The organism is uncultured Campylobacter sp., assembly GCF_947255105.1.
Taxonomy (GTDB): Bacteria; Campylobacterota; Campylobacteria; order Campylobacterales; family Campylobacteraceae; genus Campylobacter_B.
This window is the reverse complement of the sequence record NZ_CAMYFP010000004.1, coordinates 1-57,186: the sequence shown is the minus strand read 5'-3', so window position 1 is coordinate 57,186 and position 57,186 is coordinate 1. Positions and strand designations below refer to the sequence as shown.

Here is a 57,186-nt window from a genome sequence, read left to right as displayed (position 1 = left end):
GCATGGTCGTCTTGCTATGATGCCACTTGCATACCGCCGTTGGTGGCAAGATAGAAAAATAAATCCAAAGGTCATCATAAGCAACCATAAAGATGGAGAAATTATCACTAGAACTATCGCTCATTTTGGGATTGGTGCCATAAGAGGCTCATCTAGCAAAGGGGCTGCAAGAGCGTTGATTGCTGCCATATCGCAGATAAAAAAGGGTGGCGATACCATCATCACTCCAGATGGTCCAAGAGGGCCAAAACATAGTGTTTCTGATGGTCCTTTTATCATAGCCAAACGCTTAAATGTCCCAATTTATGCGCTAAATTATGAGGCAAGTAGATATTGGCAATTTAAAAGTTGGGATGCGATGATACTACCTAAACCATTTTCTAAAATAAACTTTAGCCTAACAGAGATTAAATTTGATAAAGAGAGTTTGGAAAATAGCAATGAAAGTATAAAAAACACTCTTTTTTTAGCTGCAAAAAATGATGCTAAATTTGATACCTAACAAGAGTACAAAAGGGGAGTAGATGGGATTTTTTAGAGTAAAAAAAAGTCTGTTTTGTAGCGTTATATTAGAGGCTGATTATTATAAAATTTGCCTTAGAGAGATGGGCTCAAAAAATAGAGTTTTAAGCGAGATATTGAAAACTCAAGCCATTGATGATCCGCGCAACATCGCAACTGTTTTGGACGAACTTTTAAAAGAGTATGAAGACAAAAAGATATTTCTCTGTGTGCTTATGGGTGAGGCAACTCAAGGTGTTGTAAAGGGAAGCGAAGTTAGCGACGAAGAGTGCAAAATAGTCACTGTAAATAGCGACTTTTTGGTCTATAACAGAAAAGATGAGGTTGAGGCTATTGATAGTTTGTTTGAGCCATATAAGATCGATGAACATCTAAATGCCCTAAAGCTGCTCTACTTTTTCTATAAAAATGAAAAATTTCAGCAAAATGCCCTTTTTATCTTGAGGTTGGAGCACTCTATTGCTGTTATGTTTGCTGACGAAAATGAGGTATTTGACGCTTATATGGTGGATTTTGTGCAGGAACGTTTAAATGCCATAGTCACCAATCCAAACGACTTAGCGCTTGATGATGAAGATGAGGTTTTTTATCAAACTATCAAAAAGCAGATAGAAAACTTTTACAAAAAAGAGGGTAGTAAATTTGTCCAAAATATCTTTATCTATGACGCTGATGCTAGAAATGACGCCAATATGAGCTACTATATTTTTAAAAATTTACTCATCAAAACTCAAGTTGCACCTATCAAGGTGGTTGATTTTATGAATAGAGTAAATATCAAAGAAAATGGCTAATTGTCTCTAAAAACTCTCTGTTTTCACAAAGATAGGGTCTAATTAGTGGCGGGATTTTTTTAACTCTGCAAAACTCTCTAAACTCTTTTGGCATGGCAGTTTTTACAAATGGCGCTACAAATATCAGCTTATCTTTGTAACCAATAGCCACTTTTCCAGAGATAACTCCATCCTTTTTTGCCCAAATTCTTTGTTTTTGGCTCATTACAATCTGCTGTTTTTTTAGGAGTTTGTCTATTAAATTTATAGAGTTTTGACTATTTTGTAAGATGGCAAAGGGGCCTTTTTCAAAAAGTGGCTTTTCTAAAAGTGCTGATAAATCACTATTTAAAAACTCAAAGCTATTAACAACGCCATCTTTATAAAGCTTGATAAATTTATCGCTAAAGCTTTGTCTGATGAAGTTCCTTTGGTATTTGATATCCAAATTTGAGCTATCGATAAAGTATTTGAGTCTGTTTTTATCAAGATAGTCTATAAGCTCATCTTTTGGCGTAAAAAGTAGCGGTCTAAAGATAGAAAAAGGCTCTTTTTTTTCATAAGGTTGCATGCCGATTAAGTTCCAAAGTCCGCTTCCTTTGGAAAATCTCATCAAAAACCACTCAAACAAATCATTTAGCTGGTGGGCAAAAAGTAGGCTTTTGTAGCCATTTTCTTTGCATATTTGTGCAAAAAATTTATGTCTAGCCTCCCTTGCTCTCATCTCAAAATTACTCTCATTAAGGCTCATGCAAAGCTCTTTTATGTAGATTTTCTTGTGAAATTTAGCGGCTAAGTCTGTAGCTTCATTCATCTCTTGTTGGCTCTCTTTTCGTGTGTTGTAGTTGATAAAAGCAAGATCAAAAGGGATGTTTTTTTCAACTAAGAGCCAAAAAAGAGCGGTGCTATCAACTCCATATGAAAAGGCTAAAAGTGCTGGAAACTCAAGTCTAGAAAGCTCTCTAAGCTCTATCAATTATCTCCCCTAAAAGCTGTCCGTTGCCAAGAGCTTTGGTGATTTTGCAAAGATAACTTTTGCCAATAGAGATATCTTTAACTGCGCTATCGTTGATGAGTATCTCTCCGTCAATTTTTATATCCCATATGGATTTTTTGGCACCAAAAAATAGCTCTCCCTCGCTACTATAGCCATCTATTTGACAGACAAACTCTCTTCCAACATCACTCTTAAAACTCTCATCTAAGATTTTTTTAGTTAATTTTTCTAGTTTTTTAACTCGCTCTTCTACTATCTTTTCATCAACTTCGGGCATATCAAAGCTTGGCGTTCCCTCCTCTTTGGAGTAGGCAAAAACAGAGACTCTATCAAATTTAAACTCATTTAAAAAGCAGACCAGCTCATCAAAACGACTCTCATCCTCTCCTGGATGCCCAACTATAAAAGCTGTCCTTAAAAAGCTATCTTTCGCCTCTCTCATCATCTTTAAAAGCTCTAAAATTTGCTCTTTTTTTGCCCCTCTTTTCATAATGCGAAGCATATCGTTGTTGATGTGTTGTATCGGCATATCAAAGTAGTTTAAGAAGATTTTTGATGAGATGATTTTTTCTAAAAGCGCCCTGCTTGTAGTTGTAGGATAGAGATACAAAATCCTTGCAAATTTGACACCCTCTATCTTCTCAACTGCGTCAATTAGCTCTATAAGACCCTCTTTTAAACCCAAGTCCCTCCCATAACTACTACTATCTTGTGAGATAAAACTAAAGTCATAATAGCCCATTTTTACCAAAGACTCCACTTCACCTACAATCTCTTTTATGCTTCTGCTTTGCAATTTGCCTTTAAAGTTTGGAATGGCACAAAAGCTGCATTTTTGGTTGCAACCTTCAGAAATCTTGACATATGCGTGGTAGTTTGAGCCTGTTATCACTCTTGATTCATCTTTTTGTAGATAGACTTTTGGGCTAAATCTACTCTCTTTTTTGGAAATTAGCTCATCTATTTTGTTAAAATCCCCAACTCCTGAGAAGAGGTCAACTTCTGGAAGCTCCTTTATAAGCTCCTCTTTATATCGCTCCATCAAGCAACCAGTTACGATAAGTAGAGTGTTGCTATCTTTTTTGCAATAGGAAAGCTCCAAAATAGCCTCTATACTCTCCTCTTTTGCAGAGTTTATAAATCCACAGGTATTTACTATCATGACATCGGCACTCTTTGGATCATCTACTAGTTGATACTCTTTTAGCCTACCTAGCATAATCTCGCTATCGATTAGATTTTTGTTACAGCCCAGTGAAAGAAGATAGAGGTTTTTGCTCATATTAGATCCATAAGTTGTCTATAAGTCTAGTCTTGCCAATGTAGGCGGCTATCAATATAAGTGTGTTTTCCATAGTGACCTTTTCAACGCTATTTAGCTCTCTATCGGTAATCTCTACATAATCTATCTTTATAGGCTCCAAAACAGCTCTCATTTGCTCTTTTATCACCTTTGTTGAAAACTCGCCATTTTTGATGAGCTCATTTGCCTTTAAAAGGGCTCTATAAAGTTTTAGTGCCTCTAGTTTTTCCTCTTCATCAAGATATGAATTTCTAGAGCTAAGTGCCAAACCATCGGCTCCTCTTACGATATCGCAAGGAACTAGTTCTATATTTTTAAATGTTGTTTTTATCATCTTTTGAACTATTAGAAGTTGTTGTGCATCTTTTTTCCCAAAATAGACTCTATTTGGCGAAATAAGGTTGAAAAATTTGTTTAAAACTGTCAAAACGCCATCAAAATGTCCAGGTCTTGTAGCACCTTCAAGTTTGGTAGAGAGCGACGTTGGAGCTATGATTTTTACATCATTTGATGGATACATCTCATCGCTACTTGGCATAAATAGCACATCAACACCACAACTCTCGCACGTTTTTATATCTTCTGACTCATTTCTTGGGTAGTTTTCTAGGTCTTCATTTGGCAAAAACTGCGATGGATTGACAAAGTCTGAGACTATACAAAACTCATTTTGCTCTTTTGCCTTTTTTATCAAAGAGCGATGTCCATCATGCAAAGCGCCCATAGTTGGGACGTAGCCTATAGTTTTGTCTAAATTTGACAAAGCATTTTTTAACTCATCGATTGATCTAATTAGTTGCATAATTTTTCCTATATGTTTTAAAGTAATCTAACAGAATGTATGATTATATCTAAAATTTGGTTAATTGGCACTATGGCTGCAGCACTAGCTAAAATAGCATTGATTTTTATCTAAATTTGTAGCTGAAATTTAACGATATTTATCCATTTATGAAAAGGTAGTTAAATTTGACTTCAAACTTTGTCAAATTTATCTCTGCTCTATCTTGAAAGTTCTTACTTTTAATATCATCTCTTGCTATAAATATAAGCTTGCCAATTGAAGTGAAATTTAACTCTTTGCTTTATTTTGTTTGGTCTTGTAAATCCAAGCTTAGATAATTTTGTATTAGATAAATTAGCATCGCAAGAGATTAGAAATTTAACCTTTTTATTGTGCTACGTTTTGTTACATGGTAGCTTTTCTAATATTTTAAAAAGCTGCGATTTGTGGAGTTTTTATATTAATTTTGTTTAGACTGATTTCCAGCCTGCAAAATCATTTTGTTTGTTGAAATTTAATCTTTTAAATTTAGGCTTACTTATTTCAAATTTAGAGCTGGGCAAATTTGTATTGCAAATTTAAAATAACTTAATAAATTTCACGGCACTTCGTTTATATAGTTTTTATGTTATAATTACCTAAAAAATGGAGAGACTTGTTGGACAGTTACGAATACAGCGAGCTTTTGAAAGTGGCAAAAAAGAAAGTTTGCAATGTAGCACTCATCATAAAACCAGAGGAATTGCAAAAAAGACTAAAAGAGATAGAGGCTTGCGAGCTTGATCCAGATCTTTGGAAAGATAGCAAAAGGGCTTCAAAATTGGGAAAAGAGAAGTCATCTATCTCATCAATACTTAAAAAATACAATAGTGCAAAAATGGCTTTAGAAGAGGCTTGCGAGCTTTATGAAATGGCAGTTGATGAAAACGACAATGAGACCTTGACACATCTCTTTGGTGAGTCAGATGAGCTTTTGGAGCAGATTCAAGAGCTTGAAGTATCTATGATGTTAAGCGGCGAGGATGATTCCAAAAATGCCATCATATCTATTCATCCTGGAAGTGGCGGAACTGAAAGTAGCGATTGGGCGAGTATGCTTTATAGGATGTATGTGAGATTTTGTGAAAGAGAGGGCTTTGGCGTTGAGCTTTTGGACTTTCAAGAGGGCGATGAAGCGGGCATAAAAGATGTGAGTTTTATGGTAAAGGGCGAAAACGCCTATGGATATTTAAAGGCTGAAAATGGTGTTCATAGACTTGTTAGAGTTAGTCCATTTGATAGCGCAGGCAGACGTCATACGAGTTTTACAAGTGTGCTTGTAAGCCCTGAAGTTGATGATGATATCAATATCGAGATAGAGGATAAGGATATTAGAATAGATTATTATAGAGCTAGTGGAGCAGGTGGTCAGCATGTAAATAAAACAGAGAGTGCGGTTCGTATAACTCACTATGAAACTGGTATTGTTGTGCAGTGTCAAAACGACAGAAGTCAGCACAAAAACAAAGATACCGCTATGAAAATGTTAAAATCTCGTCTTTATGAGTTTGAACTTCACAAACAAAAAGAAGCAGGCGATCAGATAGAAAAGAGTGACAATAGCTGGGGACATCAGATACGCTCATATGTGCTTTTTCCCTATCAACAGGTAAAAGATCATCGCACAAACAAGAGCTATGGCAACACAGACGCCGTTCTTGACGGAGATATAAAAAAAATAATAGAAGATGTATTGATTGCAAATAATAGTAAATAAATTTTTTAATGAAAGGATAAAATATGAATGAAGAAGGAATATTGTTAGCATTTGGATATAACACCAACGATGCGACATTAAAGCAGCTTAGAGCGATACTTTCAAGGTGCGATTTTGAGCAAACTGAGCTTGAGAAGATTGTTGCACTAAACGATAAACTCAAAACTTATGGTGCATATATTGCTATGTCAAACTCAAATAACTATTTTAAAATCAAAAATGAATCACCTGATAAGCATATCAGAGAGGCAGTAAGAGAGGCGATTTTTTCTTGGTCAGATAAAAACAAGAGAAAGTTAGAAAAGGTTGAAGGCAAAGAAACCTACTATATAACAGACAGATTTTAGGAAAAGGGATGAAAAAGTATCTATTTTTGCTCTTTTTAGCATTTGTTTTTGTTGGTTGTAGCACAAAAGATGGAGCTTTTAAAAAGACAGATGAGGTCTTTATACAGCCTGTAAAACTTGAGCCATCAAATGTAAATTTAGCTACAATTTGCGAAAATCAAAATCAAGAGCAGTGTTTTGCCTCTGCTAAAAAGGCGTATGAGCAGCAAAATTATGCTTTGGCTATTAGAATTTTTGATAAGGGTTGTTCCGGATATCAATACATTCCATCTTGCCTAAGACTTGCTAAGATGCTTGAAGAGGGCGAGGGTTGTGTTAAAAATGTAAGCCTTGCAAAAAGCCTTTATACTAGAGCTTGCTTTTCTGGGTACAAACCAAGTTGTAAAGAGATGAAAAGGCTAGAAAAATAAGATAAATTGCCCAACTTATGGGCAATTTATCCCAAATTTAAAGCTTTAAATTTGGGATAGCCATGTTGAAATTTAAACAAATTTAGACCTAAATTTTATAATTAAATTTCAAATTTAAAATATTACTTATGCTCTAACTTTAGAGTTGCCAAAAGCTCTTCAATGTTGTATTTTGAGCGGTAGTTCTCACTCATTAGATGAATTATGATATCGCCAAGGTCAATAACGCTCCACTCATCGCTACTTTCAACATTTAAAAACTTCTCATTAAAAGGCTTTAGACCCTCTTTTATATCATCAATCAAAGAGGCGCTCTGTCTTGTTGCAAGAGTTGTTGCGATAATGACATTTTTAGCCATATACTCTTTGCCACTCATATCGATGACCTCAACATTTTCAGCCTTTTTGTCCTCTAAAATTTCAACTATTTTTGCAATTTTTTCTTTCATTTTCAATCCTTGATAAAATTTCACAATCTCTTTTTGTAGCTTAGCAGGTATTTTGCTAACCTCCAAACTCTCTCTAATATATGATGATGAGATATTAACATCTATATCAAATTTTGCCAAATATTTTGGTATTTTTATGTGATTTCTACTTGCAATTATAAAAGTTACAAGCTTATTTAGCTCTTCAAAGCTATCCCAAAGGTGCAAAGAGCTTAGATGATCAGCGCCAATGAGTAGATAAAACTTCTCTATCTCATATCTTTTATAAAGCTCTCTAACACTTTCTATAGTCGGTACAGGGCGATTTTGATCTATCTCATAGGTGCTTACCTCAACCCTGTCAAGGTCGCCCCAAAGTTTTTTTGCCCATGAGTAGCGAAGTTTTGGAGGGGCGCTGTAGCTATATTTGAATGGATTTATATAAGTTGGCATTATAATTAGCTTATCGATATCTAAATTTGCAAGGGCACTTTTTACAATTGTATCATGCCCAAGGTGCGGCGGGTCGAAACTTCCGCCAAAAAATGCTAACTTCATTTAATGTTTTTTAACCTTTAGTTTAGTAAAATGTAGGTCATTATACCTAAAAAGGACGATAAATGAGTTTAAAGATTGCAATCAATGGTTTTGGGCGGATAGGTAGGTGCGCGGCAAGAATCATCTCAAATCGCGATGATGTCGAGCTAGTTGCCATAAACGATACAGCAAAAAGAGAGGTAACTAGATATCTTTTACAATATGACTCAGTTCACGGCAAATTTAACAAAAAAGTAGAGTATATAGATGAAAATAGCATTGCGATAGATGGCAAAAAAATCCCAGTTTTTTCTACAAGAAGCCTAGATGAGCTTAACTTTGATAAATACGGCGCACAGGTAGTTTTAGAATGCACAGGGGCATTTTTAACGACACAAGATTGTGCCCCTTATCTAAAAAAAGGTATAAATTTGGTAGTGCTTTCAGCCCCTGCAAAAGATGAGACTCCAACCTTTGTGATGGGTGTAAATGAAGAGAGTTACAACAACCAATCAATCATCTCAAATGCAAGCTGCACAACAAATTGTTTAGCGCCAATTGCCAAGATAATAGACAGAGAGCTTGGTATAAAAAAGGGCTTGATGACAACCGTTCATGCCTATACCAACGGACAAAGTCTGCTTGATATTAAGACTAAAGATCTAAGAAGAAGTAGGGCTGCGGCTTGCAATATAGTTCCAACTACAACTGGTGCTGCAAAAGCGATAAGTCTAGTTCTTCCAAATTTAAAGGGCAAGCTCCATGGACAAAGTATTAGAGTGCCTGTTCCAAATGTCTCTATGGTAGATCTTACCGCTTACTGCGAGAAAAAAACCACAAAAGATGAGCTTAATGAGATTTTTATTGAGTATTCTAAAGGGCAGATGAGTGGGATTTTGGGTATTGATGAGGAGTTTAGAGTTTCTAGTGATTTTGTTGGCTCTAGCTATTCTAGTATCGTTGCAACCGACTTAACTCAGGTAATTTGCGATGACTTTATAAAAGTTATGGCGTGGTATGACAATGAGTGGGGTTATTCGCAAAGACTTGTGGATTTGGCACTCTATGCAGCAAAGAGCAAAGGACTTAAATGACAGGGATACTTTCTATAAAAAACATTGAGCTTAAAGAGGGCAGTAGGGTATTTTTAAGATGTGATTTTAATGTCCCTATGGATGAGTTTTTAAATATAAGTGATGATAGAAGAGTAAGATCGGCCATTCCAACCATAAGATATTGTCTAGATGAGGGATGTAGTATAGTGCTTGCTAGCCATCTTGGACGACCTAAAAATGGATATGAAGAGCGCTTTTCTTTGGAGCCTATTGCAAAAAGACTTTCAAGACTTCTTAAAAAAGAGGTTAAATTTGTAAAAGATGTCATAGGCGATAAGGCAAAAAAAGCTGTAAATGAACTAAAAAGTGGCGAGATTTTACTCCTTGATAACTTGAGATTTCAAAAGGGCGAAACTAGCAATGATGATAAATTTGCAAAGACTTTGGCAAGTTTTGCAGACTACTATATCAATGACGCATTTGGCGTATGTCACAGAGCGCACGCTTCAGTTGAGGCAATCACTAAATTTTTCGATGATCGCCACAAAGCAGCTGGATTTTTGCTCATAAAAGAGATAAATTTTGCCCAAAATCTCATAAAAAAACCAATTCGTCCATTTGTCGCTGTAGTTGGCGGAAGCAAGGTAAGTGGCAAACTTCAAGCCCTAACCAACCTCATACCAAAAGTAGATAAGCTCTTAATTGGCGGCGGCATGGCCTTTACCTTTTTAAAAGCACTTGGATATGGTATCGGAAACTCACTTTTAGAGGAAGATTTGATAGATGAGGCTTTGGAGATACTAAATAGAGGAAAAGAGCTTGGAGTTAAAATTTATCTTCCAGTAGATGCCATAACAGCAATGGTTTGTAGCAATGAGGCAGTTACAAAGATAACTACAACGCAGGAGATTCCAAAGGAGTGGATGGCCCTAGATATCGGTCCTGCAACTGTTGAGCTCTTTAAGATTGCAATGAGTGATGCACAGACTATTTGGTGGAATGGACCAATGGGAGTTTTTGAGTTGGATAAATTTGCCAAAGGAAGTATTAGGATAAGTCACGCTATAGCCGAGAGTCAAGCAACTAGCGTTATAGGTGGTGGAGATACTGCTGATGCAGTTGAAAGAGCAGGAGATAGCGACTATATGACCTTTATCTCAACGGGTGGTGGAGCTAGTTTGGAGCTAATAGAGGGCAAAGAGCTGCCAGGAGTTAAGGCTCTTATAAGGAGAGATTAGTGAAGTTTTATGCAAATTTAAAGTCAAATCATACAAGAGAGAGTTTTAGCAACTATGCAGAGATTTTAGACAAAGAGCTAGATGGGCAAAGTGTAGTTGTTTTTCCGCCATTTAGTGCATTTAGTGGCAAAAAGCACAAGTTTAAACAGGGTGCTCAAAACTTCTATCCAGCACTTAAAGGCTCTTTTACAGGGGAGATTACCAAAGAGATGCTTGATGAGTTTGGTATAGAGACACTTTTGATAGGGCATAGTGAAAGAAGAACTATTTTAGGTGAATCGGATGATTTTTTAAGGGATAAATTTGAGTTTGCCAAAAAACAGGGCTATGATGTAGTCTATTGTATAGGCGAGAGCGATATTGTCTATATGAATGGCTCAACCAAATCTTTTTTAAAATCACAGCTTAAAAACATAGATCTGGGCTACGATAAGCTAACCATTGCTTATGAGCCTATTTGGGCTATTGGAAGTGGCAAGAGTGCAACAACAGAATATATCAAAGAGATTTTGGACTTTTTAAAAACTCTAAGTAATGCCCCTTTGCTTTATGGAGGTAGCGTAAATTTGGAAAATATAAAGGCCATCTCACAAATCAAAAATTGCGATGGAGTTTTGGTGGGAAGTGCCAGTTTAAATGCAAAAGAATTTTTAAATTTAATAAAGGAGTGTAGATGATTCTTAAGGGAAAAAAGGGACTAATTGTCGGTGTTGCAAATCAAAGATCGATAGCTTATGGAATAGCCAAAGCTTGCAAAGAGCAGGGTGCAACTCTTGCTTTTACCTACCTAAATGAAGCTCTATTTAAAAGGGTAAAACCAATAGCAGATGAGCTTGGAAGCAGCTTTGTCTATGAGCTTGATGTAAACAATCAAGAGCATTTAGACTCTTTAAAAGAGCATATCAAGAGGGATTTAGGAGAGATAGATTTTGTCCTTCACGCAGTTGCTTTTGCACCAAAAGAGGCTTTGGAGGGCGATTTTGTCGATACTTCAAAAGAGGCGTTTGATATTGCTATGGGAACTAGTGTCTATTCTCTCATCTCTCTTACAAAGGCAGTTTTGCCAGTTTTAAATGAGGGTGGCTCTATCCTAACTCTAACCTATCTTGGCGGACCTAAATTTGTCCCTCACTACAATGTTATGGGAGTTGCAAAAGCAGCGCTTGAGAGCACTGTAAGATATCTTGCAAGAGATCTTGGTAGAAAAAACATAAGAGTAAATGCCATCTCAGCTGGTCCTATCAAAACTTTAGCAGCTAGCGGGATTGGAGATTTTAGAATGATTCTTAAGTGGAATGAACTAAACTCACCTCTTAAAAGAAATGTAACTATAGAGGATGTTGGCAAGAGTGGCGCCTATCTTTTGAGTGATCTCTCAAGTGCAGTAACGGGCGAGATTCACTATGTAGATGGCGGTTACAACATCATGGGAATGGGCGACGTTGAGAAAGATGATGATGGCAATACCACTCTTTGTTGGGACATGGACAAAATAAAATGAAGTTATTAAGCTCTGTTAGCTTTGGCAGTTATGAAGCAAAAAACAGAGTTGTAATGCCACCAATGTGCCTCTATATGGCAAAAGATGATGGAATGGTAGAGCCATTTCATCACACTCACTATGCCGCAAGAGCTATCGGAGAGGTTGGCACTATCATAGTTGAGGCAACAGCTGTCCAAAAGCGCGGAAGGATAAGCGATTTTGATCTTGGACTTTGGGATGATAGTCAGATAGACTCTCACGCCAAACTTGTAAAAGAGATAAAGAGCTATGGTGCTTTGGTTGGAGTGCAGCTATCTCATGCTGGCAGAAAGAGCAAAAGTTCTACAACAAAGCCTGTTGCGCCATCTAAGAGTAAATTTAGCGATGAGTATGATGAGGCTAGAGAGTTATCTATTGATGAAATTTATGAGATAATTGACTCTTTTATAAGTGCTTCTAAAAGAGCGGTTGAGGCTGGATATGACTTTGTAGAGATACATGGCGCTCATGGCTATTTGATACATCAGTTTTTAAGTCCGCTAACTAACCTTAGAGATGATAAATTTGGAAAAGATCTACTCTCTAGGTTTAATTTTCTTTTTGAGATAGTGAGTAGGTTAAAAAAAGAAAATATTGTCTTTGGCGTTAGGATAAGTGCAAGCGAGTGGGAGAGTGGCGGTTTTGATATTGAGGATAGCAAAAAACTTGCTGTATGGCTTGATTTTCTTGGTGCAAGTTATATCCATGTAAGTAGCGGCGGCAACCATGAAAAGCCAAGTTTGATGCCAAAAATCGAGCCTTTTTATCAGTGCGGTTATGCAAAAGAGATCAAAAAAGTTGTAAATATACCAGTTATTGCCGTAGGACTTATAACTACGCCAAATGAGGGAGAGGCACTTTTAAAAGGAGAAGTTTGCGACATGGTAGCTTATGGACGAGAGCTTTTAAGAAATCCAAATTTAGTTCTGTTTGCCTTGGCAAATAGTGACAAAAGTAAGATTCCAAATCCATACAAAAGGGCGTTTTTATGATTTGTGTTTTTGATGTTGAGACAATTCCAGATGCTAGTGTTATAAGATCTGTTTTTGGGTATGAGGGGAGCGATGAAGAGGTTGGCGTTACTGCTCAAGAGGAGTTTTTGAAAAATAATGGCACTACATTTTTGCCAGTTTGCTTTCATAAAATTGTCTGCATAAGTGCTGTAATTGCCGATGACTTTGGCAAGTTTAAGAGAGTTTCTACCATGAAGGGAGAGGATGAAAAGAGTAGAATTGCTCAGTTTATAAGCTTTCTTAACTCACACAATCCGCGCCTTATAAGCTTCAACGGCAGAGGCTTTGACCTTCCTTTGATAATGGCTAGAGCGATGAGATACAATCTTAGCGCGCACTCCTATTTTGAGGTTGAAAACAAGGAGCTAAACAAGAGCAAATGGGAGAACTATCGCTACCGATATAATGAGCGCTTTCATTGTGACTTGCTAGATCAAATTAGCGATTTTGGCGCTATTAGAGGATTAAAACTTGATGAGATTTGCAAAAGTGTTGGCTTGCCGGGCAAATTTGACACCAAAGGCGATGAGGTAAGCGCTCTTTTTTATAGTGATAGCTTAGACCTTATAGAGCAGTATTGTGAAAGTGATGTTTTAAATACCTATTGGCTCTTTTTGAAATTTGAGCTTTTAAAGGGCAATTTAGTCATAAATGATTATTGTAACTATCTTTCTGTTATGAATGAGTTTATCAAATCAGACGATAAAAACTACAAAGAGGTCTTTTCCAAGGCGATAGAAGATGAGATTAAGGGGATTTTGTCTTGATAAATTTAGAGGCGATAAGAGATAAATTTAGACCATTTTTGATGGAACTTGGAGAGTTTTTAAAGACTGCGTCTAATTTTGATATTGAGATGAAAAGTAGCAAAATAGACTTTGTAACATCGATTGACAAAGAGTGCGAAGAGAAGATCATCAAATTTATCCAGACAAACTTTGCAAGCTTTTCTATACTTAGTGAAGAAAGTGGCGAGATAAAGGGAAGCTCTCCTTGGACCTTTGTCATTGATCCAATAGACGGCACGACAAATTTTATCCATAGGTATCCGATCTATTCTATAAGTATTGGTCTTAAAAAAGATGATGAAACTATGCTTGGAATAGTCTATTTGCCACTTTTGGGCTTCTTTTTTCATGCCATAAAGGGAAGCGGTGCATTTTTAAACGAACAAAGGCTTAGCGTCTCTTTGACTAGCTCTTTAGACAAAGCGCTCATCTCTACAGGTTTTCCCTATAGCAGAGCTACTTACAATCCAAATTTGAAGTATTTTAACAAAATCATAAACAAAATAGCAGGTATTAGAAGAAGTGGAAGTGCAGCGGCTGATCTTTGCTTTTTGGCGGCTGGTTTTTGCGATGGTTATTTTGAGTTTTGCATAAATGAGTGGGACTATATTGCAGGAGAGCTGATCTTAAGCGAGGCAGGCGGGCATGTAGAGCATATAAAACTAGAAAAAGACATTATGTTTTTTTATACAAATTCCAAGATTGATAGTTGGCTTAAAGAGGCACTTTTTTCATAGTTTTGTTTTTTATGAAGCTTTTGATATAATTTAAAACTTTTTTGGAGGCGAAATTTGAGAGTTTTACTTATTGTTTTGGCCCTAAATTTATCCCTTTTTAGCGACATTATGCTTGTTGGAGTCTATAAAGATCAAAATATCAGCGGCTATGTTGTAAGCGAGAAATATGACGGCGTTAGAGGGTTTTGGGATGGAGAGAAACTTCTTAGCAAAAGTGGCAAAAGACTCTTTGTGCCTGAGTTTTGGACGAAAGAGTTCCCGCCATTTGCTATTGATGGTGAGATATGGAGCAAAAGAGGCGAGTTTGAAAAGATTCTCTCAATAGTCACAACCAAAGATGACAAAAGTAGATGGAGCGAGCTTAAATTTATGGTATTTGATGTGCCAAATGCCAAAGGTGGGCTTTTTGAGCGACTTGAGATTTTACAAAAATATCTAAACGCTCATCCAAACAGCCCGATAAAAATAATAAAACAAGAGCCTATAAAAGATAAAAAAGAGTTGAAAAAACGGCTAAAAAAAGTGGTTGATTTAGGTGGTGAGGGACTTGTTGTAAGAGATCCAAAGGTGGGCTATATAAAGGGTAGGAGTGATAAAATCCTAAAGGTAAAGCCATATTTTGATAGTGAGTGCGAAGTTGTTGCCATCAACGATGGAAAGGGCAAATACAAAGGAATGATGGGCTCAATAACCTGCAAAGATGGCGATGTAGTTTTTAGGATAGGTGGCGGTTTTAGTGATGAAATGCGAGCCAATCCACCAAAGCTAGGAACAATTGTCACATATAAATTTAACTCATTTACAAATGGCGGTAAGCCCAAATTTGCAAGATTTTTAAAGATAAAAAAGGAGATAGAGTGAAGATACTTATTACTGGTGCTGCTGGATATATCGGCTCACACACATTAAAGCTCATACTTGAGACTACCGATGCAAAAGTCGTTGGTATAGACAACTTTTATAGTGGAAGCAAAGAGGCGATAGAGAGTTTAAAAAAGATAAGAGATTTTGATTTTGTAGAGTGCGATCTGTGCGATAGTGCAAAACTAAGAGAGCTTTTTAAGCGCTATAAATTTGATGCTATTATCCACTTTGCTGCCTATATTGAGGTTTTTGAGTCAATGCAAAATCCTATAAAATACTACCAAAACAACACAGCAAATGCACTAAATTTAATTGCATTAGCAAGAGAGTTTAAGGTAAATAAATTTGTCTTTTCATCTACAGCGGCAACTTATGGAGAGCCAAAAGATGGCGTTGTAAGCGAAGAGAGCTTGCAAAATCCAATCAATCCTTACGGCAAAAGTAAGCTTATGGTTGAGTGGGCACTAAAAGATGAAGGCAGAGCAGATGAGAGTTTTCGTTATGCAATACTTCGCTATTTTAATGTTGCTGGTGCTAGCAGTGATGGGCTTTTGGGACAAAACTATCCAAATGCAACTCATCTTATAAAGGTAGTTTGTCAGACAATTCTTGGCAAAAGAGAGAAGATGAGTATATTTGGAGATGACTATCCTACAAAAGATGGCACCTGCATAAGAGACTATATACATATAGAAGATCTTGCACTAGCTCACATAAACGCGTTGCACTACATAGATAAAAACCATAGCGAAGTTTTTAATGTAGGTTATGGCAACGGCTTTTCTGTAAAAGAGGTGATAGATAGAGCAAAGGTTGTAAGTGGAGTTGATTTTAAGGTTGAGATTGCAAAGAGAAGAGATGGCGATCCCGCTGTTTTGGTATCGAAAGTAGATAAGCTTATAAATTTAACAGGATGGAAGCCTCAAAAAAATGACCTATCTATCATCATAAAAAGCTCTTTGGAGTGGGAAAAGAGACTATGAGAGCAGTTTTTTTAGTTGTTGTTATGCTTTTAAATTTCAGCGGAGCAGAGATTTTGTCAAAAGATGGTTATAGAGTAGAAAAGATAGAGTTACAAAAAAGAGATGATGAGTCAAATTTAAAGGTAGAGGTAGAGTTTGGGCAGTTTAAGCTGCTAGATTGCAATAGTTATTTTTACATAAACTCAAACCTAACTACCAAATATGACGGCTTTGATGAGTACTATTTTTTTAGTAAAAGCGATGAGCTTGCTAGCACAGAGATGCTTTGTTATGGTAAGAAAAAGTCCAAATTTGTCCTTTATCCAAGCAAGATAGTTGTAGATTATAACTCAGCTAGACCAATTACAATTCATCTTCCAAAAGAGGTCTTAGTTAAAGTTAGTATCTATAAAAAAATAGAGAGTTTTATAAAGGGTGAATAAAAATGAATAATACAAAAGTCTTTGGTTGCTTTAAAGAGTGTGATTGGATACGAGTAGTTATCTATATAGCACTAGCCTATATTTTTAGCGTCTATGCAAGGATGGACTGGGTTAATTGGGTCTACTCTTTGCAAAACAGTGGTGCCCTTTTCTACAATGGCGAGATTATGGTAAATACAAATGATTCCTATATTTTTGCCAAGGGCGCAAAGGATATGTTAGATGGTAGCTACAACAAAGAGAGTTTAATTTTTACTGGTAGCTTTTTATCGTGGCTTACATATCTTATCTCATCGCTCTTTACATCTCTTAAATTTGAGACAATTTTACTCTATATGAGTGCCTATTTTTCATCTTTGATAGTTGTGCCTTTGATTTTGATTGCAAAGGAGTTAAAGTTCCTTGAAGCTGGCGCAATAGCTGCTTTTATCGCCTCTGTGGCGCTTAGCTACTATAACAGGACTATGGCTGGCTACTATGATACAGATATGCTTACTATAGTTTTACCTTGCTTTGTGCTGTGGGCGATGATAAGATCAACTAAAAATGATAGTAATATAGATCTATTATTGTCATCTATCTTTATCTTGATTTATGGCTACTGGTATGCTTCATCCTACTCGCTAAATTTGGCGATGATTGGCACCTATTTTGCCTATACTTTGCTATTCCAAAGAAAGAGAGTTCAAAACTACAAAGCGACTATCTTTATGCTACTTGCTGCAAACCACAACCCACTTTTTATCGAAATAGCGCTTTTTGCTCTCTTTTTTGTTCTGCTTTGTTATAAAAAAGAGACAAATTTAAAGACAATGATTTCTTTGGCTCTTTTTGCTATTGCCTTGACCATATACAATGGCGGACTAGCTCCTATAATTAGCAAGTTAATAGGTTATATACATCAAGACAGCACCCAATTAGGTGTTTTTCATTTTTATAATGTAACAGCGACTATTTATGAGACTGAGCTTATACCATTTGATACTTTTATGAAGAGAATTAGCTCAGCTCCTTGGGTCTTTTATCTATCTAGTGCTGGAGTTTTGCTACTATTTTTTAGAAAAAAAGAGATGCTTTTAGCACTGCCTATGCTAGGTCTTGGCTTTATTGCTCTTAAGGCTGGACTTAGATTTACGGTATATGCTGTGCCGATAATGGCACTTGGCTTTGGATATCTACTCTTTTTTATAATAGAGATGATTTGTCTGTTTGTAACAAAGTTGCAGGAGCTACCTATTGTCAAATTTATACTATCTTTGGCTCTTTTTATACCGGCTACATTTTTTGCACTTAAGCCATCGATTGCTCACATCAAAGAGTATAGACCTCAAACTGTCTTTGTAAATGATGAGGTCAAAGTTTTAGAAGAGCTGGATAAGATAGCCGATAAAAAGGACTATACACTTGCTTGGTGGGATTATGGCTATCCGATTATGTATTATGCCGATACAAATGTTCTTATAGATGGTGGTGTTCATAAAGGCAGTGATAACTTTGCTGTAAGTTATGCTTTAACACAAGATCAGGTAAGATCTGCCAATATGGCAAGGATAGAGGTTGAATATCTTGATAAAGAGAGAAATGAAAAAAACGTTTCAAAAACACCAAGGCTAGAGAGAATTTTGCAAGACTACAAAATAGAAAATAATAACATAGATCTTTTTTATAGCTATCTTGGGGATAGAAATTTAACTCTGCCTAATAAAACTAGAGAAATTTACTATTATTTACCATATAGAATGTTTAGTATCTTTTCTACTGTCAAGCTCTTTTCAGAGATTGATCTATCCACAGGCAAGAGCAACACGCCATCTTTCTTTTATGAGACAGATTTTTTCCAAGAAAAAGATGGCTTGATTGTTACAAGGGATTTTGTGGTAGGTACCAATGCAAATAAAGAGTATTTTATACAGATGGATAAAAACACCATTCCTATAGAAAAGGTGATAATAACTAGCTATAGCGGCAATATTTTAAATAGTGAAGTTGTCTTTAACAAAGGTAGCGACGCGCCTCTTTATCTTATATTTATGAAAGATTATAGAAAGATGTTGTTGCTTGATAAAAAGATGTTTAATTCGACCTTTATACAGCTTTTTGTGCTTGAAAATTATGATAAAGAGCTGTTTGAACCTGTCATTTTAAGTCCATGGACTAAAGTTTATAAACTAAAAAGATAGAAGATGATAATAAAAGAGATAGAAGAGTTTCAGGAGATTAGATATAAGGCAAGAGCCTATCTTTGCTACATATTTAGTAGAAATATACCAAACTACCTACCAAATATGGACAAAGAGCTTATTTTTTCAGGCTTTAATAAGATATCACACGAGCTTATTAAGTATGACGCCTTTTATCTACTCGATAAAAATGGCTATCAAATAGGCGATAATATAAGCATAAAAGAGGAGTATAGAACTGGCAGTGGAGAAAATAGAAGTTTGAGATCGTATTACTATAATGCTGTCAAAGAGAGACGTTGCTATCTCACAGATCCCTATCCTAGCTCACTTACAGGGCAGCTTTGTATAACAGTTGCAATGCCAATCTACAGTGCAAAAAAGGAGCTTTTATATATTGCATGTGCCGATATTGATATGGCAGATATCTTAAAGCTTATCAATCCACGCTCCATAGATGGGCGCTTTGGGCAAGTTTCTAGAGTAGCATATACACTCCTTGCTTTGGCTCTTTTTGGTGTGACTTGTATTTTATTTTTCTTTGGGGTAAAGAGCCTATTTTCAAATAGTCTTCATCTTATTGATACTTCTGAGATGTTTGAATCAACAGTTCTTCTAACTTTGGCTTTGGCTATTTTAGATCTAGTAAAAGCGATATTTGAAGAGGAGATTTTGGGTGCTGGCAGAAAAAATGGTGGTAACTCAAAGACGATGATAAAGTTTTTGACCTCTATCATAATCGCACTTGCAATTGAGGCTTTGATGCTTGTATTCAAATTTGCCATGACAAAGCCCGAGCATATAGTCTATGCAGTCTATCTCATCGTTGGAGTTTCTGCTTTGATCTCATCTTTGGGCTTTTATCTTTATATGAGTAGAAAAGGGAGTAGATGATGGATATATTGCCGGCAATTGATTTAAAGGAGGGCTTTGCTGTAAGGCTTAGCAAAGGGGTTATGCAAAGTGCCAAAATTTATAGCAAAGAGCCTTTAGATGTGGCTAAAGAGTTTCAAGATTTTGGCATAAAATGGCTTCATATTGTAGATCTTGATGGGGCATTTGTTGGACAAAAAATAAATCACGATGTGATAGAAAAAATTGCCTCAAAAACTTCACTAAAGATTGAAGTAGGTGGCGGCATAAGAGATGAAAAGAGTATAAAAAGCTACATCGAGAGTGGCGTAGATAGAGTTATACTTGGCTCAACTGCCCTAAACAACATAGAACTTACCAAAAAATTAGCCTTGAGCTATCCTATTGTTGTTGGCATAGATGCTATAGATGGGATGGTTGCAGTTGAGGGCTGGGCTGATGTTAGCAGAATTGAGGCAGGCAAGTTAGCAGCTGCCTATAAAGAGTCATCTATAGTTGCCATTATCTGCACTGATATAAGTAAAGATGGGATGCTTAGTGGCATAAATGTAGATTTTACACAGCAAATTGCTAGACTTAGCGCCAAAACAACGATAGCAAGTGGCGGTGTGAGTGGGATAGAAGATATCATACTAGCCAAAAAGAACAATATCGATGGAGTTATCATTGGGAAGGCCTACTATGAGGGTAGGATAAATTTAAAAGAGGCTTTAAAGGTTGCAAATGACTAAATATTTTGAGATAAAGGTTGAGTCACCCAACTATAAACTTTTTAAAGATTTCGTTTTTGAGCTTGGGGTAAGTTGTGTAGAGGAGATAGAAAATGGCTTTATCATGAGAGAGCGAGATGACAAAGAGATTGTTTATGGGCTAAAGGAGTTTGAAAAAGCTCTTGCCAAAACTCTAAATTTAGACCCCTGCTTAAAGATAGAAGTTACGCAAAAAGAGGATAAAGATTGGATAGAGAGCTATAAAAAAAGCGTTATGCCGATACAGATTGGCAAGCTCTATATCCATCCTAGTTGGCACAGTCCTAAAGATGGACTAATAAACATCACGATTGATCCAGCTTTGGCCTTTGGCTCAGGCCATCATGAAAGCACAAGTGGCTGTTTGGAGATGATAGAAAAATATGCCAAAAAGGGAAGCGATGCCCTAGATGTAGGGTGTGGGAGTGGTATTTTGGCAATTGTGCTAAATAAACTTGGAGTTAGCGTTGATATATGTGATACAGACTCACAAGCTATAGATGCAGCTAAAGAAAATTTTAGAAAAAATGGGGCCAAATTTGAGAGTGCATGGGTAGGAAGTGTTGGCAGCGCTAAGAAAAGCTATGATTTGGTCGTTGCAAATATTATTGCAGATATTATATTGATATTACAAAATGATTTAAAAAAATATGTTAAAAGAGATGGCAAACTAATTTTATCAGGAATTTTAGACAATTATTTAGATAGAATAAAAAAATCTTTTAGCGATTTTAAACTTATTGAAGAGTTGCAAAAAAACGAATGGGTAACATTAGTATATGAAAACAAGGGAGAGAAATGAGAAACAACCAAAATAGGCAAAATAACCAAGATAATAACAACAATTTTTTCAACAAAAATCCAATAGTTGTCTTTATAATATTTGCCGTGATTATTATCGTTCTTTTTAGAGTTTCATCATCTGAAAGTGGCGATTTTAGTAACTTTGCTGCAGGGGGAAAGAAGAGGATTGAATACTCACAGCTAAAAACTCTCATAGAGCAAAAGCAGATAAGTAGAGTTTCGATAGGTGATACATTTATCAAAGCTGAAGGTCCAATGGCTAGTTATGAGGCAAGAAAAGTGCAAGACCCTAGCTTGGTCACTTTGCTTGAAGAAAAGGGAATTCCATACTCTGCTTATGGCGAAAATACCTTTCTTAGCCAACTTCTTAGTTGGACTATCTACATAGCCATCTTTTTTGGAATATGGATGTTTTTAGTAAATCGAATGCAAAAAAATGTAGGTGGTGGAATTTTAGGCGTTGGAAGTAGCAAAAAGCTAGTGAATTCTGAAAAACCAGATGTCAAATTTAGCGATGTAGCGGGCGTTGAAGAGGCAAAAGAGGAGGTTGAAGAGATAGTTGATTATCTAAAAAATCCTGAAAAGTATCTACGCCTTGGAGCCAAAATTCCAAAAGGAATACTACTAGTTGGACCTCCAGGAACTGGTAAAACTTTGCTTGCAAGAGCTGTTGCAGGAGAGGCTGATGTGCCATTTTTTAGTATCTCGGCTTCAAGTTTTATTGAGATGTTTGTTGGAGTTGGTGCTAGTAGAGTAAGAGATCTCTTTGAAAATGCCAAAAAAGAGGCGCCATCTATTGTCTTTATAGATGAGATTGATGCTATTGGAAAGAGTAGATCTAGTGGTCCAATGGGTGGAAACGATGAGAGAGAGCAGACTCTAAATCAACTTTTGAGTGAAATGGATGGTTTTGATGCTAGAAAATCGCCAGTTATTGTCATAGCAGCTACAAATAGACCTGAGATTTTGGACGCTGCACTTTTAAGACCGGGAAGATTTGATAGACAAGTTTTAGTTGATAGACCTGATTTTAAGGGCAGATGTGACATTCTGAAAGTTCATATGAAAGATGTTAAATTTGCCGATGATGTAGATATCGAAGAGATAGGACGTCTTACAACAGGACTTGCAGGAGCTGATCTTGAAAATATCATAAATGAGGCGGCACTTTTGGCAGGAAGAGAGTCCAAAAAGGCAGTTGAGCAAAAAGATCTTATAGAAGCAGTTGAGCGCTCTATTGCAGGTTTGGAGAAAAAATCCCGCCGCGTCAATCCAAAAGAAAAAAGAATTGTCGCCTATCATGAGTGCGGCCATGCGCTTATTGCAGAGGTTACAAAAGGGGCTAAGTTAGTTAGTAAAGTCTCCATTATACCGCGCGGACTTGCAGCTCTTGGCTATACACTAAACACACCTGAAGAGAATAAATTTCTTATGCAAAAACATGAGCTTTTGGCTGAAGTTGATGTGCTTTTGGGCGGAAGAGGCGCTGAAGAGGTCTTTATTAAAGAGATTTCAACTGGCGCTAGCAATGACTTAGAAAGAGCAACCGATATCATAAAGGCGATGGTTTCAATGTATGGCATGAGTGAAGTTGCCGGACTTATGGTACTTGAAAAACAACGCAACACCTTTCTTTATGGACAGAGCATAAAGGACTATAGTGATAAGATGGCTCAAAGAGTTGATGACTATGTAAAAGAGATGCTTGATATAAGATATCGCTCTGTGGTTGAGACTCTTACACTTTATAAAGATGCTATTGAAAATATGGTAGAGGCACTTTACAAGCAAGAGACAATTGATGGTGAGACAGTAAGAGAGATAATCTCTACTTTTGAGAAGGAAAATGGGCTAGAGTCTAGGCTTGTTGGCTTGGTAGATGAGAATGAAGATATTAAAGAAGCGATGAAAAAAGATGAAAAATAGTGATATAAATATAATTTCTAAATTTGGATATAGAAGTATTTGTATAGCGGCGGTGCTTTTTGTGCTCTCTTTTTTATTTGGAGGCGCTATATTTTTTGGACTAATAGTGCTTTTTTTACTATTTATCTATAGAAATCCTGAAAGAGAGTTTATAAAGAGTGATAAGAGTGGCTTCTATGCTCCATGCGATGGCAAAATTAAAAAGATTGAGATAAAGGGCGACTATTTGGAGCTCTCTTTTATAAACTCAATCCTTAATGCAGGACAAGTTAGAGCACCAATAGATGGCAAAATAGAGCTTTTCAAATTTAAAAATGGACTTAGTCTTTGTAACTTTATGAAAAGTAGCAGACTTTTAAATAACAAAGCCAAATTTATCTTTAAAAACGATCTTTCTGAGTGCGAAATGACTCTTTTTTATGGTGTTTTTTCTAGGAAACTTCACCTTTTTGACCTAGATAGCGCAAGTCTGGGACAAAGAGTTGCTTTTATGGTAGATGGAGAGATTGTTTTGAGAGTTCCAAAAAATACTAGACTTTTATTTAGTGAGGATTCTAACGTAAAAGCTGGAGAGCTAATAGGGAGTTTGCAATGAATAACAACAAAAAACTTATCTATCTACTACCAAATTTTTTTACCGCCGCTAGTTGTTTTGCGGGCGTTGTGGCTGTCATCGCCTCTATAAATGGCTCTTTTTCAAGAGCGTTGCTATTTATCTTTATCTCGCTTATTCTTGATGGACTTGATGGAAGAGTTGCAAGACTTACTAACACAACCTCCAAATTTGGCGTTGAGTTTGACTCACTAAGCGATCTTGTTGCTTTTGGAGTAGCGCCGGCCGTTTATTTTTATACAGCTGTGGGACACAATTTTGGAAAGATGGGTATTTTGGTAAGTGCGCTATTTGTGGTATTTGGAGCCATTAGACTTGCTAGATTTAACATAACTACAGGAACTTATGAGCCAAACATTTTTATCGGATTGCCAATCCCAATAACAGCGCTTTGCTTGGCACTATGGGTTACTTTTTATCTACATTATGGCGCTGTAAAGGGCGTTGGAGTGATATTGCTACTATTTGCACTACTTTTGGCTTTTTTGATGGTGAGCAACATCCGCTATCCAAGTTTTAAAAAGATTGAGTTTAAAAAATCCTACTCTATGAAGATATTGATATTTTCAATTATCTTTTTTGGTATTTTATATCTAAAACCACTTGAGTTTTGTCTATTTTTATCGACCTCATATGTTATTTATGGCATTGCAAGAGCGTTTTATAATCTATTTTTAGCAAAAAAGAAAGAGCAGCAAGATGCAGAGCAATAAAATCATAGTATTTGATACAACTCTAAGAGATGGCGAGCAAAGTCCAGGTGCTTCTATGAATATAGAGGAGAAGATTCAGATTGCACTTGCACTTGAAAAGTTGGGCGTTGATGTTATTGAGGCTGGATTTGCAGCGGCTAGTGTTGGTGACTTTAATGCGATAAATGCTATCTCAAAAGAGGTAGATAGTGTAAGAGTTACCTCACTTGCAAGAGCTTTGGAGAGTGATATAAAAGCAGCCGCCAATGCCATATCACCTGCTAAAAATAGGCGAATTCATACCTTTATAGCAACGAGTGGCATTCATATGGAATATAAGCTAAAGATGAGTCCAGATGAGGTCATAAGGCGTGCAGTTGGCGCTATCGAGTATGCAAAGAGCTTTGTTGATGATGTGGAGTTTAGTTGTGAAGATGCTGGTAGAAGTGAGATAAGTTTTTTAAAAGAGATTTGCGATGCAGCTATCAATGCTGGCGCGACAACCATAAATTTACCAGATACTGTAGGATATCGTCTGCCAAGTGAGATGTATGAGTTCATAAAGATTATGAAAGAGTTTATCAAGGATAGAGCTATCATCTCAGTTCACAATCACAACGACCTAGGACTTGCCACTGCCAACACTCTAGCTTGCATAAGTGCTGGTGCAAGACAGGTAGAATGCACGATAAATGGCATAGGAGAGAGGGCTGGCAATGCTGCATTAGAAGAGATAGTAATGGCTATAAAGACTAGAGATGATTTTTTTGGGGGACTTTATACCGATATAAAGCACAAAGAGATCTATCCAACAAGTCGCTTGGTCTCATCTATCATAGGAATGGAGCCACAACCTAACAAGGCCATAGTTGGCAAAAATGCCTTTTCTCATGAGAGTGGAATTCATCAAGATGGAGTTTTAAAATATCCGCAGACTTATGAGATTATTAAAGCCGAAGATATTGGTATGGAGAAAAATGAGCTAGTTCTTGGCAAGCACTCGGGAAGACATGCCTTTAAAGAGAAGTTAATCTCGCTTGGATTTAAGTTGGACGATGATGAGATCAATGAGCTATTTGTTAAATTTAAAGAGCTTTGCGATAAGAAAAAAGAGATATTTGATGATGATATAAGTGCTCTTATTGGCAATGAGAGTGTTAAGATACCTGAGTTTTATACAGTTGATAAACTAAGCTGTCTAACCTCTACTAATGGGCATTTTAGCGCAAGTATCACCATAGAGCACGATGATAAACTTATAAGCGATTCTGCACTTGGCAATGGTGCAGTTGATGCGATATTTAAGGCGATTGATAGAATTTCAAAGATTGATGGAAAGTTACTTGACTACAAAGCAAGCGCTGTAAGTAGAGGCAAAGACGCACTTGCAAAGGTCGTTGTAAAGGTAGAGTTTGAAGACAAAAGCACAGTTTTAGGACGTGGGCTTGATGTTGATACTATGTTTGCCACTGCAAAAGCATATGTTGGAGCGCTAAATAGCTATCTAACTCTTAAAAACAACCACTAGTAGTGGTTGCAAATTAGTTAAATTTATATATAATTTCAAGATGATTAGCAGGGGTGCATTTTGCTGAGAGAGTTTTTACTTAACCCTTTAACCTGATACGGATAATACCGGCGTAGGGAGCTTCTGCTTTTCATAATTCATTATAAAGGTGGGTTATGAGAAAGTTAATCTTACTATTTTTTCTATTGTTTAGTTCTCTTTTTGGGCTAGAGATAAAGGACGCTTACAATGAGCTTACTTTAAAAGAGCCTGCAAAAAGGGTTGTTGCGCTTGACTATGTTAGCGTTGATGTGCTTATAGCTCTTGGTGCTTATGACAAGATTGTTGGGATCACAAGCGATTGGAAGAGTTATCTTGGCGATGAGTTTAAACACTATGGCTATGACTTTGCCTCTTTGCCAAATTTAGGCAAGGCAGCAAATGTAAATTATGAGTCAATTATCGCCTTAAAACCAGATGTTGTTATCATCAGCAAAAAGTATGATGAGAGCATAAAGGCTCTAAAAGAGATGGGGCTTAAGGTCTTTGTGAGTAGTTTCAAAAACAACCAAAGAGGCAATGAGCTAGAGCTAGAAGAGGGCATTGTATCGCTTGGCAAGCTCGTTGGAAAAGAGGCAAAATCAAAAGAACTTCTATCTTTTATCCGCAAATCAAAAGAGCTCTTAAAGCCTCTTGATGGAGTTAGTCTTAGTGAAAAACCGCGCGTAATGATACTTGATAAGTGGCTTGGAACTTATGGCGATGAAAACTATGTGATGGAGTTTTTTGAAAAATCGGGCGCTTTTTTTATCACCAAAAACGACTTCAAAGGCTACAAAGAGCTTTCGCCAGAAGCCATACTTGCCTATGATCCTGACTATGTTTTTATACAGGAACGATATAGCGATACAAAAGAGATTTTAGAGGGCGATGTTCGCCTAAAAGAGCTTAGAGCCATCAAAAACAACTCTTTGATAGTTTTGCCAAGATTTGCCAAAGCGTGGGGGCATATTACGCCAGAAGCTGCAAGTATAGGCGAAATTTACATAGCCAAATTTTTACATCCAAAACTTTTTAAAGACATTGACTTAGATGAGTTGGTGGCTGAGTTTGAAAGCCGTTTTAGGTAAAAAGATCTGAGTGGCTAAATTTCAGCCACTCTTTAAAGCTTAAATTTAGCCTTGCAAATTTATTTTTTAAATTTCAAAAGCTCTCGTGGCAAAAAATCATCTATATTATTTATCGTTTTGTTGTCAATCTCTATCAAATTTAAGTTATTTTCTCTATAGAGCTGTAGCTTTTTGTTTTTTCTATCTAAATATGCTTTATCCTCTTCATAGCCCCAAAACTCGATATAAACCCTCTCTTTTGGTAGATAAAAGTCACAAAACATATCCTCTTTTATCGGCACTCTCTTCTCATATGCAAAGCCAATATACTCCCTATAAAGCCAGTCGGCTATGATAACTTCGGCTCTGCTTCTTACATAGTGACCGCTTACTGTTCGGTATGTGGCTTTAAATTTGGTTCTAAAGTCAATTTCTCTCTCATCTTTACTCTCTGTTGGCTTTACTGCGCCGTTAAAAATGGCGTTGTCTTTGATCTCATCTTTCCAATATACGCTCAATCTCCCCATATAGTTTTTTTGCACGCCGCCATTTTGCTGACCTTTTTCTGTAAGTTTCCAACCCTTATCGCAATTTTCTATAAATCCTATCTCTTCTAAAATTTGGTTTATCTCTTTTGCTGTTTTTTCGTAGATTTTGCCTAGGTCTGTTGGCTTTAAAATGCTCATTTTATCGTCCTTTCAATCTCTTAAATCAAATTAAGACTTATTATATCGAAAATGGTTTGCAATTTCTTTGCTCTTAAAAAATAGGGACATTGAAAAACTCAATTTCGTTGTTTATCTGCTTTAGAAAGCTCTCTATTTCTAAGTTTTGAATCTCATTTGAGATGACAAAAACCTTTCTTATAGACCTTCCTTTGAAAAAGTGACTATATTTTTTTGATACTTTTTGCAGTCATTATAAAATTTAACTATATCTTTTAACTCTGCTCCATTTTTCCAGTTTTTGCACTGTATCAAAATAGTCTCTTTTCCTATATCGTTGTGCGCTACCAAATCCACTCCCTCATCTTCAAACCCCTTTATATAGCCAGTTGGAACGACTCGATATCCTTCATTTTCATAGAACTTTTTTATATAAAACTCATAGTCATCACCCTTTTTCTTTTTCCAATCTTTACCAAAATAAAACCTCTTTTTTGGCTTTAAATTTATACTATCTCCATCTTTTCTATCAAGCTGTTTTTTTAATAGATTTTTAAAGTTTGGCTTGCCTCTTTTGCTTTGTTTGGTAGAGTCTTTGATGAGGCGAATGATTAGAGCCATTATGAATAGTAAAATTATTGATTTTATAATTTTCCTTATTTTTGATTGTGATTTTCGAGTGATGAAACCTACAGCAATTTTAGCTAAATCTTTTAAAATGCCAAATTTAGACTTTGGCTTTTGAAATTTAAGCCTTTGTTTTTAGATAAATTTTGCCACTTTAAATCATATTTTTAACTATCTCATCTCTACTATTTTTAGAATATTTTTTTTTAAATTTTCTATGTTAAATTTCAAAAATTTAATTTTTATATTTAAAACATAGCTTGGCTTTTTAGCCAATTAAATCTTACTATTTTCAGGAATTGCTTCTTTTATCATCTCTTTTACTTTTTTATCTGTTTCTTCATCAAGCGAAATCGCTTCTCTAAGAATAAAAGAAGCCTCTATAATAGCGTATAATTCAGGCTTTGTTGTTCGCCACCTTTGAAGTGTTCTAGTTGTAACTCTTAAAATTCTTGCTTTGTCTTGTTGAGTGTATTTCATGACGAGAAGATAGCTTTTTGTTCATTAAAAGAAAATTGCGAAATATTATCGTAAATTTATTAAAAATTTAGACTTTATTTCATATAATCAAAAATATATTTTAAATAAAAGGATTCTTTATGAAAATAGAATGCGAAAAATGTGGTAATCAACAAGTAGTTAATGCAAAATTTATAATAACACTAATTGGAGCAGTTATGCCAATTGGTGGATTTTGGGCTTGGGTAACATATTTGTTCGCTGGAACTGGGCTTGCATTGCCAATATGCATAGCACTTGTAGTTGGTGGAAGTGCAATGCTAGCTTTTAAAGACCAGATAACAAATTTCATTATAAAACATGGTTACAAATGTCCAAAATGTGGATGTGAAGAATGGAAACCATTAGACGAATAATAAAAATAAATTTTAATTTAACCAATAGCTTAGGAAAATTCCTAAGCTATTAAAAAATATATTCTTGCTAAATTTATTTAATTACGCTACCAAAATCTCATTTACATTTTGACCAAAACTCTCATCAACAAAGAAATTTGTCTCAAAAATATATACTTTTGTTGAAGTCTCAACTCTTAAAATAAGTTTTTTAGAATATTCTTTCAAATTTTGTCTGTTAAATTTCTATAGGTAAAAAGCCTTGATATTTATTGAAAGAGATTGTTGTCTAGTGGTATTTGTGGCGGACAGGGAGGGATTTGAACCCTCGAGCCCAGAGTATGAGCTGCACCCTTAGCAGGGGTGTGGTTTCGGCCACTCACCCACCTGTCCATAATGAAAGAAAGAATTATATCAGCTAGTTACTAAGAGGTGGCTTAAATTTATAACTATTTTTAATTTTTTCTTTTACCTCTCCTGTTATATCGCCAAAAAACAGAACATCTTTAAGCACAGCTTTTGTTGCATAACCCTGATCGTCAAGTCCTACAAAAAGCTTCCCTCTTTTGGATGAAAAGATCTTTTCGTTGATATAGACAATATAGGGCTGATTGTGAGTTTTGAGCTCTTTTTTTAGCTTTTTGCTCTCTTTTTTTGATGGGACGATAATATCAACTCTTCCATCGCTTTTGTTGGCGCCAACCGCTGTCAATACAAAGCTAGAACTTCCATCTTGCTTTAGTTTTGGAAAGTTAAAAAAGAGCGTTAAGAGGTCGTTTGTTGCGTAGTAATCTATCTTTTTGTCGATATCTTTTCGCCTTAAGCCATTTTTAGTTATGAAGCGCAACATATAGACACTTTTGCCTTTGTGATCGAACGTATAGTATTTTTCAACCACTACTTTGCCACTGTTTCGCTCTATATTGTGGATATAAACCTCTGGTATGAGAGTGCCATCTTTTATCTCGCCTTTACTATAAAAATACTCTCTTCGGTTGCCGCTTAGTGTTTTTGCAAGACCGCTACTTTTGGCATCCAAAGTTATCTCATAGCTGTTATTTTCGCTTTTTAAAACAGCATCGGCACTTCCAATTTTGCCAAATATCCCGAAGCTAACATCATATTTAAAATGAACCTCTTCTGCCCCTTTGGCAAAAGTTGAAATAGCGATAAAAACAATGACAAAAAAGAGTCTCATATCTGCGATAGTATCCTCTTGGCAGCGCCTTTTGGATCTGCGTCTTTATATATTGGTCTGCCAACTACTATAAAATCAACTTTGTGATTCTTTGCAAACTCTATATCGGCAACTCTTTTTTGATCGTCCAAGCTTCCACCCTTAAATGGTCTAATTCCAGGGCAAAGTGTGATAAATTTATCATCTACAATACTTTTTATAAAGGCACTTTCGTGAGCTGAGCAGATCATTCCATCAACTCCGCACAAAGAGGCTGTTTTACTCATCTCTTCGACTCCGGTTTTGATATCTACATTATAAACATCATAAAACTCACTAGTAGAAAAGCTTGTAAGTGCGCTAACTGCCAAAACCTTTGGTCTGTAGGTAAGTCCATTTAGCCTATCCATTACCGTATACATCGCAGTTTTGCCACTACTTGCATGGATACTTATCATATCAACACCACTTTTTGCAAGAACTTCACAAGCATCAGCCATAGTATTTGGAATATCATAAATTTTAAGATCTAGAAAGATTTTAAAATTGTCTATCTTTCTTAACTCATCAATTAGCGCCATTCCATCTCTTAGATAGCTTCTAAGCCCAACTTTAAGCCAAATATCAAACCCTTTAAGCTCATTTGCAAGGGCTAAATTTTGCTCTTTTTTCTCCATATCTAAAGCCACACAAAGTTTCACTTCTTCTCCTTATCTGTTTTTAGTGCATCTAAAACGCCATTTATAAAGGCAGGCGCGCCATCGGATGCTAGCTCTTTTGCAAGTAAAACTGCCTCATTGATAACTATTGCATCATCTGTTTTTGTAAAAAGCAACTCATAAGCGCCAAGCCTAAGAATGGCTCTTTCGACATTGCCAATTTCTTCTAGTTTATGCTCATTAAGATGAGTATTTAAAAGTTCGTCTATTTTGTTTTGATATCGTTTTGTCCCATCAAGCAGTGAGAGAGTAAAGCTTTTTTGTCTATTTCTTATCTTTTTTTCTTCCAAAAAATCATCGATAAATTTAGAGTTTTGACCACTTATCTCATCTGAATAAAGAAGCGATATCACACTTTGTCTAACTTGATGTCTAGTTGCCATCTGCTATCCTATTTTTTTATAGAGATTGATAAGCTCTATCACGCCACACATCGCCTCAAAGCCCTTATTGCCAGCTTTGCTTCCAGCTCTTTCAATGGCTTGCTCTATCGTATCTGTTGTAAGCACTCCAAAACCTACAGCTGTTTCGTGTTGCAAGCTAACAGAGGCGATACCTTTTGTCATCTCAGCCGAAACATAGTCAAAGTGCGGTGTAGAGCCTCTTATAACAGCGCCTAAGCAGCAAACTCCGTCAAATTTATTGCTCTTTAGGACCATTTTTAAACTCATTGGTATCTCAAATGCTCCAGGGACTAAAAAAAGTGTTAGGTTTTCTTGGGAGCCTCCATGTCTTAAAAAGGCATCTTTTGCCCCTTCAACTAGCCTGTCGGTTATGATATGGTTAAATCTTGAGGCAATGATAGCTACCTTTTCTTTGCCGCTAAGATAAAGAGTTCCTTCTACTTTATTCATCTATTCTCCTTTATTAACTCTTCTATTTTTAAGGTTAGATCTACAATATTTTTAAGCTCATCTATTGTTAGCATATTTGGTCCATCGCAAAGGGCTTTTGAGGGATCTATATGAGTTTCATAAAAAAATCCATCCACGCCAATACTAGCAGCTGCTCTTGCAAGTGGAGCTACAAATCTAGCATCGCCGCCACTGCTCTCGCCTAAGGCGCTAGGCATTTGCACGCTATGAGTTGCATCAAAAATAACAGGTGCAAACTCTCTCATTATCGGCAAACTTCTCATATCAACTACCAAATTTCCATATCCAAAAGTGCTTCCTCTCTCACAGAGATAAACGCCGTTATTTAGAGCTACATCATATCCCTCTTGCTCTATTCCACGAGTCTCTAAAACCTTTTTAACAGAGTGTCTCATCGCTTGAGGCGCTAAAAATTGACCTTTTTTTATGTTTATTTTGGCTTTTGTTTTGGCTGCTGCAACTAACAAATCTGTTTGACGAGATAAAAACGCTGGGATTTGGAGCATATCGGCAACTTCTGCTACGCTTTGTGCTTGATAGCTCTCATGGATGTCTGTTACTATCTTGAAGCCAAACTCATCTTTGACCTCTTGAAGTATCTTGCAGCCCTCTTGAAGTCCAGGTCCTCTAAAGCTTTTTATGCTAGTTCTATTTGCTTTATCAAAACTTGCCTTAAAATAAAAGTCAATACTATCGTTTTGTTTTAAATCTACAAGCTCCCTTGCTACAGCAAAAACAAGCTCTCTACTCTCTATGACACAAGGTCCAGCCATTACTATCATCTAAATTTACTCCTTTAAAACTACCATTATACCGCTTACAACGACTAAAACTATCCCTAAAAATGCCATTAAATTTGGCAAACTATCACCCATAAATAGACCCAAAATCAAAGTGAAGATTATATCACAATACCCAACAGCTGCTACAACTCCAGCGTGTTTGCTAGCAGCATATGCCTTTGTCATATATGTTTGAAAAAGTATCCCGCCAATCCCCATAAGGACTATAAAAATCCACATTTTAGCACAGGGCATTGTAAATTTAGCAAACATAAAATCAAGATAGCTAGGAATTGCAAAAAACTCAGCCGCTATCATACAAGCTAGCGGTATTATCGTGCCTGAAAGCATAAAAGATAAAACTATAGTTTTGGTATCATATGCTCTTCTTAACTCATGCACGCTCATATAGGCAACTGCCGCTAAAAAGCCATTGAAAAGCCCCATAAAATCATATCTGCTAAAGCCCAAATTTGGTTGCATTATAAGAACAATTCCTAAAAAGCCCAAAAATATACCTATCCAAGCTTCAAAACTTAGTTTTTCTTTAAAAAATAGCACTCCAAAAAGTGCTAAAAACATAGGCGCCGTTTTGGCAAATGTAAAGGACTCAGCAAGTCCAATGTTTGCTATATTGTAAAAAAAAGCAAGCATCGAAACAGAACCTATAAAGCCTCTCATAAAGAGTAGCATTCCTCTTCCACCTCTGTTTATGGGTGGGTTTTTATAGATGGCTAAAAGTATCAAAATAAGCCCTACGATATTTCTAAAAAATGCCACTTCAACAGAGCTCATATCGCTACTTAAAGCCTTTGCAAAAGCTCCAGTTAGTGCAAAGTAAAAAGAGCCTAAAACCATATAATAGGCACCTAAATTTCGTATCAAAAAACTATGAAACATTTACTTCCTTTGTAAGGCGCTATTTTATTACAACTTAACTTAATATCTACAAATTTTCTTAAATTTAAAGTTAAATTCTTTATTTCAATGATTTGGCTATATTTAGTTAAATTTAGGCTAGCAAATGCTATAATCAAGACTTTTATAGAAGGATAATTTTTGCAAAAAATCATAATAATTGGTCAACCAAACGTCGGTAAAAGCTCACTTTTCAACCGCCTTTTAAAAAGACGTGTTGCAATAACAAGTGAGATTAGCGGAACTACAAGAGATCTAAACAAGCAAGAGATACAAATTTATGACAAAAGCGCTTTGCTTATCGATAGTGGCGGTATTGATGAGAGTAGCGATATTTTTGTTGAGGCAAAAAAGCAAACCTACAAAGAGATTGAAAAAGCCGATATTGTCCTTTTTGTCGTAGATGGAAAGATGTATCCAACTCAAAAAGACAGGGAGCTTTTTCACAATCTTTTAAGGCTTGATATTACAACTGCCCTAGTTATAAATAAAATCGATAGCAAAAAAGATGAGCAAAGAAGTTGGGAGTTTGACTCTTTTGGCGCAACCAATAGCTTTTCTATCTCTGTTAGCCACAACATCGGCATAGATGAGCTTTTAGACTTTATCTATGCGAATTTAAAAGAGTCGCAAAGAGCGGAAAAAGAGGAGCTTTTTGAGGATTTTTTGGACAACTTTGATGATGATGGCAATCCAATAGATGAAAAAAAAGAGATAAAAGTAGGAATTGTAGGTAGAGTAAATGTCGGTAAATCAAGCCTTTTAAACGCCTTAGTTAAAAAAGAGAGATCAGTTGTTAGTAACACTCCTGGCACTACGATAGATCCCGTTAATGAAAGCTATACTCACAATGATAGAGTTTTTGAGTTTGTTGATACTGCTGGCATTAGAAGACGTGGTAAAATTGAGGGAATTGAGAAATTTGCACTTATTAGGACTCAAAAACTTTTGGAAAATAGCGATGTTGCACTTCTAGTGCTTGATGCTTCAGAGCCTTTGACTGAGCTTGATGAGAGGATTGCAGGAGTGGCGGCCAAGTTTGAACCAGCGCTTATCATAGTCCTAAACAAATGGGACAAAAGAGTTGAAGAGTTTGATGAGTTTTCCAAAATCATAAAAGATAAGTTTAAATTTCTCTCATATGCACCAATTATTAGTGTGAGTGCGCTTGATGGCAAAAGAGTTTCTCGTATCTATGAGCTTATCGAAAAGGTCTATCAAAACTACACAAGCAAAATACAGACTTCAAAGCTAAATGAGGCAGTTGAAGAGATGACAAAACTTCACCCGCTTCCGCACGATAGAGGCAAGTTAGTTAAAATTTATTATGCTGTGCAATTTGGCTTTGCACCACCAAAAATAGCACTTATTATGAATCGCCCAAAATCTCTGCACTTTAGCTACAAAAGATACATCATAAACCAGCTAAGAGAGCGCTTTAATTTGGAAGGTACGCCGATTGTGCTTTTGGCAAGAAGCAAAAACAAAGATGAAAACGATGAAGAAAAAAAATAATATTGTTTTAATTGGCTTTATGGGCGTTGGCAAAGGAACTATTGCAAGAGCTTTATATAACGAGACAAAATTTTTTCCACTAGACTGTGATGATTTGATAGAGAGTGCCTATAACTTAAAAATAAAGGAAATTTTTGCCAAATTTGGCGAAGATGAGTTTAGAAAAACAGAGAAAAAATTGGCTAAATTTATAGAAAAAAATGTTAGTAATGCTATCATCTCAACAGGTGGGGGATTTTACAAAGTGCCAAATTTAAAGAAACTTGGAACTATTATCTACCTAAAATCAGACTTTGAGGGCATAATAAGTAGGATAAAAAACTCTCCAAATGCTACAAAAAAACTAGCCAAAAGACCACTTCTTAAAGACCCAAGTGAGGCAAAAAAGCTTTTTGACAAAAGAAAAGATGAATACGAAAAAGTGGCAGATTTGATAGTGGATGTAAGTAATAAATCCCCAAAAATGGTAGCTTTAAAAATTAAAGAATTAATAAAGGATAAAATTTGATAACACTAACCGGACTTCAACCATCAGGAAAACTTCATCTAGGGAATTACTTTGCTAGCATTAAACCAATGGTTGAGAAGCAAAATTTAGGTAATAGCAAAATGTTTATGTTTATCGCAAATTACCACGCAATGACAAGTGTAAGCGATGCACACAAACTTAGCGATAACACTTACGAAGCAGCGTGTGCTTTTTTAGCTCTTGGGATTGATCCTAAAAAAAGCATATTTTGGGTTCAAAGTGATGTAAAAGAGGTGCTTGAACTTTACTGGATATTAAGCGCTTATACACCGATGGGACTGCTTGAGCGCTCTCATGCATATAAAGATAAGATTGCAAAAGGCTTTGATACAAAACATGATCTCTTTAGTTATCCAGTTTTAATGGCAGCCGATATTTTGCTCTACAATGCTGATTTTGTACCAGTTGGAAAAGATCAAATTCAACATGTTGAAATAGCACGTGATATCGCACTTAAATTTAACAACGCTCACGGAGAAATTTTTACATTGCCACAAGCAAAAGTTGAAGAAAACTTAGCCACAGTTCCAGGCACTGATGGTGCTAAAATGAGTAAAAGCTATAAAAATACAATTGATATTTTTAGCGATACCAAAACCCTAAAAAAACAAATTTCAAGCATCGTAACTGATAGCACTGCCTTAGAAGATCCAAAAGAGTGGAGAGATTGCAATGTTTATAAAATTGCCGAGCTATTTTTAAATGAAGATGAAAAACTTGCCCTACAAAAAAGATATGAAAAAGGTGGCGAGGGATATGGACACTTTAAAATGTATTTAAATGAAGTTATTTGGGACTATTTTAAAGATGCAAGAGAGAAATTTGACTATTTTATGAACCATAAAGATGATGTTTTTGAAATTTTAGATGATGGAGCAAAAAAAGCAAAAACCGTAGCAGAAAAAAATATGCAAAAAATAAGAAAAATTTGTGGAATTTATAGATAAAGATGTTGAAATTTAGGAGAAAATGATGATAAATTTAAAACTAATAGAAACAAATTTTGATGAGTTTAATAAAAAACTCATCGCCAAAAAAGTAAGCAAAGAGGCACTAAAAGAGCTTTTAGATGTTTATAACGACTTAAAAGCAAAAAAACTTGAACTAGAAAATCTTCAAGCACTTCAAAACACAAAAAGTAAAGAAGTTGGCATAAAAGCAAGAAATGGTGAAGATATAACTGAACTTAAAAGTGAGCTTGAAGAAAATAAACAAAATATTCAAAAATTGCAAGAGATAGTAAATTTTATTCAAGAAAATCTAGATCAAAAAGCATCTCACATCCCAAACATAATAGATGATGATGTGCCTTTTGGAGAGGATGAAAACGAAAATGTTGAACTTAAAAAAGTTTTAGTAGTTCCTAATTTTACTTTTACTCCAAAACCTCATTATGAGCTTGGAGAAAAACTTGGTTGGCTTGATTTTGAACGTGGTGTAAAGCTTAGTGGAAGCCGCTTTACCGCCATTAAAGGTTATGGTGCAAGGCTAAATAGAGCTTTGATTAATTATATGATTGACTTTAACCAATCTCGTGGTTTTGAGCTTGTGAATGTCCCATTTGTTGTAAAGCCTGAAATTCTTTATGGCACAGGGCAGCTTCCAAAGTTTGAAGAAGATCTCTATAAAATAAACGAAGATGAACTTTATCTTATACCAACAAGTGAAGTTCCAGTCACAAATTTATATAACGACGAGATAATAAATGCAGATATTTTGCCAATCAAAATGACTTGCTATAGCCACTGCTTTAGGCGTGAAGCAGGAAGTGCTGGACGAGATACTAGGGGAATGATAAGACAACATCAATTTGAAAAAGTTGAGCTTGTTTCTATCACAAAAGCTGATGAGAGCGATAAAGTATTTGAAGAGATGGTAAGCTGTGCAAGCGATCTTTTAGCTAGTCTTGGACTACCTCATCGTCATATGCTACTTTGTAGTGGTGATCTTGGTTTTAGCGCGGCAAAGACAATTGACCTAGAAGTTTGGCTACCATCTCAAAATTGCTATCGTGAAATTAGCTCTATTTCAAATTGTCGTGATTTTCAAGCTCGTCGTGCTAAAATTCGCTACAAAGATGGCAAAAAAAATGTTTTAGCGCATACTCTAAATGGCTCATCACTAGCAGTTGGTAGAACCTTAATTGCAATAATGGAAAATTATCAGCAAAATGATGGTTCTATAAAAATACCAGAAGTTTTGGAAAAATATATATAAGAACCAAATTAATAAAGTTTTATCGATAAATTTACGCCTTTTATAGGCGTAAATTTATTTAATTCTTGCATAAATAGAAGCTAGTATTCCACCTGAAATATTGTGCCATACACTAAACAGTGCTCCAGGAACTGCAGCAAGTGGTTGAGTTGCAAAATGAGTTAAAGCTAAAGATGTTGCTAGACCTGAGTTTTGCATACCTACTTCAACAGATAAAGCTTTTACCTTTGCCATATCTTTTGTAACTGATTTGCCAACTAAAAAGCCAAACAGATACCCAAACAAATTATGACAAACAATTATTAAAACTATAATTCCTAAATTTGCTATTATTTTTTCAGCGCTTACACTAACTACAGCTATAACAATTGCCACTATTCCAAGAGTTGAGATCATAGGTAAAACATCTTTTAAAAGTCCAGCTATTTTTGGTAAAAATCTGTGTGCTAAAATTCCAAGCACAATAGGTACAATCACAACCTTAACAACACTTAAAAACATAGCTATTACATTTACATCTATACTTTGACCAATTAATAATTTTGTTAAAATAGGCGTCATAAAAGGAGCCAATAGTGTCGTGCAACTTGTAATTCCAACAGATAGAGCCACATCACCTTTACTTAAGTATGTAATAACATTTGAACTTGTTCCGCCAGGACAGGTTCCAACAAGAACAACACCAATTGCAAGACCAAGAGGAAGATTAAAACCTTTTACCAAAATATAGGCAATTAATGGCATTATTATAAACTGTGCGCCAATACCAATTAAAACAAATTTTGGCCTTATAAAAAGCTCTTTAAAATCACTTGCTTTTACATTAAGCCCCATACCAAACATTATAATGCCTAAAATATAAACTACCCACGATGTTTTAACTAAGCTTGATCCAACTTGTGGATAATACAATGAAAATAGTGTAGCAAGTACAACTAAAATAGCCAGTTGTTTTGAAACCAACGAACTTGCGTTTTTTAACATAGCTCTCCTTTTAAGAGTAAAAATTATTTGAAATTTAAAGGTGTAACTTTAACATAAATTTATACAACAAAGTGTTTTATTGCAAAAGTTTATGAGTGAGCTGTTTAAGTTAAGGTCAAAAGACGATTTTTAAAAAGCGCTTTTTATTAAAACTCATATAGATAAAAATAGCTATATTGATGATGAGAAATAGCAAAAACATCATCTCATATCCAAATTTAGTAGCAACGACTCCGCCAACAACAGCTCCAACTCCAATACCGCCATCAAAGCCTGTAAAAAAGGTAGCATTTGCCACGCCTTTTCTGTTGGGTGGTGCCAAAAGCACAGCCATACTTTGAAGCGAGAGATGAAGCACGCCAAAGCCAACTCCATAAAAAAAGGCACAAGCAATTAATAGGGCAAAGCTCTTTAAAAAGAGTAGCATTGCACTAGAGATTATCAAAAATACCATTGCAAATGGAACTAAGAAAAAGCCAGATCTATCTATAATCACCCCAGAAACGGGTCTAACTACCAATAAAGTTATGGCAAAAACTATAAAAAACATTCCTACATTTTTGATGCCGTTTGCATTGGCATAGAGAACTATAAAGGTCACAATCGCCCCATAACTAAGCGTTATAAAAAAGATAAGTGCCGATGGAAAGAGGGATTTTTTTTCGATGAGATTTTTTATATCAATTTTTGCCCTGTTTTGGCTAAATTTATAAAAAAGCGGCTCTTTTCTTTTTATCTTAAGTAGCAAAAATATAAGTGCACAAAGCAGGCAAAGAGCGCTGCTTAAGTAGGCAACTAGTTTAAACTCGCCCACCTCCATCGCCCAAAGCCCGACATATGGACCAATCGCCAAACCAAGACTGATGGAGAGTCCAAAAATTCCCATTCCCTTTCCAAAGTGCTCTTTTGGAATGATATCTGTAGCTATTGTTGAGTTTGAAGTTCCAAGGCAACCCCAGCCAATGCCCTGTATAAGCCTGATTGCAAAGATAATTGAGATGTAGGCAAACCACTCATAGCCAAGTGTTGAGATGACAAAGATAACAATTCCAAAATAAAAGGCACCCCAACGTCCATATTCGTCCATAAATTTACCACAAAATACTCTAGAGGCTAGAGATGAAAAGGTAAAAATAGCCATCATCGCACCGACAGCCCACTGTTTGCCGCCAAGTTTTGCTATGTAGAGTGGTAGAGTTGGAAGTAGCATTTGAAAGGCACTAAAGAGTAAAAGAGTACCAACAAATGCCAAAAAAAGTTCATATTTCCAGTTGCTATAGTCTGCCTTACTCAAATTTATCGCCTTTTGTTTTGATGTGGGGTTTAAATTTATCTCTTTTATCTATTTTTGTCAAACAAAGGCTGAAATTTAGATAGAAAATTTAATCTTATTTAGCTCAAATTTAGGTGCTTTTACCTCTAAATTTGACTCGATAATTTTTACAAATAATCATTCCTAATAATAATTATTATAAAGATAATATAATATTTAACAACTAATTAAATAATATTTTATTCAATTAAGGCGCTAAATGATAAAATCACATAAGCATTAAGCTGCGATGAAAGGAGGCTAAGATGCAAAATAGCGAGTTAATGGATAAGATCACCAAAAGACTTGATCTAGTAGAAAAGTTGTCTAAATTTAAAGAGGGCTCTATAAGATCTCTTGCCAAAGAGCATGGTTTTTCAAGGAGAGATTTTTTAAAGTGGTCAGGGGCAATGAGTGCTATGCTTGGACTTCCTGCTGCCTTTGCGCCGACTGTTGCAAGAGCTGCCGAGCTAAGCGATAGAGTGCCTGTTATTTGGCTTCATATGGCAGAATGCACAGGATGCAGTGAAGCACTTCTAAGAACAGACACGCCAACTCTTGATAGTTTGATTTTTGACTATATAAGCCTAGAATACCACGAAACAGTGATGGCAGCAGCAGGCTGGCAAGCTGAAGAAAATCTAGAAAATGCCATAGAAAAATATAAAGGTAGATATATTCTCATGGTAGAGGGTGGAATTCCTGCTGGAGAGAGCGAGTTTTTCCTAACAGTAGGACCACACGGCACAACAGGAGCGAAACATTGCAAAATTGCGAGCAAAGATGCAGCGGCCATTTTTGCCATAGGAACCTGTTCTAGCTTTGGAGGAGTTCAAGCGGCCTATCCTAATCCAACCAACTCCAAACCACTTAGTAAAATTGTAGATAAACCAATTATAAATGTTCCCGGCTGTCCACCAAGTGAGAAAAATATAGTAGGAACCTTGCTTCACTTTATATTATTTGGCACACTTCCGCCAGTTGATAACTATGCTCGTCCAAAATGGGCTTATGAACATAGAATCCACGATTTGTGCGAAAGAAGAGGAAGATTTGATGCTGGAGAATTTGTCCATAGTTTTGGCGATGAGGGGGCAAAAGATGGATATTGTCTCTACAAAGTAGGTTGCAAAGGTCCATATACATTTAACAACTGCTCAAAAGAGCGCTTCAACCAACACACATCATGGCCAATTCAAGCAGGTCATGGCTGTATAGGTTGCTCTGAACCTGATTTTTGGGATAGAATGGCACCATTTGAAGAGCCGCTTACCAATAGATTGTTTCATACTGTATTTAACGGACTTGGAGCAGATGCAACAGCCGATAAGATAGGTATTGGCGTTTTAGCGCTTACTGGTGTTGGAGTAGCCGCTCACGCAGTTATTGCCTCAGCAAAGAAAAATAAAGGAGATGAGTCATGTCACAAAGAGTAGTAATAGACCCACTAACTAGGATAGAAGGACATCTAAGAATAGAGGTAGTTGTAGATGAAAACAACGTTGTAAAAGAGGCATATAGTGGCTCAACTCTATGGAGAGGATTAGAGCTTATTGTAAAGGGAAGAGATCCAAGAGATGTAGGTTTTATCATGCAAAGGATTTGCGGAGTTTGCACCTATTCTCACTATAAAGCAGGTATTATGGCAGTAGAAAATGCTTTGGGCATAACTCCACCGCTAAATGCAACACTTACGAGAACACTTATGAGTAATACTCTTTTTTTACATGACCACGTAGTTCATTTCTATCAACTTCATGCACTTGATTTTGTAGATGTTGTAAGTGCTTTGAGTGCCGATCCGTACGCAGCTAGCCAAGAGGCATTTAAATATACAGATCTTCCATATGCGTGTGGTGCTGATCATCTCAAAGCTGTGCAACAAAGAGTTAAAACTTTTGTAGAAAAGGGAGCCCTTGGTCCATTTGCCAATGCTTACTGGGGACATGCAACCTATAAATTTAGCCCTGAGCAAAACCTTATAGCACTCTCTCACTATCTTGAGTGTCTAAGACTTCAAAGAACTGTAGCTCAAGCAATGGCTATATTTGGTGGTAAAAACCCTCACCCTCAAAGTCTAACAGTTGGCGGTGTAACTTGTGTAATGGATATTTTAAGCCCTGCAAGACTTGGCGAGTATCTAGTTAAATTTCAAGAGGTGGCTGAGTTTATAAATAGAGCATATTATGCTGACCTAGTTATGGCAGGAATTGCTTATGCAAATGAACCTAGCGTTGTAAATGATGTTGGTGTTGCAAACTTATGGACTCACAAAGAGCTTCCAATCTCAAGAAATGAGTGGCTATTTGATAGTGGAATTATACTCAATGGAGATTTATCTAAAGTTTATGAGCTTGATGAAGACAAAATTACCGAAGTGGCAACTCACGCATGGTATAAAAATGACGCAGCACTTCACCCTTATGATGGAGAAGAAGAGCCACACTACACAGGCTTTGTAAATGAAGATACCATAAATGCCCAAGGCGAGCTTGTAAAGACTAAAGTCTTTGACACCAAAGGTAAATATAGCTGGATAAAGGCACCTAGATATGACAATAAGCCTATGCAAGTTGGTCCTTTGGCAAATATAGCCATCAATTATGCAAAGGGCAACAAATATATCGTTCCTATAGTTGATGAATATTTGAGCAAAACAGGACTTCCAGTTGAGGCGATACTTTCAACTCTTGGAAGAACAGCATGTAGAATGCTAGAGGCAAAAACTATTGCCAACCACGGACTTATAGCATTTAATAATTTAGTCGAAAATATAAAAAGTGGCGATGAGGATACTTGTGCAAAATATGTTATTGACAAAAACAAAGAGTATAAAGGTCGCTACATCGGCAATGTTCCAAGAGGCACTTTGAGCCACTGGGTCAGAATTAAAAATGGTGTTGTAGAAAACTGGCAAGCAGTAGTTCCATCTACATGGAATGCAAGTCCAAAAGATGCAAAAGGTCAGATGGGAAGTTATGAAGCTTGTCTTATAGGGGTAAAATTGGCTGACCTAAAGCAACCTTTAGAGATTGTTAGAAAAATTCACTCATATGACCCTTGTATTGCGTGTGCTGTGCATGTGATGGATACTAAAGGCAATGAGTTAAGCAGCTATAAGGTAAATCCAAATATATAAGGAGAGAGAGATGAGTTGCGAAAAAAAGCGTGTAGCAGAGTATGAGTTTTCTATTGGATATAGGCTTACGCATTGGATAAGGTTTATCTGTATTACTGTGCTTGTCGTGAGTGGTCTCTACATCGCTTATGTATTCCAAAGTCCAAATATTAGCGATGAGCCGGTGCTTTTTATGCAGGCAAAGTGGAGATTTGTCCATCTTGTTTTTGGCTTTGTTCTAATAGCAGCGGCAATTTATAAAACCTATCTTTTCTTTTTTGATGGCCTTAGCCACAAAGAGAGAGTCAGTATCAAAGATTTTTTTAGTCCAAAAGTATGGATAGGTCAGATAAAATACTATCTATTTATGGGAGAGCATCCGCATTTAAGGGGAGTTTATAATCCTCTTCAATTTGCCTCATATCTTCTGTTTTATGTTGTGCTTTTTATCATCTGTCTTACTGGACTTATCCTTTATATACACATCTATCATGATGGTCTTGGAGGCTTTTTATATCCTTTGCTTAGACCATTTGAAGTGATGATGGGCGGACTTGCCAATGTTAGAGTTTTTCACCATATAGCTATGGATGTGATACTTATATTTGTGCCAATTCATGTGTATATGGCGATATTTAACGCTATAAAGGGTGGCAACGGGGAGATGGATGCTATAATTAGCGGATATAAATTTCCAAAGGAGTAGAGTTTGAAACTTCTTGTCCTTGGCGTTGGCAATGTAATGTTTATGGATGAGGGCATAGGCGTTCATCTTTGTAAGCTTTTGGAGAGAAATTATAGTTTTCATAGCAAAGATCACACCATTGAGTTTGTAGACGGTGGGACTTTGGCTATGAGACTTATCCCGATAATGGCTGAGTTTGACTCTGTTTTGTTGCTTGATTGTATCGATGCAACTGGCGGCGAAGTTGGTGATGTCTATTTTTTTGACTATAAAGATATGCCCAAGAATTTAAGCTGGAGTGGCTCAGCCCACGAGATAGAGATGCTTCAAACTCTGAAATTTATGGAAATAGCAGGCGATTTGCCAAGGACAAAAATCATAGGTATTATTCCAAAGCGTATAGAAGAGCCGGGTTTTGAGATTAGCGATGAGATAAAAGCAGGTGTTAGCCTAATGGAAAAAACAGCCCTAAAATACCTAAAAGAGCTGGGTTTTTCTATAGAAAAAAAAGACAACAAAACAATACAAGAGATGGCAGATGAGTTTAAATAACAACATAGGAATAGTTTATGAGTTTGTATATAACAGCAACAACGGAGTTTTAAGCTATTTTTTGGATTTTTATGCTAAAAAGTTTGACCTAAAATACAGCATAACCAAAGAAAATGAGCTTCTTAGACTTTTTGTAAGTGGCGATAAAGATGAGGTTGTTAAATTTAATGACTCTTCGATGAACTGCATTCCAAATTCAATATTTTTAAAAAAAAGTAGCGTAAATGAGTGGGAAAAAGAGCTACCAAAGAGTAGTAATTTTTTCTCAAGTCCTTATGCAAATATTACTCCATCGGTCCTAAAGGCCTATGGCAAAGGTGAGCTTATAGCTAATGAATACTCTATCTTTAGCAATTTATCTATAAAAAAAGATGATAAATTTATAAAAATTACCAAAGAGAACTTTGACTCAAATTTAGACTACGCAACAAGAGCTCTGCAACACAACCAAGAGCTTTTTTTAAAAGATGAAGATGGAGCCTCTTTTAGCCTACTTTTGGATATTGTCTTTGATGATGGCAACATTTTAATGCCAACTTCAGTTTTGAATTTGTCCAAACTCTTTGTCTGCGATGAGTCAACTTTGATAGCCTTAAATAGTTTTGAAAAACCTGTGATAAATTTAAGAGTATCAGAAGTTTATAAAGGCAAAAATCGCAATGCTCCAAGTTTTTTTGACTTAAAGTTGGCTGATGATCTATTTTTGTTTGCACTTGCTACCTCTCTAAAGGATATAGCACCATTTTTAACTCTAAAAAACTTAGCACAAGATCCCAAAATAGCACTTTTAGAAGATGATTTTCTAATTATTAAAAACTCTAAATTTATCCTTCCAGATGAGAAAAGTAGTGATAAGTTTAAACTCAAAGTGGCGGAGTTAAATTTACAAAAGCCAGTTGTTGTAAAAATAGAGCTAAACAAAAACAGAGATGATGAGATATCGCTTTTTAAAGATGGCGCTTTTATAGAGCTTCTAAAACTTCCTGCTATCAATGGCAGCGATGAGTTAAAAGAGCAGATTTTAAAAGACAAAGTTGGCAAAACTCTTTTTGAAAACTACACAAAAGAGTTTAAATTTCAAAGCTTTAACAAAGATAGCTTTAGAAGTTTTTACTCATATTTTGAGCTTGCCTCTAGGCTATTTTTTGAAAAAGATGCTAGTAAGCTTATAGAAAATGCAAAGCTTTTTAGAGGCAAAAAAGGTCCAAAGATAGACTACAAAGAGGGCTTTGAAAGTGAGTTTTGTGTCGATAAATTTATAAGAAGTGGTATGAGTTTTAGACTTGGCGGATGTGATGATGAGAGCCTTAGTTTTGGATATGTTGAGTCGCTTATCATCTATCTTGACTCATTTTTGGACGAGCTAAAAAAACAGGTTGAGTTTAATGCTGTTATTTTGCAAGGCGAGCTTTTTAGTGAGCCTTTGTTTGCAAATTTGGCCAAAAAACTCATCTCTAGCTACCACAACATCAACTTTTGTCACTATGAGCTTTGAAAAGACCTATAAATTTGAGATAAGTGGCGCTGTTCAAGGAGTTGGTTTTAGACCATATATCTACAAATTAGCCACTGCTTTTGGTATAAAAGGCGAAGTTTATAATGACGCGCAAGGTGTAAAAATCATCTTAAATACCGCCGATCCAGCGAAGTTTTCCAAAGCCATTCTTAACGCTCTTCCGCCTCTTTCAAGAGTTGATGAGATAAAAGTTACCCAGATAGAGAAAAGAGAGTTTGAAAACTTTTCTATCGTAGAGTCAAAAATAGGGCAAAAAACTGCACCAATTCTTCCTGATTTTGCCATATGCGATGAATGCAAGGCTGAGTTTTATGACAAAAATAACAGACGCTATCACTATCCATTTATAAACTGCACCAATTGTGGTCCGCGCTTTTCTATCATCAAAAAACTTCCATATGATAGACAAAACACAACAATGGATAAGTTTAAGATGTGTGATGAGTGTAGGGCTGAGTATGAAGAGCCGCTAAATAGACGCTTTCACGCAGAGCCAATCTCTTGTGCGAGTTGTGGTCCAAAGCTTTTTTTAAAAGATAGAGATGGCGCTGTTTTAAAAGGGGGTAGCGAGGCAGTTGGCGAAGTTGCTAAGATGTTAAAAGAGGGCAGGGTTGTAGCGATAAAGGGAATTGGCGGTTTTCATTTGGTTTGTGATGCTACAAATAGCGCTGTTATAAAAAGAGTTAGAGAGAGCAAAAATCGCCCTTTTAAGCCATTTGCCATCATGTGTAAAGATCTTTTTATGGCAGAAAAAATTGCAGTTATTGACAAAGATGAAAAAGAGCTTTTAGACTCAAAAATAAAGCCAATAGTTATCTTAAAAGTGAAAAAGAGCGCTTTACCGCCAAATTTAGCCCCAAATTTAGACAAAATTGCTATATTTTTGCCACCAACTGCGCTTCATCTACTTTTGTTTGAGATGATAGACTTCCCAATCATCGCAACAAGTGCCAATATAAGCGGCGAGCCAATTATCTATAACCAAGAAGAGCTGTTAAAAAAACTTAAAAATAGTATTGATTTTATACTTGACAATGATAGAGAGATAGTAAATCCAAGCGATGATTCACTTGCCTTTGTGGTCGGTGGAAAGGCTCATTTTTTGCGAACTTCAAGGGGAATTAGACCAAAGATAGTTAAAAGCGATTTTGATATCAAGGGGACTTTTTTGGCTTTGGGTGCTGAACTTAAAAATGAGTTTTGTATCTACAAAGATGGACTTTTGTTTCTATCGCCCTATATTGGCGATCTAAAAAGTGCTGAGACAAAAAGACGCTTTTACTCAATTTTAGAACTTTTCAAAAAAAGATATGAGCTTAAATTTGACCTTATTTTAGCTGACAAACATCCAGGCTTTTGGCTAAGCAAGGAGTTTTTAAAGAGAGGATATAGGATAGAAAAGATCCAGCACCATTACGCACATCTACTTTCAAATTTATATGAAAATTTGCTTTTAGGAAGTGGCAAAAAGTTTTTGGGCTTTTGTTTTGATGGGACTGGATATGGAGATGATGGCGCCATTTGGGGCGGAGAGGTCTTTGTTTTTGATGAGTTTAGCTATGAAAGAGTTTTGAAATTTGATGAGTTTTTTTTAGTTGGTGGCGACGAGACTATCAAAAACCCAGCGCTAATTGCCTATTTGCTTCTTAAAAGTTTAGGAGTTGATGATGAAGAGCTAAAGTCTAGGCTAGATCCTTTTTTACAAAAAAACATAGATAAAGTTTATGAGAAAAGAGGGGTAAAAACTAGCTCTGTTGGCAGAATCTTTGACGCCTTTGGAGCCTTTGCTTTGGGCTTTTATGATAGCAGTTATGATGGGCAGATTGGTATGCAAATCGAGTCTTTGTATGATGAGAGTATCAAGTCAAGCTATAAATTTAGCATAGAAGATGACAAAATTGTCTATAAAAATGCCTTTTTGAAAAGTAGTGAGCCAAAAGAGGTAAAAGCTAGTAAATTTATAAACTCATTTGTAGAGATTATTGTCCAAATCGCCAAGACAAAGGGACTTGATGTGATTTTGAGCGGCGGAGTTTTTCAAAACCAAACTTTAATGAAGCTTTTATCAAAAGAGTTTAAAAAAGAAAATATCGTCTACTACACTAACAAAGAGATTCCAACAAACGATAGTGGCATTGCTTTGGGGCAGATGATACATAAACTTTCTCTTCTAAAAAGAGCTAAGTTTGGTCAAATTTAAGTTGATATTTTGTGTTATAATAATCAAAAAAAAGGAGTCAAAATGTGTAAAGATTGTGGCTGTAGCATAACTGGTGAAGAGCACCATCATCACCATCATCCAGAGTTAAATGAGAAAAAAACAGTTGAGGTAATAACCAAGATTTTAGACAAAAATGACAAAGAGGCACATCACAACAGAGAACATCTTGATGAGCATGGAATTTTTTGTATAAATTTGATGAGTAGTCCAGGAAGTGGCAAAACTACACTACTTGAGGCAACTATAAAAAAAAGTGATTTTAAAATAGGCGTTGTAGAGGGCGATTTGGAAACAAACAAAGATGCAAACCGCATTATAAAAGCGGGCGCAAAAGCCTATCAGATAACCACCGGTCAAACTTGCCATTTAGACGCTTTTATGGTTCATGAAGGACTTCATCATCTACCACTAAATGAGCTTGATGTTGTCTTTATAGAAAATGTCGGCAACCTTGTCTGCCCTGCAAGTTATGAGCTTGGGGCACATTTGGATGTTGTGCTTTTGAGTGTGCCAGAAGGTAGTGATAAGGTGGCAAAATATCCAGTAATGTTTCGAAAAGCAGATCTTATCATCATCACCAAAACCTCTCTTTTGGAGCATTTTAACTTTGATATAGAAGAGGTCAAAAACGAAGCTAGAAAACTCAATCCAAAAGTAGATGTTATAACACTTGATAGCATAAGTGGCGATGGAGTTGATAGGTGGATTTCATATATTAAATTTAAAAAAGAGTTAAGATAATGTGTCTTAGCATACCTTCAAAAATCATCTCTATAGATGAAAACAACTTCGCAACAGTGGAGACTCTTGGCGTAAAAAGGGGAGTTAGTCTAGATCTTATAAGCGAAAAGCTCGAAGTTGGCGACTATGTTTTGATACATGTTGGGTTTGCGATGTCTAAGATCGACAAAGAGTATGCCAAAGAGAGTCTTAAAATTTATGAAGAGATAGCCAAAAATATGTCAAGTGGCGAGATAGACCAAAAAGAGGGCGATATGGGCTTGGAAGAGATGATAAAAGATGGATCTCATAAATGACTTTAGAGACAAAAGATATGTTTTATCTTTGAGCTCTACTATAAACAAAACATTAACTAGCAAGATAAATATCATGGAGATATGCGGCGGGCATACTCATAGTATCATGAAGTTTGCACTTCCAAAACTACTTGATGAGCGGATAAATTTCATCCATGGCCCGGGCTGTCCAGTCTGCGTTATGCCGCAATCCAGAGTCGATCAAGCAATAAAACTCTCAGCCAGAGATGATGTTATCCTTGCTACTTTGGCTGATATGTTAAGAGTGCCAGGAAGTAGTAGCACCTTGTCCAAACAAAGGGCGATTGGAGCCGATGTTAGGGCGCTTTATACGCCGATGGATCTGTTGAAAATAGCCAAAGAAAATCCAACAAAAAATGTTGTCTTTTTTGCTATAGGCTTTGAAACTACTGCCCCAATGACCTGCGTTGTTATACAAAAGGCCTTAGAACTTGGAATAACAAATTTATTTTTTCACATCAACCATGTAACTGTGCCAAACACCATAGGAGCTATTTTAAAAGATGACAAAGATGTCCATATTGACGGCTTTATAGCGCCATCTCACGTAAGCGTTATTACAGGAAGTAAAATTTATGAAGAGATAGCAACTAGATATAAAAGACCATTTGCTGTGAGTGGATTTGAGCCAGTTGATATACTTGATGGTATCTTAAATTTAGTAAAACAGCACCAAAATGGGACTTTTGAAGTCTATAATGAGTACAAAAGAGTTGTGTTTCCAGAGGGCAATGTTAAGGCAAAGGAGCTTATAGGGAGATATTTCAGGCCTTGTGACTTTGAGTGGCGAGGACTTGGAGTGATACCAAATAGCGCCTATGAGCTAAAAGATGAGTTTGATTTTATAAATGCCAAGGTTAAATTTGACTGTTCTGTAGAAAAGCATAAAGAAAACAGCGCCTGTATCTGCCCAGAGATTTTAAGGGGAAGAGCAAAACCAAATGAGTGCAAACTCTTTTCCAAAGTTTGCAATCCGCAGCACCCAATAGGCTCTTGTATGGTCTCAAGTGAGGGAGCTTGCGCGGCCTATTATAAATATAAAAAGATATGAAAATTAGAGTAGAAGAGTTTGAAGAGAAGCGAAAAAAGATATTAAAAGAGGCTATTTTTAACTATAGATTTTACGCTTTTTTAGTCCCGCTTCTTATAATAGTAATTTTGCTCATTTATGACTATCTTTGTGACTATTTTCCATCTTTAGTAATCCTTTATAAACTACCTTATGATGAGTATGGATATGGTAATTTTGTGGATAAAATAGGAGCTTTGATAGCAATACCCTGTTTTGCGCTCATATTTATCTTTTCACAACTTTATTATTATCACTTCAAAGAAAAAAAGTTAAATTTCAGCTATATCATAAAAGAAAAAATCATTTCAGAATTTTTTAAAGAGTATGTTTATACGCCGCAAAAAGGTCTTGGAAGTGACTTTATAAATGAAACTGAAATTTATGCTTATAATATTTTTATAACGCATGATTTGATAAAAGGTCTGTATAAAGGAAGTGAGTTTGAGTTTTGTATCGTAGAAACTTATGAAGAAAAACATTATTCAAGCAGTAAAATCGGAAAAATAATAGAACTTGCAAAACAGGTCAAATATGAGCTTTCTAAATTTCAAGGTGTAGTTTTGGGTTTTGATATCGGTAAAAAATTTAGTTCAAAAACTATAATTGTAGATAGGTCTTACAACACAAAAATAGACGGTAAAAAAGAGATTTTGGATAACAGAGAGTTCAATGAAGAATTTAGAATTTTTAGCGATGATGAGATAGAGGCAAGATATCTGCTTGATTTTTTATCTATGGAAAAAATCATAAGGTTTCAAAAAGAAAAAGGTCACCAAAGTGCAAGCTTTGCCTTTATAAATGGTAAGTTTTATCTATTTTTAAATGGATATTACTTTGACTATAAACCGTCATTTTTATATAGATTGAATGAAGAAGAGATAAAAAAATTTGTAGATAATATAACAGAAGTGATAGGTTTTATAGATTATTTTAAATAGGAGTAAATTTTGAAAGAACAAATTCTTTTAAGTCACGGCGGTGGCGGTGAAGAGATGAATGCTTTGATAAATAATATAATTTTCAAAGCTTTTGATAATGAAATTTTAAAAAGTGCAAATGATGCGGCGATCTTAAATTTAGCTCCAAATATCGCCTTTACAAGTGACTCTTTTGTTGTTAGTCCTCTGTTTTTTCCAGGCGGCGATATTGGCAAGATTGCAGTTTGTGGCACGATAAATGACCTTGCTATGGTTGGAGCTAGTGCGAAGTATTTGAGCTGCTCTTTGATAATAGAAGAAGGCTTTAGCATAGAAGAGCTAAAAAAGATTTTGCACTCAATGCAAAAAGAGGCTAGTAAAAACGATGTTTGCATAGTTTGTGGCGATACAAAGGTAGTGCCAAAAGGCAAGGCTGATGGTCTTTTTATCAACACTGCAGGCATCGGAGAGATAATCAAAAAAAACATCATAACTAGCAATCTAAAAGTTGGCGCCAAAATCTTGCTAAGTGGCGACATAGCAAGGCATGGGGGCGTTATAGTTGCCTTAAGGGATGAACTTGAGCTACAAAGCGATCTTAAAAGCGATTGTAAGAGTTTGAAAAATGTAGTTTTGGAGCTACTAAACAATAATATTGTGCCACTTTGTATGAGAGATGCTACAAGAGGCGGTTTGAGTGCTGTGTTAAATGAGTGGGCTACACAAAACAACTTAGAGATTGTCATAGATGAAGAGAGTGTTAATATCTGCGATGAGGTGCAAGGAATCTGCGAGTTGCTTGGCTTTGAGCCATATGAGCTTGCCAACGAAGGGACCTTTGTTTTGGCGGTTATGCCTGAGTTTGAAAAGAGAGCTTTGGAGATTTTAAAGAGATTTGATAGCAATGCGGCAGTTGTTGGAGAGGTTGTCTCATCTAAAAGAGATGTTGTTTTGATAAAAAACTCTTATGGCGTTTTAAGGTCAATGGAGCCGCCACGTGGCGAACTACTTCCAAGGATTTGTTGATGCATGAACTTTCTATTGTTATAGATCTGGTAGAGCTTTGCGAGCAAAATCTCAAAAAAGAGGGCTTAAAAAGGGTTGAGAAGATAGAGATTGGTATAGGACGGCTTAGCGGAGTTGAGCCTCACTACCTAAAAGAGGCATTTGAAGTCTATAAAGTAGGGACAGTTTGTGCCAAAGCTAGCCTAAAAATTGATATAGATGAGATTGTAGTTAACTGTAAAAATTGCCACCAAAGCTCAACGCTTAAGAAAAATGAATTTCTTTGCCCAAAATGTGGATCAAATGACCTTGAAGTGGTTAGCGGCGAAGATATGATTCTTAAAAAAATCACAATGAGCTAGTTTGAAATTTAACCCTTTAAATTTGAGGGAATGAGTTTAAGCTTTTATCTTAGATTGTTTAAAGATAGTAAGCTTAGGGATTTTGCCTCTAAATTTTTTTAAATATTGATGGAATGGTTTTATAAAAATAGTGTAAATATTTATAGATGGTAAAATAGTTCGTCAATAAGGAGATTTTATGCAAGATAAAAATAAAAACTACTGGCTTATACCAAGCGATCCTGAGTTTTTTAATGCCATTGAGGAATTAAAAAAAAATAAAATTGTCAGCTGGAGTAGTCCTCTTAATGGATTTAAAATAGGCGATATAGTCTATATTTATCTAGCTAAACCAGTTCAATCAATAAAAATAAAAACTAAAATTGTAAAAATAAATGATGATAAAGAATTTGAATTAGAGTTAATTGGCATGTTAGATACAGAGAAATTAAATCTTAATAACCTTCAAAAACATGGACTAAAATCCGCGCAACCAAAGCAGCAAATTCAAAATGAACTGCTTGAATATATTTTAAAGGTTGAAGCAGATAAGGAGAAGTTAAAAATGACAATAGAGCCATTAAACCAAATACTATATGGTCCTCCGGGAACCGGAAAAACATATAGCACAATAAAAAAAGCTATTGAAATAATAGATGGAAAGATTGATAGCAGTGAAGATATGGATGAGTTAAAAAAGAAATTTGATAATTATATAGAAAATGGGCAGATCAAATTTATAACTTTTCATCAAAGCTACTCATACGAAGAGTTTATAGAGGGGTTAAAAGCAGAAAGCGATGAAAATAATAATATAAAATATGAGATAAAAGATGGCGTTTTTAAAGATATTTGCGAAAAAGCCAAAAATATAAAAATAGAATTCAAAAACTATGTTTTAATTATAGATGAGATAAATCGTGGAAATATATCAAAAATTTTTGGTGAGCTTATAACACTTATAGAGCCCTCAAAAAGAATTGGGGCAAAAGATTCTATAGCAGTAGAGTTGCCATACTCAAAAAAGAAATTTGGCGTGCCCTCAAATTTATATATTATAGGCACTATGAATACTGCAGATAGAAGCATAGCCCTTATGGATATGGCCCTTAGAAGGAGATTTGACTTTATAGAGATGATGCCTGATTATAGTTTATTAAAAGACATAAAAATAGATGATATAGAAATAGCCACAATGCTTAAAGCTATAAATGAAAGAATAGAGTGTCTTTATGATAGAGATCACACGATAGGGCATGCTTATTTTATTGGTATTAAAAGTATGGAAGAACTTTCAGATGTGTTTAGAAACAGAATAATTCCGCTTCTTTGTGAGTATTTTTATGATGACTGGGAGAAAATAAGACTTATTTTAGCAGATGATCAAAAAGATGAAAATTGTCAATTTATCAAAGAAAAGGATATTAACTTAGAAGAATTATTTAGTGGAGATTTGGAAGATGTAGTAGAAAAAAAACTGTATGAGATAAACAGCGATGCTTTTAAAAACCCACAAAGCTATATAGAAATTTATCCAAAATCAGATACCAAAGAAAACGATGAGCAGATTGATTCAAATAGTTGAATTTGAAAAGTTATATCAAAAAAATTTTGACAAAAAAGATTTTGACGATATAGAAAATTTTATACTTAAAAATAGTGAAAACACACAGTTTTTAAGGCTTGGAAGTAATTGTAATGGTAAATTTATACAAGCCAAAAATTATGTGGGTGTTTTGCAAACAAAAAGTGGATTTACACTAGAAATTTTGCCTAAAATAGCTAAAAACTCAGATGGAGAAGCATCAAAAAAAATTTTTATAAAAATGCTAAAAACTCTTAAAAATTTTCCATTTAAAATTTCAAATTTTGCCAATCTTGATCTGAAAAAAATGTCTATTTTGGAAATTTTTATAAGTATGTTTTTGGATGAGCTTAGCTCTCTTTTAAAAAAGGGGATAAAAAGTGATTATGTAAATTTTAGTGGTAACCTAAATTTTTTAAAAGGAAAACTTGTAATAAGCGAACAAATAGATAAAAACAATATTCATAAAAATAGATTTTATGTAAAATACGATGAGTTTACAAACGATATAGAGATAAATCAAATCATAAAAACAACACTTGAGTCTTTATATAAAATATCTTCATATATTAAAAATCAGCAAAGAATTAGAAAGTTTTTATTTATGTTTGATGAGGTTTCAAAACATAAAAATTATAAAAATTTTTTTAAGTATTATTGTATAAATCGCCAAACCAAGCATTATGAACAAGCACTTTTATGGTGCAAAATTTTTCTTTTAAAAGAATCTTTTACTCCATATAGTGGGGCTAATCTAGCATTTGCCTTTCTTTTTGATATGAACAGGCTTTTTGAAAATTATGTTGGGAAGTTTATACAAAAAAACTATGAAAATGTAAAGCTTCAGTATTTTAAAAAATATCTTGTAGATAGTCCAAAAAGCTTTAGATTAATACCTGATATTTTTATTGCAGGCGAAAGTAAAATTATAGCCGATACAAAATGGAAAACAGTAGAATCTCCAAAAGAGATATCTCAAGCCGACCTATATCAACTTTATACTTATGGGAAAAAATATAATTGCTATAGGCTATTTTTAATATATCCTAAGGCAATTGATAGGCTGGAAGAAGATCATTATATATTGAAATTTGATGATGAAATGATATTAAAAATTATCTATTTTGATTTAGAAGTAGATGATAAAAACAAAGAGTTGATAGATAGTTTTTAAAAAATAATTGTATTTATTTAAATCCCCTCAAATTTGAGGGTAGATTTCTTTTTTATTTTTCATTTTTATCTCTTTAATAAAGTGAAATCTTTTTTTAAAACAATTAAAAGTGGTTAAAAACATAAATCTTAATTATTTGAATTTGCTATGAAGCACTAGGCGAGTGAGCAGACAGAAAAAATGGCAAAAGCATTAAAAACTATCTTTTTCATTGTCTATTCTTTCTTATGTTTGAGATGTTTATTTCAAAGGTATTACAATCATCTTTGATATTTCCCAAATCTTTTTTAACACTCTAAATATCCAAATTTGAATAATATTCCTTAACTTTAGGATTTTAAATATCATTTTTTCATTAAGATTTCTATCAGAGTAAAATGATATAGTAATCCTTTTAGAGAGGGATAGTGGCGGAATGAGACACTCCTCTCTATCGTCTATTGCAGCTCTAAACTTTGTTTTGCAAAACCCTACCTGTTTTATCTTCATCTTCTAAGTATGATTCTTTAAATATTCTCTCATAGAATTACCTAAATTTAAAAGCTCATCTATTGTAATATGTCCTTATTTGATTTTAATTTATTAAAGTGGCTTTTTTATCATTAAAGGTTGTATTATAAATTTCTCTTATAGCTCTTGGATAATTTGCTACATACTCCTCTTTATCTAGCATTTTTACATATCTTTTTTTTATGCCACTATTTCCTAAAATTTCATTAAAACTATATTTTTTTATATCTTGTTTTTTATTAAAGTAGTGCAATGGGTGCCAATCAGCAATAAGTCCGTTTTCACTAGGTATATTTAGTGCTTCCCACCCTGAAATATAATCTGTTTTATTTAAAATTGTCAATTTGCAAGTTTTTAAAGTGTTATTTGAAATCTCTTGTTTCATTGTCTATTCTTCTTTGAATTTAGGTTTTATCGGTCTCAAACATATTGTTTTTGAAATTTAATACACTTTGTATCAATATATCTCTATCTTTTATCTCAAGTCTATGCAGATCCCCATCTTCAAAATATGTTAAGTTTTTAAGAACTTGCGACGCTGTGAAATCAGTTCCAAAAAAATCAAACATTTTATTTATTCCTTCCTCGATAGTTATTTGTCCTGTTTTTAGGATTTCAACTATATCTATATAGTCCTTATACTCAGCCCTATCAAAGGTTGCTTTTAATTTTGTAGCCAATAGGCTTTTTAAATTTGCAACTTCCAATACATCATCTAAAATTAAGCTATTTTCTTTGATTACAAAATCTATATCTCCAAAAAAAGATAGATTTTTATATATTTCTTTTTGTTCTTGTGGAAGAATCTCATAATGTATCATTTTATATTCCTTGTAGGAAATGGCTTAATATCTAGCTTTAAAAAAGTATGCCAAAATACCCAACTTTTTTTATCAAACCACCCAGCCTCAGCACTATTCAAAACATCTTTTAATCTATCTTTTAAGGATAAAATTACTGCATAATCATCAATATCAGCATATCTCATGGCATAAGCTATTATTTTATTGGGATTGTTTTTTATTAAATACTCTTTGTCATACCAAATATATTTAGAAAGATATTCAATTTTTTCTTTTTCAGACATTTTAGTTCCTTTTTTTAAGGCTATCTTTTTCATTGTTTATTCTTTCTTATGTTTTTGTTTGACCTACTACATCTAAAATAAATTTTGCTGTTTCTTTTATTTCTTTTTGTATAAAAGTCACAATATCAGAAAAATCTTCGTTGTCTCCTACATTTTCTAAAGCCTCGTAATAATCAGCCCTATTCTCTTTTTTAATGATTGCCATAGGATAACCAACTTTTAATAATTCAGTATTTAAT

61 protein-coding genes, 1 tRNA gene, 3 pseudogenes and 1 riboswitch (1 of these 66 only partly in view) are annotated in these 57,186 nt (G+C 35.3%); of the genes and pseudogenes, 43 read left to right on the top strand and 22 right to left on the bottom strand.

Going from position 1 to position 57,186, the window contains the following annotated elements; genetic code table 11:
- Both Q0X52_RS03515 and Q0X52_RS03510 read left to right on the top strand, forming a co-directional pair.
- Positions 1-502, top strand: the 3' portion of a protein-coding gene (locus tag Q0X52_RS03515) for a lysophospholipid acyltransferase family protein (RefSeq protein WP_297574924.1). The gene continues 146 nt to the left of window position 1, outside the view; 502 of the gene's 648 nt are visible here — the last part of the coding sequence; its start codon lies off the left edge, out of view; the stop codon is at positions 500-502.
- A gap of 22 nt (positions 503-524) precedes the next feature.
- Complete coding sequence (locus Q0X52_RS03510; RefSeq protein ID WP_297574921.1) at positions 525-1,316, top strand: hypothetical protein; 792 nt, start codon at positions 525-527, stop codon at positions 1,314-1,316.
- On the opposite strand, the gene tilS is transcribed toward Q0X52_RS03510, so the two are convergent.
- Genes tilS through panC form a run of 3 tightly spaced genes read right to left on the bottom strand, consistent with a single transcriptional unit; the run spans position 1,300 to position 4,397 of the window.
- Complete coding sequence (gene tilS / locus Q0X52_RS03505; RefSeq protein WP_297574918.1) at positions 1,300-2,271, bottom strand: tRNA lysidine(34) synthetase TilS; 972 nt, start codon at positions 2,269-2,271, stop codon at positions 1,300-1,302. The two genes, Q0X52_RS03510 and tilS, sit on opposite strands and share 17 nt — an antisense overlap.
- Entirely contained in the window at positions 2,258-3,574 is a 1,317-nt protein-coding gene (rimO, locus tag Q0X52_RS03500) for a 30S ribosomal protein S12 methylthiotransferase RimO (RefSeq protein WP_297574916.1), read from the bottom strand. Before rimO ends, tilS begins: the two co-directional genes overlap by 14 nt.
- Before the next feature lies 1 nt (position 3,575).
- Positions 3,576-4,397 (bottom strand): pantoate--beta-alanine ligase, encoded by an 822-nt coding sequence (panC, locus tag Q0X52_RS03495; RefSeq protein ID WP_297574913.1) that lies wholly within the window; start codon positions 4,395-4,397, stop codon positions 3,576-3,578.
- A gap of 640 nt (positions 4,398-5,037) precedes the next feature.
- On the opposite strand from panC, the gene prfB reads away from it, so the two are divergent.
- From prfB to Q0X52_RS03480, 3 genes are read left to right on the top strand one after another with little or no spacing between them, the layout of a single operon-like run.
- Positions 5,038-6,135, top strand: coding sequence for a peptide chain release factor 2 (gene prfB / locus Q0X52_RS03490; RefSeq protein ID WP_297574911.1), 1,098 nt, complete (start codon positions 5,038-5,040; stop codon positions 6,133-6,135).
- Between the two features lie 23 nt (positions 6,136-6,158).
- The gene (locus tag Q0X52_RS03485; protein ID WP_297574908.1) at positions 6,159-6,482 is read left to right on the top strand and encodes a type II secretion system protein; all 324 of its coding nucleotides are present in this window, start codon (positions 6,159-6,161) and stop codon (positions 6,480-6,482) included.
- Between the two features lie 8 nt (positions 6,483-6,490).
- A complete protein-coding gene (locus Q0X52_RS03480) occupies positions 6,491-6,892 on the top strand; it encodes a hypothetical protein (protein ID WP_297574905.1) in 402 nt (133 codons plus the stop codon).
- 122 nt (positions 6,893-7,014) lie between these two features.
- Here the strand turns inward: Q0X52_RS03480 and rsfS are convergent.
- Positions 7,015-7,317: pseudogene (gene rsfS, locus Q0X52_RS07895) on the bottom strand (ribosome silencing factor); the annotation flags it as partial.
- A 24-nt stretch (positions 7,318-7,341) separates the two neighbouring features.
- Positions 7,342-7,878, bottom strand: a pseudogene (gene nadD / locus Q0X52_RS07890) (nicotinate (nicotinamide) nucleotide adenylyltransferase); the annotation flags it as partial.
- A gap of 62 nt (positions 7,879-7,940) precedes the next feature.
- Here nadD and gap point away from each other — a divergent pair.
- The 19 genes from gap (at position 7,941) to Q0X52_RS03380 (ending at position 26,953) form a co-directional block, all read left to right on the top strand.
- Entirely contained in the window at positions 7,941-8,951 is a 1,011-nt protein-coding gene (gene gap, locus Q0X52_RS03470) for a type I glyceraldehyde-3-phosphate dehydrogenase (RefSeq protein WP_297574900.1), read from the top strand.
- A complete protein-coding gene (pgk, locus tag Q0X52_RS03465) occupies positions 8,948-10,150 on the top strand; it encodes a phosphoglycerate kinase (RefSeq protein ID WP_297574897.1) in 1,203 nt (400 codons plus the stop codon). The genes gap and pgk overlap by 4 nt, the downstream gene beginning before the upstream one ends.
- Positions 10,150-10,827: a triose-phosphate isomerase gene (locus tag Q0X52_RS03460; protein WP_297574895.1), complete on the top strand. Its 678-nt coding sequence runs from the start codon at positions 10,150-10,152 to the stop codon at positions 10,825-10,827. The genes pgk and Q0X52_RS03460 overlap by 1 nt, the downstream gene beginning before the upstream one ends.
- Complete coding sequence (gene fabI / locus Q0X52_RS03455) at positions 10,824-11,651, top strand: enoyl-ACP reductase FabI (protein WP_297574893.1); 828 nt, start codon at positions 10,824-10,826, stop codon at positions 11,649-11,651. The genes Q0X52_RS03460 and fabI overlap by 4 nt, the downstream gene beginning before the upstream one ends.
- Entirely contained in the window at positions 11,648-12,664 is a 1,017-nt protein-coding gene (locus tag Q0X52_RS03450) for a tRNA-dihydrouridine synthase (protein WP_297574892.1), read from the top strand. Before fabI ends, Q0X52_RS03450 begins: the two co-directional genes overlap by 4 nt.
- Entirely contained in the window at positions 12,661-13,452 is a 792-nt protein-coding gene (locus Q0X52_RS03445; RefSeq protein ID WP_297574890.1) for a 3'-5' exonuclease, read from the top strand. The genes Q0X52_RS03450 and Q0X52_RS03445 overlap by 4 nt, the downstream gene beginning before the upstream one ends.
- Positions 13,449-14,210 carry an inositol monophosphatase family protein gene (locus tag Q0X52_RS03440; protein ID WP_297574888.1) on the top strand — a complete coding sequence of 254 codons (762 nt, stop codon included), beginning with the start codon at positions 13,449-13,451 and terminating at the stop codon, positions 14,208-14,210. The genes Q0X52_RS03445 and Q0X52_RS03440 overlap by 4 nt, the downstream gene beginning before the upstream one ends.
- 54 nt (positions 14,211-14,264) lie before the next feature.
- Entirely contained in the window at positions 14,265-15,071 is an 807-nt protein-coding gene (locus Q0X52_RS03435; RefSeq protein ID WP_297574886.1) for a DNA ligase, read from the top strand.
- Positions 15,068-16,057 carry a UDP-glucose 4-epimerase GalE gene (galE, locus tag Q0X52_RS03430; RefSeq protein ID WP_297574884.1) on the top strand — a complete coding sequence of 330 codons (990 nt, stop codon included), beginning with the start codon at positions 15,068-15,070 and terminating at the stop codon, positions 16,055-16,057. Before Q0X52_RS03435 ends, galE begins: the two co-directional genes overlap by 4 nt.
- Positions 16,054-16,479 (top strand): ecotin family protein, encoded by a 426-nt coding sequence (locus Q0X52_RS03425; RefSeq protein WP_297574882.1) that lies wholly within the window; start codon positions 16,054-16,056, stop codon positions 16,477-16,479. The genes galE and Q0X52_RS03425 overlap by 4 nt, the downstream gene beginning before the upstream one ends.
- 2 nt (positions 16,480-16,481) lie before the next feature.
- The gene (locus Q0X52_RS03420; RefSeq protein ID WP_297574880.1) at positions 16,482-18,659 is read left to right on the top strand and encodes an STT3 domain-containing protein; all 2,178 of its coding nucleotides are present in this window, start codon (positions 16,482-16,484) and stop codon (positions 18,657-18,659) included.
- A 3-nt stretch (positions 18,660-18,662) separates the two neighbouring features.
- Positions 18,663-19,553: a PDC sensor domain-containing protein gene (locus Q0X52_RS03415; protein ID WP_297574878.1), complete on the top strand. Its 891-nt coding sequence runs from the start codon at positions 18,663-18,665 to the stop codon at positions 19,551-19,553.
- On the top strand, positions 19,553-20,263 hold the full coding sequence (hisA, locus tag Q0X52_RS03410; protein WP_297574876.1) for a 1-(5-phosphoribosyl)-5-[(5-phosphoribosylamino)methylideneamino]imidazole-4-carboxamide isomerase: 711 nt from the start codon (positions 19,553-19,555) through the stop codon (positions 20,261-20,263). The genes Q0X52_RS03415 and hisA overlap by 1 nt, the downstream gene beginning before the upstream one ends.
- Positions 20,256-21,083: a 50S ribosomal protein L11 methyltransferase gene (locus Q0X52_RS03405; RefSeq protein WP_297574874.1), complete on the top strand. Its 828-nt coding sequence runs from the start codon at positions 20,256-20,258 to the stop codon at positions 21,081-21,083. The genes hisA and Q0X52_RS03405 overlap by 8 nt, the downstream gene beginning before the upstream one ends.
- Positions 21,080-23,011 carry an ATP-dependent zinc metalloprotease FtsH gene (gene ftsH / locus Q0X52_RS03400; RefSeq protein ID WP_297574872.1) on the top strand — a complete coding sequence of 644 codons (1,932 nt, stop codon included), beginning with the start codon at positions 21,080-21,082 and terminating at the stop codon, positions 23,009-23,011. The genes Q0X52_RS03405 and ftsH overlap by 4 nt, the downstream gene beginning before the upstream one ends.
- On the top strand, positions 23,001-23,606 hold the full coding sequence (locus Q0X52_RS03395; protein ID WP_297574870.1) for a phosphatidylserine decarboxylase: 606 nt from the start codon (positions 23,001-23,003) through the stop codon (positions 23,604-23,606). The genes ftsH and Q0X52_RS03395 overlap by 11 nt, the downstream gene beginning before the upstream one ends.
- A complete protein-coding gene (gene pssA / locus Q0X52_RS03390) occupies positions 23,603-24,337 on the top strand; it encodes a CDP-diacylglycerol--serine O-phosphatidyltransferase (RefSeq protein WP_297574868.1) in 735 nt (244 codons plus the stop codon). The genes Q0X52_RS03395 and pssA overlap by 4 nt, the downstream gene beginning before the upstream one ends.
- Positions 24,324-25,844 carry a 2-isopropylmalate synthase gene (locus tag Q0X52_RS03385; protein ID WP_297574866.1) on the top strand — a complete coding sequence of 507 codons (1,521 nt, stop codon included), beginning with the start codon at positions 24,324-24,326 and terminating at the stop codon, positions 25,842-25,844. Before pssA ends, Q0X52_RS03385 begins: the two co-directional genes overlap by 14 nt.
- Before the next feature lie 39 nt (positions 25,845-25,883).
- Positions 25,884-25,980, top strand: a riboswitch (TPP riboswitch).
- A gap of 19 nt (positions 25,981-25,999) precedes the next feature.
- On the top strand, positions 26,000-26,953 hold the full coding sequence (locus tag Q0X52_RS03380) for an ABC transporter substrate-binding protein (protein ID WP_297574864.1): 954 nt from the start codon (positions 26,000-26,002) through the stop codon (positions 26,951-26,953).
- Positions 26,954-27,012: 59 nt separating this feature from the next.
- On the opposite strand, the gene Q0X52_RS03375 is transcribed toward Q0X52_RS03380, so the two are convergent.
- The 3 genes from Q0X52_RS03375 to Q0X52_RS03365 form a co-directional block, all read right to left on the bottom strand.
- Positions 27,013-27,618 carry a hypothetical protein gene (locus Q0X52_RS03375; RefSeq protein WP_297574862.1) on the bottom strand — a complete coding sequence of 202 codons (606 nt, stop codon included), beginning with the start codon at positions 27,616-27,618 and terminating at the stop codon, positions 27,013-27,015.
- A gap of 177 nt (positions 27,619-27,795) precedes the next feature.
- Positions 27,796-28,218, bottom strand: a complete 423-nt coding sequence (locus Q0X52_RS03370) for a restriction endonuclease (protein ID WP_297574861.1) — start codon at positions 28,216-28,218, stop codon at positions 27,796-27,798.
- Positions 28,219-28,500: 282 nt separating this feature from the next.
- Positions 28,501-28,704, bottom strand: coding sequence for a hypothetical protein (locus Q0X52_RS03365; RefSeq protein ID WP_297574859.1), 204 nt, complete (start codon positions 28,702-28,704; stop codon positions 28,501-28,503).
- 119 nt (positions 28,705-28,823) lie between these two features.
- On the opposite strand from Q0X52_RS03365, the gene Q0X52_RS03360 reads away from it, so the two are divergent.
- Entirely contained in the window at positions 28,824-29,099 is a 276-nt protein-coding gene (locus Q0X52_RS03360; RefSeq protein ID WP_297574857.1) for a hypothetical protein, read from the top strand.
- Positions 29,100-29,180: 81 nt separating this feature from the next.
- Here Q0X52_RS03360 and Q0X52_RS03355 read toward each other — a convergent pair whose 3' ends face one another.
- The 8 genes from Q0X52_RS03355 to Q0X52_RS03320 form a co-directional block, all read right to left on the bottom strand.
- Positions 29,181-29,306 (bottom strand): hypothetical protein, encoded by a 126-nt coding sequence (locus Q0X52_RS03355; RefSeq protein WP_297574855.1) that lies wholly within the window; start codon positions 29,304-29,306, stop codon positions 29,181-29,183.
- Positions 29,307-29,380: 74 nt separating this feature from the next.
- Positions 29,381-29,471, bottom strand: a tRNA-Ser gene (locus Q0X52_RS03350).
- 25 nt (positions 29,472-29,496) lie between these two features.
- Entirely contained in the window at positions 29,497-30,276 is a 780-nt protein-coding gene (locus Q0X52_RS03345; RefSeq protein WP_297574853.1) for a DUF3108 domain-containing protein, read from the bottom strand.
- Positions 30,273-30,956: an orotidine-5'-phosphate decarboxylase gene (gene pyrF / locus Q0X52_RS03340; RefSeq protein WP_297574850.1), complete on the bottom strand. Its 684-nt coding sequence runs from the start codon at positions 30,954-30,956 to the stop codon at positions 30,273-30,275. The genes Q0X52_RS03345 and pyrF overlap by 4 nt, the downstream gene beginning before the upstream one ends.
- Entirely contained in the window at positions 30,953-31,357 is a 405-nt protein-coding gene (nusB, locus tag Q0X52_RS03335; RefSeq protein WP_297574848.1) for a transcription antitermination factor NusB, read from the bottom strand. Before nusB ends, pyrF begins: the two co-directional genes overlap by 4 nt.
- Before the next feature lie 3 nt (positions 31,358-31,360).
- Complete coding sequence (gene ribH, locus Q0X52_RS03330; RefSeq protein ID WP_297574846.1) at positions 31,361-31,828, bottom strand: 6,7-dimethyl-8-ribityllumazine synthase; 468 nt, start codon at positions 31,826-31,828, stop codon at positions 31,361-31,363.
- Complete coding sequence (gene kdsA, locus Q0X52_RS03325; protein WP_297574845.1) at positions 31,825-32,631, bottom strand: 3-deoxy-8-phosphooctulonate synthase; 807 nt, start codon at positions 32,629-32,631, stop codon at positions 31,825-31,827. The genes ribH and kdsA overlap by 4 nt, the downstream gene beginning before the upstream one ends.
- 6 nt (positions 32,632-32,637) lie before the next feature.
- Entirely contained in the window at positions 32,638-33,531 is an 894-nt protein-coding gene (locus Q0X52_RS03320) for a DMT family transporter (RefSeq protein ID WP_297574843.1), read from the bottom strand.
- A gap of 159 nt (positions 33,532-33,690) precedes the next feature.
- On the opposite strand from Q0X52_RS03320, the gene der reads away from it, so the two are divergent.
- Genes der through serS form a run of 4 tightly spaced genes read left to right on the top strand, consistent with a single transcriptional unit; the run spans position 33,691 to position 37,810 of the window.
- A complete protein-coding gene (gene der, locus Q0X52_RS03315; RefSeq protein WP_297574841.1) occupies positions 33,691-35,064 on the top strand; it encodes a ribosome biogenesis GTPase Der in 1,374 nt (457 codons plus the stop codon).
- Entirely contained in the window at positions 35,039-35,572 is a 534-nt protein-coding gene (locus tag Q0X52_RS03310; RefSeq protein WP_050335557.1) for a shikimate kinase, read from the top strand. Before der ends, Q0X52_RS03310 begins: the two co-directional genes overlap by 26 nt.
- Entirely contained in the window at positions 35,569-36,540 is a 972-nt protein-coding gene (gene trpS, locus Q0X52_RS03305; RefSeq protein ID WP_297574834.1) for a tryptophan--tRNA ligase, read from the top strand. Before Q0X52_RS03310 ends, trpS begins: the two co-directional genes overlap by 4 nt.
- Before the next feature lie 25 nt (positions 36,541-36,565).
- Positions 36,566-37,810 carry a serine--tRNA ligase gene (serS, locus tag Q0X52_RS03300; RefSeq protein ID WP_297574831.1) on the top strand — a complete coding sequence of 415 codons (1,245 nt, stop codon included), beginning with the start codon at positions 36,566-36,568 and terminating at the stop codon, positions 37,808-37,810.
- Between the two features lie 54 nt (positions 37,811-37,864).
- Here the strand turns inward: serS and Q0X52_RS03295 are convergent, their stop codons facing one another.
- Positions 37,865-38,794 carry a bile acid:sodium symporter family protein gene (locus Q0X52_RS03295; protein WP_297574828.1) on the bottom strand — a complete coding sequence of 310 codons (930 nt, stop codon included), beginning with the start codon at positions 38,792-38,794 and terminating at the stop codon, positions 37,865-37,867.
- A gap of 115 nt (positions 38,795-38,909) precedes the next feature.
- Positions 38,910-40,088, bottom strand: coding sequence for an MFS transporter (locus Q0X52_RS03290; protein WP_297574825.1), 1,179 nt, complete (start codon positions 40,086-40,088; stop codon positions 38,910-38,912).
- A 284-nt stretch (positions 40,089-40,372) separates the two neighbouring features.
- On the opposite strand from Q0X52_RS03290, the gene Q0X52_RS03285 reads away from it, so the two are divergent.
- The 14 genes from Q0X52_RS03285 to Q0X52_RS03220 all read left to right on the top strand — a co-directional run bounded on the left by Q0X52_RS03285 (position 40,373) and on the right by Q0X52_RS03220 (position 55,350).
- Positions 40,373-41,542 (top strand): hydrogenase small subunit, encoded by a 1,170-nt coding sequence (locus Q0X52_RS03285; RefSeq protein ID WP_297574822.1) that lies wholly within the window; start codon positions 40,373-40,375, stop codon positions 41,540-41,542.
- Entirely contained in the window at positions 41,527-43,245 is a 1,719-nt protein-coding gene (locus Q0X52_RS03280) for a nickel-dependent hydrogenase large subunit (RefSeq protein ID WP_297574820.1), read from the top strand. Before Q0X52_RS03285 ends, Q0X52_RS03280 begins: the two co-directional genes overlap by 16 nt.
- Positions 43,246-43,255: 10 nt before the next feature.
- Positions 43,256-43,930: a Ni/Fe-hydrogenase, b-type cytochrome subunit gene (cybH, locus tag Q0X52_RS03275; protein WP_297574818.1), complete on the top strand. Its 675-nt coding sequence runs from the start codon at positions 43,256-43,258 to the stop codon at positions 43,928-43,930.
- A gap of 3 nt (positions 43,931-43,933) precedes the next feature.
- Positions 43,934-44,461: a HyaD/HybD family hydrogenase maturation endopeptidase gene (locus tag Q0X52_RS03270; protein WP_297574816.1), complete on the top strand. Its 528-nt coding sequence runs from the start codon at positions 43,934-43,936 to the stop codon at positions 44,459-44,461.
- Entirely contained in the window at positions 44,448-45,956 is a 1,509-nt protein-coding gene (locus Q0X52_RS03265) for a hypothetical protein (RefSeq protein ID WP_297574814.1), read from the top strand. The genes Q0X52_RS03270 and Q0X52_RS03265 overlap by 14 nt, the downstream gene beginning before the upstream one ends.
- Entirely contained in the window at positions 45,946-48,177 is a 2,232-nt protein-coding gene (hypF, locus tag Q0X52_RS03260; protein WP_297575143.1) for a carbamoyltransferase HypF, read from the top strand. Before Q0X52_RS03265 ends, hypF begins: the two co-directional genes overlap by 11 nt.
- Positions 48,178-48,219: 42 nt before the next feature.
- Positions 48,220-48,939, top strand: coding sequence for a hydrogenase nickel incorporation protein HypB (gene hypB, locus Q0X52_RS03255; protein WP_297574812.1), 720 nt, complete (start codon positions 48,220-48,222; stop codon positions 48,937-48,939).
- Positions 48,939-49,235 carry a HypC/HybG/HupF family hydrogenase formation chaperone gene (locus Q0X52_RS03250; protein WP_297574810.1) on the top strand — a complete coding sequence of 99 codons (297 nt, stop codon included), beginning with the start codon at positions 48,939-48,941 and terminating at the stop codon, positions 49,233-49,235. Before hypB ends, Q0X52_RS03250 begins: the two co-directional genes overlap by 1 nt.
- A complete protein-coding gene (gene hypD / locus Q0X52_RS03245) occupies positions 49,219-50,307 on the top strand; it encodes a hydrogenase formation protein HypD (RefSeq protein WP_297574808.1) in 1,089 nt (362 codons plus the stop codon). The genes Q0X52_RS03250 and hypD overlap by 17 nt, the downstream gene beginning before the upstream one ends.
- On the top strand, positions 50,304-51,266 hold the full coding sequence (locus Q0X52_RS03240; protein WP_297574806.1) for a DUF3137 domain-containing protein: 963 nt from the start codon (positions 50,304-50,306) through the stop codon (positions 51,264-51,266). Before hypD ends, Q0X52_RS03240 begins: the two co-directional genes overlap by 4 nt.
- 9 nt (positions 51,267-51,275) lie before the next feature.
- Positions 51,276-52,271, top strand: a complete 996-nt coding sequence (gene hypE, locus Q0X52_RS03235) for a hydrogenase expression/formation protein HypE (RefSeq protein WP_297574804.1) — start codon at positions 51,276-51,278, stop codon at positions 52,269-52,271.
- On the top strand, positions 52,271-52,612 hold the full coding sequence (gene hypA / locus Q0X52_RS03230; RefSeq protein WP_297574802.1) for a hydrogenase maturation nickel metallochaperone HypA: 342 nt from the start codon (positions 52,271-52,273) through the stop codon (positions 52,610-52,612). The genes hypE and hypA overlap by 1 nt, the downstream gene beginning before the upstream one ends.
- Positions 52,613-52,790: 178 nt before the next feature.
- Complete coding sequence (locus Q0X52_RS03225; RefSeq protein WP_297574800.1) at positions 52,791-54,176, top strand: AAA family ATPase; 1,386 nt, start codon at positions 52,791-52,793, stop codon at positions 54,174-54,176.
- A complete protein-coding gene (locus Q0X52_RS03220; RefSeq protein WP_297574798.1) occupies positions 54,151-55,350 on the top strand; it encodes an McrC family protein in 1,200 nt (399 codons plus the stop codon). Before Q0X52_RS03225 ends, Q0X52_RS03220 begins: the two co-directional genes overlap by 26 nt.
- A 574-nt stretch (positions 55,351-55,924) precedes the next feature.
- Here the strand turns inward: Q0X52_RS03220 and Q0X52_RS03215 are convergent.
- From Q0X52_RS03215 to Q0X52_RS03200, 4 genes and pseudogenes are all read right to left on the bottom strand, one after another.
- Positions 55,925-56,245 (bottom strand): hypothetical protein, encoded by a 321-nt coding sequence (locus Q0X52_RS03215; RefSeq protein ID WP_297574796.1) that lies wholly within the window; start codon positions 56,243-56,245, stop codon positions 55,925-55,927.
- A gap of 19 nt (positions 56,246-56,264) precedes the next feature.
- Positions 56,265-56,681 carry a nucleotidyl transferase AbiEii/AbiGii toxin family protein gene (locus tag Q0X52_RS03210; RefSeq protein WP_297574794.1) on the bottom strand — a complete coding sequence of 139 codons (417 nt, stop codon included), beginning with the start codon at positions 56,679-56,681 and terminating at the stop codon, positions 56,265-56,267.
- Positions 56,678-56,980: a hypothetical protein gene (locus Q0X52_RS03205; protein WP_297574792.1), complete on the bottom strand. Its 303-nt coding sequence runs from the start codon at positions 56,978-56,980 to the stop codon at positions 56,678-56,680. Before Q0X52_RS03205 ends, Q0X52_RS03210 begins: the two co-directional genes overlap by 4 nt.
- A 13-nt stretch (positions 56,981-56,993) precedes the next feature.
- Positions 56,994-57,186, bottom strand: a pseudogene (locus tag Q0X52_RS03200) (Fic family protein); the annotation flags it as partial.

Bases quoted from the DNA above. Each gene is read 5' to 3' on its own strand.
- Q0X52_RS03510 (WP_297574921.1), top strand. From the start codon at position 525: ATGGGATTTTTTAGAGTAAAAAAAAGTCTGTTTTGTAGCGTTATATTA.
- rimO (WP_297574916.1), bottom strand. From the start codon at position 3,574: ATGAGCAAAAACCTCTATCTTCTTTCACTGGGCTGTAACAAAAATCTA.
- panC (WP_297574913.1), bottom strand. From the start codon at position 4,397: ATGCAACTAATTAGATCAATCGATGAGTTAAAAAATGCTTTGTCAAAT.
- Q0X52_RS03485 (WP_297574908.1), top strand. From the start codon at position 6,159: ATGAATGAAGAAGGAATATTGTTAGCATTTGGATATAACACCAACGAT.
- Q0X52_RS03480 (WP_297574905.1), top strand. From the start codon at position 6,491: ATGAAAAAGTATCTATTTTTGCTCTTTTTAGCATTTGTTTTTGTTGGT.
- gap (WP_297574900.1), top strand. From the start codon at position 7,941: ATGAGTTTAAAGATTGCAATCAATGGTTTTGGGCGGATAGGTAGGTGC.
- pgk (WP_297574897.1), top strand. From the start codon at position 8,948: ATGACAGGGATACTTTCTATAAAAAACATTGAGCTTAAAGAGGGCAGT.
- fabI (WP_297574893.1), top strand. From the start codon at position 10,824: ATGATTCTTAAGGGAAAAAAGGGACTAATTGTCGGTGTTGCAAATCAA.
- Q0X52_RS03450 (WP_297574892.1), top strand. From the start codon at position 11,648: ATGAAGTTATTAAGCTCTGTTAGCTTTGGCAGTTATGAAGCAAAAAAC.
- Q0X52_RS03445 (WP_297574890.1), top strand. From the start codon at position 12,661: ATGATTTGTGTTTTTGATGTTGAGACAATTCCAGATGCTAGTGTTATA.
- Q0X52_RS03425 (WP_297574882.1), top strand. From the start codon at position 16,054: ATGAGAGCAGTTTTTTTAGTTGTTGTTATGCTTTTAAATTTCAGCGGA.
- Q0X52_RS03420 (WP_297574880.1), top strand. From the start codon at position 16,482: ATGAATAATACAAAAGTCTTTGGTTGCTTTAAAGAGTGTGATTGGATA.
- Q0X52_RS03415 (WP_297574878.1), top strand. From the start codon at position 18,663: ATGATAATAAAAGAGATAGAAGAGTTTCAGGAGATTAGATATAAGGCA.
- hisA (WP_297574876.1), top strand. From the start codon at position 19,553: ATGGATATATTGCCGGCAATTGATTTAAAGGAGGGCTTTGCTGTAAGG.
- Q0X52_RS03405 (WP_297574874.1), top strand. From the start codon at position 20,256: ATGACTAAATATTTTGAGATAAAGGTTGAGTCACCCAACTATAAACTT.
- ftsH (WP_297574872.1), top strand. From the start codon at position 21,080: ATGAGAAACAACCAAAATAGGCAAAATAACCAAGATAATAACAACAAT.
- Q0X52_RS03395 (WP_297574870.1), top strand. From the start codon at position 23,001: ATGAAAAATAGTGATATAAATATAATTTCTAAATTTGGATATAGAAGT.
- pssA (WP_297574868.1), top strand. From the start codon at position 23,603: ATGAATAACAACAAAAAACTTATCTATCTACTACCAAATTTTTTTACC.
- Q0X52_RS03385 (WP_297574866.1), top strand. From the start codon at position 24,324: ATGCAGAGCAATAAAATCATAGTATTTGATACAACTCTAAGAGATGGC.
- Q0X52_RS03380 (WP_297574864.1), top strand. From the start codon at position 26,000: ATGAGAAAGTTAATCTTACTATTTTTTCTATTGTTTAGTTCTCTTTTT.
- Q0X52_RS03375 (WP_297574862.1), bottom strand. From the start codon at position 27,618: ATGAGCATTTTAAAGCCAACAGACCTAGGCAAAATCTACGAAAAAACA.
- Q0X52_RS03370 (WP_297574861.1), bottom strand. From the start codon at position 28,218: ATGGCTCTAATCATTCGCCTCATCAAAGACTCTACCAAACAAAGCAAA.
- Q0X52_RS03365 (WP_297574859.1), bottom strand. From the start codon at position 28,704: ATGAAATACACTCAACAAGACAAAGCAAGAATTTTAAGAGTTACAACT.
- Q0X52_RS03360 (WP_297574857.1), top strand. From the start codon at position 28,824: ATGAAAATAGAATGCGAAAAATGTGGTAATCAACAAGTAGTTAATGCA.
- Q0X52_RS03345 (WP_297574853.1), bottom strand. From the start codon at position 30,276: ATGAGACTCTTTTTTGTCATTGTTTTTATCGCTATTTCAACTTTTGCC.
- nusB (WP_297574848.1), bottom strand. From the start codon at position 31,357: ATGGCAACTAGACATCAAGTTAGACAAAGTGTGATATCGCTTCTTTAT.
- ribH (WP_297574846.1), bottom strand. From the start codon at position 31,828: ATGAATAAAGTAGAAGGAACTCTTTATCTTAGCGGCAAAGAAAAGGTA.
- kdsA (WP_297574845.1), bottom strand. From the start codon at position 32,631: ATGATAGTAATGGCTGGACCTTGTGTCATAGAGAGTAGAGAGCTTGTT.
- Q0X52_RS03320 (WP_297574843.1), bottom strand. From the start codon at position 33,531: ATGTTTCATAGTTTTTTGATACGAAATTTAGGTGCCTATTATATGGTT.
- Q0X52_RS03310 (WP_050335557.1), top strand. From the start codon at position 35,039: ATGAAAACGATGAAGAAAAAAAATAATATTGTTTTAATTGGCTTTATG.
- serS (WP_297574831.1), top strand. From the start codon at position 36,566: ATGATAAATTTAAAACTAATAGAAACAAATTTTGATGAGTTTAATAAA.
- Q0X52_RS03295 (WP_297574828.1), bottom strand. From the start codon at position 38,794: ATGTTAAAAAACGCAAGTTCGTTGGTTTCAAAACAACTGGCTATTTTA.
- Q0X52_RS03285 (WP_297574822.1), top strand. From the start codon at position 40,373: ATGCAAAATAGCGAGTTAATGGATAAGATCACCAAAAGACTTGATCTA.
- Q0X52_RS03280 (WP_297574820.1), top strand. From the start codon at position 41,527: ATGTCACAAAGAGTAGTAATAGACCCACTAACTAGGATAGAAGGACAT.
- cybH (WP_297574818.1), top strand. From the start codon at position 43,256: ATGAGTTGCGAAAAAAAGCGTGTAGCAGAGTATGAGTTTTCTATTGGA.
- Q0X52_RS03265 (WP_297574814.1), top strand. From the start codon at position 44,448: ATGAGTTTAAATAACAACATAGGAATAGTTTATGAGTTTGTATATAAC.
- hypF (WP_297575143.1), top strand. From the start codon at position 45,946: ATGAGCTTTGAAAAGACCTATAAATTTGAGATAAGTGGCGCTGTTCAA.
- hypB (WP_297574812.1), top strand. From the start codon at position 48,220: ATGTGTAAAGATTGTGGCTGTAGCATAACTGGTGAAGAGCACCATCAT.
- Q0X52_RS03250 (WP_297574810.1), top strand. From the start codon at position 48,939: ATGTGTCTTAGCATACCTTCAAAAATCATCTCTATAGATGAAAACAAC.
- hypD (WP_297574808.1), top strand. From the start codon at position 49,219: ATGGATCTCATAAATGACTTTAGAGACAAAAGATATGTTTTATCTTTG.
- Q0X52_RS03240 (WP_297574806.1), top strand. From the start codon at position 50,304: ATGAAAATTAGAGTAGAAGAGTTTGAAGAGAAGCGAAAAAAGATATTA.
- hypA (WP_297574802.1), top strand. From the start codon at position 52,271: ATGCATGAACTTTCTATTGTTATAGATCTGGTAGAGCTTTGCGAGCAA.
- Q0X52_RS03225 (WP_297574800.1), top strand. From the start codon at position 52,791: ATGCAAGATAAAAATAAAAACTACTGGCTTATACCAAGCGATCCTGAG.
- Q0X52_RS03220 (WP_297574798.1), top strand. From the start codon at position 54,151: ATGAGCAGATTGATTCAAATAGTTGAATTTGAAAAGTTATATCAAAAA.
- Q0X52_RS03215 (WP_297574796.1), bottom strand. From the start codon at position 56,245: ATGAAACAAGAGATTTCAAATAACACTTTAAAAACTTGCAAATTGACA.
- Q0X52_RS03210 (WP_297574794.1), bottom strand. From the start codon at position 56,681: ATGATACATTATGAGATTCTTCCACAAGAACAAAAAGAAATATATAAA.
- Q0X52_RS03205 (WP_297574792.1), bottom strand. From the start codon at position 56,980: ATGAAAAAGATAGCCTTAAAAAAAGGAACTAAAATGTCTGAAAAAGAA.